This is a genomic window from Enterocloster sp. 210928-DFI.2.20, assembly GCF_020554465.1.
Lineage (GTDB): Bacteria > Bacillota > Clostridia > Lachnospirales > Lachnospiraceae > Enterocloster > Enterocloster bolteae.
In genome coordinates this window covers 57672-115342 of record NZ_JAJCHK010000016.1, presented here as the reverse complement: position 1 = coordinate 115342, position 57671 = coordinate 57672, and the positions used below count along the sequence as shown (strand labels likewise).

At 48.6% G+C, this 57671-nt stretch carries 51 protein-coding genes and 1 other RNA gene (1 of these 52 only partly in view); 12 read left to right on the top strand and 40 right to left on the bottom strand.

Annotated elements, in window-relative coordinates; translation table 11 throughout:
* From LI015_RS15805 to LI015_RS15750, 12 genes are all read right to left on the bottom strand, one after another.
* Positions 1-67, bottom strand: partial view of a YbaB/EbfC family nucleoid-associated protein gene (locus LI015_RS15805; RefSeq protein ID WP_002565850.1) — the 5' end (the start) only. Its footprint begins 290 nt before the window's first position; the window shows 67 of its 357 coding nt (coding positions 1-67); its start codon is at positions 65-67; the stop codon falls past the left edge of the window.
* Between the two features lie 42 nt (positions 68-109).
* Positions 110-1792 carry a DNA polymerase III subunit gamma/tau gene (gene dnaX, locus LI015_RS15800; protein ID WP_002565849.1) on the bottom strand — a complete coding sequence of 561 codons (1683 nt, stop codon included), beginning with the start codon at positions 1790-1792 and terminating at the stop codon, positions 110-112.
* A gap of 77 nt (positions 1793-1869) precedes the next feature.
* The gene (locus tag LI015_RS15795) at positions 1870-2949 is read right to left on the bottom strand and encodes a 6-phosphofructokinase (RefSeq protein ID WP_002565848.1); all 1080 of its coding nucleotides are present in this window, start codon (positions 2947-2949) and stop codon (positions 1870-1872) included.
* A gap of 270 nt (positions 2950-3219) precedes the next feature.
* An RNA gene (ffs, locus tag LI015_RS15790) (signal recognition particle sRNA large type) lies at positions 3220-3481 on the bottom strand.
* A 107-nt stretch (positions 3482-3588) separates the two neighbouring features.
* Positions 3589-5811 (bottom strand): alpha-galactosidase, encoded by a 2223-nt coding sequence (locus LI015_RS15785; protein ID WP_227125627.1) that lies wholly within the window; start codon positions 5809-5811, stop codon positions 3589-3591.
* A gap of 17 nt (positions 5812-5828) precedes the next feature.
* Positions 5829-7541: a glycoside hydrolase family 13 protein gene (locus tag LI015_RS15780; protein ID WP_227125618.1), complete on the bottom strand. Its 1713-nt coding sequence runs from the start codon at positions 7539-7541 to the stop codon at positions 5829-5831.
* A gap of 42 nt (positions 7542-7583) precedes the next feature.
* Positions 7584-10868, bottom strand: coding sequence for an alpha-mannosidase (locus LI015_RS15775; RefSeq protein WP_227125616.1), 3285 nt, complete (start codon positions 10866-10868; stop codon positions 7584-7586).
* Between the two features lie 126 nt (positions 10869-10994).
* On the bottom strand, positions 10995-11837 hold the full coding sequence (locus LI015_RS15770) for a carbohydrate ABC transporter permease (protein ID WP_002565844.1): 843 nt from the start codon (positions 11835-11837) through the stop codon (positions 10995-10997).
* 4 nt (positions 11838-11841) lie between these two features.
* On the bottom strand, positions 11842-12747 hold the full coding sequence (locus LI015_RS15765; RefSeq protein WP_002565843.1) for a carbohydrate ABC transporter permease: 906 nt from the start codon (positions 12745-12747) through the stop codon (positions 11842-11844).
* 151 nt (positions 12748-12898) lie between these two features.
* Positions 12899-14293: an ABC transporter substrate-binding protein gene (locus LI015_RS15760; RefSeq protein WP_195632460.1), complete on the bottom strand. Its 1395-nt coding sequence runs from the start codon at positions 14291-14293 to the stop codon at positions 12899-12901.
* Between the two features lie 61 nt (positions 14294-14354).
* Complete coding sequence (locus LI015_RS15755) at positions 14355-15539, bottom strand: trans-sulfuration enzyme family protein (protein WP_002565841.1); 1185 nt, start codon at positions 15537-15539, stop codon at positions 14355-14357.
* Positions 15540-15632: 93 nt separating this feature from the next.
* Entirely contained in the window at positions 15633-16316 is a 684-nt protein-coding gene (locus LI015_RS15750; RefSeq protein WP_227125614.1) for a FadR/GntR family transcriptional regulator, read from the bottom strand.
* A gap of 319 nt (positions 16317-16635) precedes the next feature.
* On the opposite strand from LI015_RS15750, the gene LI015_RS15745 reads away from it, so the two are divergent.
* From LI015_RS15745 to LI015_RS15725, 5 genes are all read left to right on the top strand, one after another.
* Complete coding sequence (locus LI015_RS15745; RefSeq protein ID WP_007036342.1) at positions 16636-17313, top strand: Crp/Fnr family transcriptional regulator; 678 nt, start codon at positions 16636-16638, stop codon at positions 17311-17313.
* Positions 17314-17588: 275 nt separating this feature from the next.
* On the top strand, positions 17589-18995 hold the full coding sequence (locus tag LI015_RS15740; RefSeq protein WP_227125612.1) for a YfcC family protein: 1407 nt from the start codon (positions 17589-17591) through the stop codon (positions 18993-18995).
* Between the two features lie 37 nt (positions 18996-19032).
* A complete protein-coding gene (locus LI015_RS15735; protein WP_227125610.1) occupies positions 19033-20223 on the top strand; it encodes a M20 metallopeptidase family protein in 1191 nt (396 codons plus the stop codon).
* 18 nt (positions 20224-20241) lie between these two features.
* Entirely contained in the window at positions 20242-21159 is a 918-nt protein-coding gene (locus LI015_RS15730) for a dihydrodipicolinate synthase family protein (RefSeq protein WP_002565836.1), read from the top strand.
* A gap of 16 nt (positions 21160-21175) precedes the next feature.
* Entirely contained in the window at positions 21176-22531 is a 1356-nt protein-coding gene (locus tag LI015_RS15725) for an FAD-dependent oxidoreductase (protein ID WP_227125607.1), read from the top strand.
* Between the two features lie 83 nt (positions 22532-22614).
* Here LI015_RS15725 and tadA read toward each other — a convergent pair whose 3' ends face one another.
* Positions 22615-23379 carry a tRNA adenosine(34) deaminase TadA gene (gene tadA / locus LI015_RS15720; protein ID WP_227125605.1) on the bottom strand — a complete coding sequence of 255 codons (765 nt, stop codon included), beginning with the start codon at positions 23377-23379 and terminating at the stop codon, positions 22615-22617.
* Positions 23380-23473: 94 nt separating this feature from the next.
* On the opposite strand from tadA, the gene LI015_RS15715 reads away from it, so the two are divergent.
* Positions 23474-24172: an anaerobic ribonucleoside-triphosphate reductase activating protein gene (locus LI015_RS15715; RefSeq protein WP_002570793.1), complete on the top strand. Its 699-nt coding sequence runs from the start codon at positions 23474-23476 to the stop codon at positions 24170-24172.
* 198 nt (positions 24173-24370) lie between these two features.
* On the opposite strand, the gene LI015_RS15710 is transcribed toward LI015_RS15715, so the two are convergent.
* On the bottom strand, positions 24371-26962 hold the full coding sequence (locus LI015_RS15710) for a DUF6128 domain-containing protein (RefSeq protein ID WP_227125597.1): 2592 nt from the start codon (positions 26960-26962) through the stop codon (positions 24371-24373).
* A gap of 209 nt (positions 26963-27171) precedes the next feature.
* Here LI015_RS15710 and nagB point away from each other — a divergent pair, with 209 nt between their 5' ends.
* Positions 27172-27897 carry a glucosamine-6-phosphate deaminase gene (gene nagB, locus LI015_RS15705; RefSeq protein ID WP_002565831.1) on the top strand — a complete coding sequence of 242 codons (726 nt, stop codon included), beginning with the start codon at positions 27172-27174 and terminating at the stop codon, positions 27895-27897.
* Between the two features lie 184 nt (positions 27898-28081).
* Here the strand turns inward: nagB and LI015_RS15700 are convergent, their stop codons facing one another.
* The 20 genes from LI015_RS15700 to LI015_RS15605 all read right to left on the bottom strand — a co-directional run bounded on the left by LI015_RS15700 (position 28082) and on the right by LI015_RS15605 (position 46535).
* Positions 28082-28654 carry a hypothetical protein gene (locus LI015_RS15700; RefSeq protein ID WP_002565830.1) on the bottom strand — a complete coding sequence of 191 codons (573 nt, stop codon included), beginning with the start codon at positions 28652-28654 and terminating at the stop codon, positions 28082-28084.
* 28 nt (positions 28655-28682) lie between these two features.
* Positions 28683-29132, bottom strand: coding sequence for a MarR family winged helix-turn-helix transcriptional regulator (locus LI015_RS15695; RefSeq protein WP_330666544.1), 450 nt, complete (start codon positions 29130-29132; stop codon positions 28683-28685).
* Between the two features lie 123 nt (positions 29133-29255).
* The gene (gene murD / locus LI015_RS15690; RefSeq protein ID WP_118019486.1) at positions 29256-30605 is read right to left on the bottom strand and encodes a UDP-N-acetylmuramoyl-L-alanine--D-glutamate ligase; all 1350 of its coding nucleotides are present in this window, start codon (positions 30603-30605) and stop codon (positions 29256-29258) included.
* Positions 30602-32056 carry a hypothetical protein gene (locus LI015_RS15685; RefSeq protein ID WP_227125595.1) on the bottom strand — a complete coding sequence of 485 codons (1455 nt, stop codon included), beginning with the start codon at positions 32054-32056 and terminating at the stop codon, positions 30602-30604. Before LI015_RS15685 ends, murD begins: the two co-directional genes overlap by 4 nt.
* Positions 32057-32283: 227 nt before the next feature.
* Positions 32284-32811, bottom strand: a complete 528-nt coding sequence (locus tag LI015_RS15680; RefSeq protein ID WP_002565826.1) for a spore maturation protein — start codon at positions 32809-32811, stop codon at positions 32284-32286.
* 179 nt (positions 32812-32990) lie between these two features.
* The gene (locus LI015_RS29035) at positions 32991-33164 is read right to left on the bottom strand and encodes a doubled motif LPXTG anchor domain-containing protein (RefSeq protein WP_007036349.1); all 174 of its coding nucleotides are present in this window, start codon (positions 33162-33164) and stop codon (positions 32991-32993) included.
* A gap of 80 nt (positions 33165-33244) precedes the next feature.
* Positions 33245-33751 carry a hypothetical protein gene (locus tag LI015_RS15670; protein ID WP_118019484.1) on the bottom strand — a complete coding sequence of 169 codons (507 nt, stop codon included), beginning with the start codon at positions 33749-33751 and terminating at the stop codon, positions 33245-33247.
* Positions 33752-34034: 283 nt separating this feature from the next.
* On the bottom strand, positions 34035-34907 hold the full coding sequence (locus tag LI015_RS15665) for a tyrosine-type recombinase/integrase (RefSeq protein ID WP_227125593.1): 873 nt from the start codon (positions 34905-34907) through the stop codon (positions 34035-34037).
* A gap of 197 nt (positions 34908-35104) precedes the next feature.
* Positions 35105-36196, bottom strand: coding sequence for an ornithine cyclodeaminase family domain (locus LI015_RS15660; protein WP_227125591.1), 1092 nt, complete (start codon positions 36194-36196; stop codon positions 35105-35107).
* A gap of 126 nt (positions 36197-36322) precedes the next feature.
* Positions 36323-37285, bottom strand: coding sequence for a D-2-hydroxyacid dehydrogenase (locus LI015_RS15655; protein ID WP_002577105.1), 963 nt, complete (start codon positions 37283-37285; stop codon positions 36323-36325).
* A 42-nt stretch (positions 37286-37327) separates the two neighbouring features.
* Positions 37328-38230 (bottom strand): sugar phosphate isomerase/epimerase family protein, encoded by a 903-nt coding sequence (locus tag LI015_RS15650; RefSeq protein ID WP_227125589.1) that lies wholly within the window; start codon positions 38228-38230, stop codon positions 37328-37330.
* Between the two features lie 37 nt (positions 38231-38267).
* Positions 38268-39215 (bottom strand): transketolase family protein, encoded by a 948-nt coding sequence (locus LI015_RS15645; protein WP_195638440.1) that lies wholly within the window; start codon positions 39213-39215, stop codon positions 38268-38270.
* The gene (locus tag LI015_RS15640; protein ID WP_119205305.1) at positions 39205-40041 is read right to left on the bottom strand and encodes a transketolase; all 837 of its coding nucleotides are present in this window, start codon (positions 40039-40041) and stop codon (positions 39205-39207) included. The genes LI015_RS15645 and LI015_RS15640 overlap by 11 nt, the downstream gene beginning before the upstream one ends.
* A gap of 38 nt (positions 40042-40079) precedes the next feature.
* A complete protein-coding gene (locus tag LI015_RS15635) occupies positions 40080-41087 on the bottom strand; it encodes a nucleoside hydrolase (RefSeq protein ID WP_227125587.1) in 1008 nt (335 codons plus the stop codon).
* 40 nt (positions 41088-41127) lie between these two features.
* Positions 41128-42402, bottom strand: coding sequence for a TRAP transporter large permease (locus tag LI015_RS15630; RefSeq protein WP_227125585.1), 1275 nt, complete (start codon positions 42400-42402; stop codon positions 41128-41130).
* Between the two features lie 3 nt (positions 42403-42405).
* Positions 42406-42921, bottom strand: a complete 516-nt coding sequence (locus LI015_RS15625) for a TRAP transporter small permease (protein WP_021893606.1) — start codon at positions 42919-42921, stop codon at positions 42406-42408.
* Between the two features lie 53 nt (positions 42922-42974).
* On the bottom strand, positions 42975-44054 hold the full coding sequence (locus LI015_RS15620; RefSeq protein ID WP_002577098.1) for a TRAP transporter substrate-binding protein: 1080 nt from the start codon (positions 44052-44054) through the stop codon (positions 42975-42977).
* 27 nt (positions 44055-44081) lie between these two features.
* The gene (locus LI015_RS15615) at positions 44082-44906 is read right to left on the bottom strand and encodes a sugar phosphate isomerase/epimerase family protein (protein WP_227125583.1); all 825 of its coding nucleotides are present in this window, start codon (positions 44904-44906) and stop codon (positions 44082-44084) included.
* Positions 44907-44920: 14 nt separating this feature from the next.
* Positions 44921-45424, bottom strand: coding sequence for a ribose 5-phosphate isomerase B (rpiB, locus tag LI015_RS15610; protein WP_002577096.1), 504 nt, complete (start codon positions 45422-45424; stop codon positions 44921-44923).
* Between the two features lie 103 nt (positions 45425-45527).
* Positions 45528-46535 (bottom strand): LacI family DNA-binding transcriptional regulator, encoded by a 1008-nt coding sequence (locus LI015_RS15605; RefSeq protein WP_227125581.1) that lies wholly within the window; start codon positions 46533-46535, stop codon positions 45528-45530.
* A 328-nt stretch (positions 46536-46863) separates the two neighbouring features.
* Between LI015_RS15605 and LI015_RS15600 the strand changes: the two genes are divergently transcribed.
* From LI015_RS15600 to LI015_RS28755, 3 genes are all read left to right on the top strand, one after another.
* Positions 46864-47547: a GntR family transcriptional regulator gene (locus LI015_RS15600; RefSeq protein WP_227125579.1), complete on the top strand. Its 684-nt coding sequence runs from the start codon at positions 46864-46866 to the stop codon at positions 47545-47547.
* A 116-nt stretch (positions 47548-47663) separates the two neighbouring features.
* Positions 47664-48470, top strand: a complete 807-nt coding sequence (locus LI015_RS15595) for a BtpA/SgcQ family protein (protein ID WP_119205301.1) — start codon at positions 47664-47666, stop codon at positions 48468-48470.
* Positions 48470-48916: a DUF1097 domain-containing protein gene (locus tag LI015_RS28755; protein ID WP_227125577.1), complete on the top strand. Its 447-nt coding sequence runs from the start codon at positions 48470-48472 to the stop codon at positions 48914-48916. Before LI015_RS15595 ends, LI015_RS28755 begins: the two co-directional genes overlap by 1 nt.
* Before the next feature lie 77 nt (positions 48917-48993).
* On the opposite strand, the gene LI015_RS15585 is transcribed toward LI015_RS28755, so the two are convergent.
* Positions 48994-50016 (bottom strand): LacI family DNA-binding transcriptional regulator, encoded by a 1023-nt coding sequence (locus LI015_RS15585; RefSeq protein ID WP_119205299.1) that lies wholly within the window; start codon positions 50014-50016, stop codon positions 48994-48996.
* Positions 50017-50175: 159 nt separating this feature from the next.
* Positions 50176-51108: a cysteine synthase A gene (gene cysK, locus LI015_RS15580; protein WP_117627201.1), complete on the bottom strand. Its 933-nt coding sequence runs from the start codon at positions 51106-51108 to the stop codon at positions 50176-50178.
* Positions 51109-51571: 463 nt separating this feature from the next.
* Between cysK and LI015_RS15575 the strand changes: the two genes are divergently transcribed.
* Entirely contained in the window at positions 51572-52489 is a 918-nt protein-coding gene (locus LI015_RS15575) for a hypothetical protein (protein WP_227125575.1), read from the top strand.
* Between the two features lie 82 nt (positions 52490-52571).
* On the opposite strand, the gene LI015_RS15570 is transcribed toward LI015_RS15575, so the two are convergent.
* From LI015_RS15570 to LI015_RS15555, 4 genes are all read right to left on the bottom strand, one after another.
* The gene (locus LI015_RS15570; protein WP_227125573.1) at positions 52572-53657 is read right to left on the bottom strand and encodes a glycoside hydrolase family 25 protein; all 1086 of its coding nucleotides are present in this window, start codon (positions 53655-53657) and stop codon (positions 52572-52574) included.
* 130 nt (positions 53658-53787) lie between these two features.
* Positions 53788-54264, bottom strand: coding sequence for an SAM-dependent methyltransferase (locus LI015_RS15565; RefSeq protein ID WP_227125571.1), 477 nt, complete (start codon positions 54262-54264; stop codon positions 53788-53790).
* Between the two features lie 43 nt (positions 54265-54307).
* The gene (locus tag LI015_RS15560) at positions 54308-55195 is read right to left on the bottom strand and encodes a MerR family transcriptional regulator (protein WP_227125569.1); all 888 of its coding nucleotides are present in this window, start codon (positions 55193-55195) and stop codon (positions 54308-54310) included.
* Positions 55196-55216: 21 nt separating this feature from the next.
* Entirely contained in the window at positions 55217-55813 is a 597-nt protein-coding gene (locus LI015_RS15555; RefSeq protein WP_002565809.1) for a hypothetical protein, read from the bottom strand.
* A gap of 356 nt (positions 55814-56169) precedes the next feature.
* Here LI015_RS15555 and LI015_RS15550 point away from each other — a divergent pair, with 356 nt between their 5' ends.
* Positions 56170-57594 carry a cell wall-binding protein gene (locus LI015_RS15550; protein WP_207660737.1) on the top strand — a complete coding sequence of 475 codons (1425 nt, stop codon included), beginning with the start codon at positions 56170-56172 and terminating at the stop codon, positions 57592-57594.
* Positions 57595-57671: the final 77 nt, after the last annotated feature.

Below are 57671 nucleotides of genomic sequence, written 5' to 3'. Positions count from 1 at the left end.
GCGCCTGCTTCATAAGATTATTCATGTTGCCAGGCATTCCGCCTGGAAATCCGCCACGTTTTGCCATGGTGTATTATCCTCCTATTATTTCCGCTTATTCATCTTTATATTATTCATCTTCATATGTAATATCCATATGAATCTTTTCTTCCAATTCTTCCTGGGTCACATAAATCGTATTAAGGCGCTCCCCACGGCCGGCCAACCTTGTCTTAAAGTAAATGGACCTGCCGAAATTAGCTTCCACATAGCGCTCCAGTTCCCCTATCACAGTGGGCCGCTTACCCATATCGTAGTTCATGGGATCCATAAACACGATGGTCAGGCAGCCTTCTCCCCCAGGCTCCACCACAGTGTCCCGCAGATACGACCTGGCGCCGCCTCCCATGCTGCGGACTATCTTGGCCCATTCGTTTCTCACCAGCTTCAGGTCTTCCAGCTGGGCCTGGGGAAGAGCCACCTTTTCGGGTGCAGCCCCGGGATCTGCCTGAAGTCCCGGAGCATACGGCGCAGCTGCCTGGGGTACTGTTCCCCCATCCGCCCCCGGTCCGGCTCCGGTCCGGGGCGCCTGTCCGGCAGGCGCGCTGCCTGCCTCCTGATAAACAGCTGCCATGGGGATGGCCATGCGCCCTGCCTCCAAATCCTCCATCTGGGCTTCCAGATCTCCCAACCGCTGCAGGATGGCATCCAGGTTTGGCTCCATGGAAGGACGCGTCAGCTTGATAAGCGCCACTTCCACCAGCACCCGCTTCTGGCTGGCATAGCGCAGCTGGTTGGACAATTCGGAAAAGATACGGATATACCGCATCAGCGTGGTTCCGTCTGTCTTGCCCGCATCGCTTCTCAGCTGCTTTAAATTCTCCTCCGACATATCCACCAGACCCTCTGCGTCGTCCGCGCTCTGGATTAAAAGAAGGTTTCTCATATACCATATAAAATCGGTGACAAACTGGCCCAGTTCACGGCCCTGAATCACAATCTCCTCCAGGCTGCATATGCAGTCTTTTGTCCTTCCCTCCACAATAGCGCCGAACATCTGGCTGAACACACCGGAATCCACTGCCCCCAACACCTCCAGGGCATTGTCATAGGTCAGCACCTTCCCGTAATGAAAAGCCACACACTGGTCCAAAAGGCTTAAGGCATCCCTGAGGGAACCGTCGGCCGCCTTTGCCACATAGAGAAGCGCCTTGTCCTCCACCTGTATCTGCTCTGCCTGAGTCAGCTCCCTCAGGCGGTTTGCTATGGTCTCTAAGGATATGCGTTTAAAATCATAGCGCTGGCAGCGGGACAGAATCGTAATGGGAATCTTATGCACTTCGGTGGTGGCCAGTATGAAAATCACATAGGAGGGAGGTTCCTCCAGTGTTTTTAACAGAGCGTTAAAGGCGCCTATGGAAAGCATATGGACCTCGTCAATAATATAGACCCTGTAGCGTCCCTCTGTGGGAGGATACTGCACCTGTTCCCTTATATCACGTATGTTCTCCACACCGTTGTTGGACGCGGCATCTATTTCCACCACGTTCATGGAGGAACCCGACTGAATGGACCTGCAGGTGGGACACTCATTGCAGGGACTCCCGTCCACCGGATGTTCGCAGTTCACTGCCCTGGCAAATATCTTGGCTATACTGGTCTTACCTGTTCCCCTGGTACCGCAGAACAGGTAAGCATGGCCGATTCGCTCCGACGTTATTTGGTTTTTCAGTGTCTGCACAATCGGGTCCTGGCCTTTTACATCCTCAAAGGAAACCGGACGCCATTTGCGGTATAACGCCGTATATGACATATTAGGCAACTCCTGTTATTCTATCTTGTTTATATAAATTTATTTCTAAAATAACCTTTATTTTGATTATCATGCTGTTATTCATCGCCAAAGCTGATGCCCACCATCTTGGCTTCCTTAATCATGGAACACTCCGGGTCCACCGTCTTAAGTCTTCCTGCAACCTCGGAGAGAGGCACCTGGGTGATGTCGTTGTTTTTCACCGCCACCATGTAGCCATACTGCTCCTGGGCAATCAGCCTGGCTGCCGCAGCGCCCAGCCTGGTGGCCAGCACGCGGTCATAGGAGCATGGCTCACCGCCTCGCTGCATATGGCCGGGAACCGTAACCCTAACCTCGCTGCCGATGACTTCCTGTATCTTGGCCCCGATTTCATAGGCCACAGACGGATATACCACTCCGCTTTTCTTCTTTTCCTTCAGTTCCTTCTTGCTCATCTTGGCATCTTCCCTGGAAATGGCGCCTTCGGCCACTGCCAGGATGGAGAAGCGCTTGCCTGCCTTGGACCGCTTGGTCAGGGCATCGCACACAATATTGATATCATATGGTATCTCTGGAAGAAGTATAATGTCCGCCCCGCCTGCAAGACCTGCATACAGGGTCAGCCAGCCCACCTTATGTCCCATGACCTCCACGATGAACACCCGCCCGTGGGACGCAGCCGTGGTATGGATACAGTCAATGGCATTGGTGGCAACATCCACCGCGCTCTGGAACCCAAATGTCATATCCGTTCCCCACAGGTCATTGTCAATGGTCTTGGGAAGGGATACCACGTTAAGTCCTTCTTCGCTTAGCATGTTGGCTGTTTTCTGGCTGCCGTTCCCGCCCAGCACGACAAGGCAGCTGAGCTTCAGCTTTTTGTAGGTGTGCTTCATGGCCTCCACCTTATCCAGTCCATTCTCATCAGGAGTGCGCATGAGCTTGAAAGGCTGGCGAGAAGTTCCGAGAATGGTACCGCCCTGGGTGAGAATCCCTGAGAAATCTGATGATTTCATGATCTGATAGTCTGCATACATAAGTCCTTTATATCCGTCTTCAAATCCAATTATTTCCACGTCATCAAACATGTTATATAAGGACTTTGCCACACCTCTCATAGTGGCATTCAGTGCCTGGCAGTCTCCGCCGCTGGTCAGCATCCCAATCCTTCTCATATTGCACTTCCTCCTTATAGAGTTTCTTCACTTTCTGTTATGTTTCCTGGGAATGGTTCTATTATACCCATTTTGTAATTATAACGCAAAGGTGTTATCGGGGCAAGTATAAATTCGGCCAACCGGGCAGCCTCATGCAGGCCAACCGGCCAGCCGCAGAATCCGGGCAGCTGGCCGGCTCCGGGGAAACGCGCCGTGCAGAAATACAAATGGGACATAAATCCGGTGATACAGTGACGTATCCTCAGATTTATATCCCATTTTTAAATTCCACGCACCTTGCTTTGTGCTGCTGCCACGAACGTTACTCATGCAGTTAACTCAATCCAGGCTGCCTCACGGCACACGGGAGATTCCGCTTAGTGCTGCTGCATTCCTGCCCTGACACGGTTCACGGATTCCCGTTGCGTAAGACCCAGACGTCAACGCCACTTACACAAGGCAGCTTCGCAGCAAACAGCCCGAGGCAAGGTATCACCCCTGCTGGAGCGGATTGCAGGTACAGGGCACCGCTATCTCCCCGGCTGCGTGGAAACTTTATGACATATTAGGCCGTACATACGCAGATGTATCAGCAAATGCCTGCATGGATATCTGCTGAAAACTGCCTGTTAAGTATAACCTGCCCGGAGGTTTTTGTCAAGGCTGTGCCTCCACCAAAAATAACCGGGACAGATAATCTCCCTGGGGCACCGGACTGGTCCGTACGCCGCTGGCCCCATCCGAAAGAATCAGCCCTGCACTCATTAGTTCATCCCCGTACGAGGTATAGTCCATTCCGCTGACCCGGTACATGGTACCCGGATTCAGTCCCTTTAGCACCAGCCGCTTAAAACCGGTATTCACAGGCTGCAGGAACCGGAAATAAGCTGCAATGGCCCTGTTTTCGTCTTCCGATACCACAATCCAGGCAGCCTCATTTCCCTCAAAGGGACTTATAAGCCGGTAGAACCTTCCCTGCTGAATCAGTTTCCTGTGTTCCTTCATGAACCGTATCTGTTCCTTTACCTGGTACTGCTCCTCCTCTGTAAGCAGGTTCAGATCCAGTTCATACCCAAAGGTACCAAAAAAGGCCGCCGCTGCCCTGGAAGCCAGGGGAACATTCCTCTGGGTCTGGTGGTTGGGTATGGCGGAAACATGGCTTCCCATGGAGCTGACCGGATATACCAGGCTGGTTCCGTACTGGATTTTCACGCGCTCCACCCCGTCTGTGTCATCGGAAACCCAGCCCTGGGGAGCGTAATACAGGATGCCCGGGTCAAACCTGGCGCCGCCGCTGGCGCAGGATTCAAACAGAACATGGGGGAAATCCCTGGTGAGCCGCTCATACAGTTTATAGACTCCCAGTATCTGCCTGTGGTACACGGTTCCCTGGTACCGCGCATCCCGGCCCGCTGAAAACAGGTCGGAAATACTACGGTTCATATCCCACTTCACATAAGACACACCGCCGTCCCCCAGTATCTCCTCCATTCTGTCCCCTATGTATTCCACCACCTGGTCCTTTGAAAAATCCAGCACATACTGGTGTCTCCCCGTACACACCGGCCGGTCCGTACTCCCTAACATCCAATCCGGGTGGGCGCGGTAAAGACAGCTGTCCCTGCTGACCATCTCAGGCTCGAACCACAGGCCGAATTTCATTCCCATGTCCCTGATTTTACCTGCCAGCCCTGTTATCCCATCGGGCAGCTTATGCAGGTTGGGATACCAGTCCCCCAGGGAAGTGGTGTCATCGTCCCGCTTTCCAAACCACCCGTCATCCAGCACGAACAGCTCTATGCCCAGCTCCCTTGCCTTGTCTGCAATGGAGAGAATCTTTTCCTCGTCAAAATCCATGTATGTGGCTTCCCAGTTATTAATCAGGATGGGCCTTTCCCTGTCCCTCCAATACCCCCTGGCAAGCCTGGTCCTGTAGAGCTGGTGGAACGCCTGACTCATGCCGTTTAAGCCGTCCCCTGAATATACCATCACTGCCTCGGGCGTCTGGAATTCCTCCCCCGGACAAAGGGGCCAGTCAAATCCCTCCGGATGGATTCCCATGGTCACCCGGACCGTATCCATGGTATCCACCTCTGCCTGGGCCAGGAAATTACCGCTGTATACAAGGCTGATGCCTATTACCTCACCGCTGTCCTCCCCGGCATCAGGCCGTTTCAGGCAGATGAACGGATTGAACTGGTGGCTGCTGTGTCCCCTCATGCTGTGTATGCTCTGAACTCCCCGGTGAAGTCCATGGCAGTCCACATAGCGTTCCCTGCACCAGGCCCCGGTCAAATCAACCATCTGGTAACGCGGATCCGGCAGGTCCAGACTCAGGCTCATGGCCCGCTCCAGGCAGACCGGCTCCGGACCGCGGCAGATAAACCGGGCGCTGCGGGTAAGCACAGGCATGTTTTCATAGATTGTATAGAGAAGCACCAGTTCCATACCTGCCACAGGATCCTCCAGATATAGCTCCAGTGTCTGTGCCTCCTCATCCTGCTCCACATAAACGGCAGGCAGGCCCGGCAATTCCGGTTTTCCCCCTTGGATGGTGTGGCTTTTGTATACAAAACAGCTGACCCTGCTTCCATTTTCCCTTCTGATTCCATAAGCCGGATACCGCATATCCCCGGTTCCAAAGGCCGGATATTCCTGTCTGATATGCTCCAGTGAAAATGTGGTGTCATCCTCATAGACACAGGGCGCCATATCCCTGTGCGCAAACTCCAGCAGATGGCCGAAGCTCTCCCTGTGCCGCAGCCGTTTCCCATAGTAGAGCTGCCCCATCTGACCGTTGGGAAGGCATGTCATGATATAACTGATTTTATCGTTGTACAGATGGAACTGCCTTGATTTTTCTTCGTATATAATGCCCATATAGAATCCTCCAGCAATTATTGCGTAAGCACAATGGCTTCATAGGGTCTGAGGCAGATATCCTCCTCTTCATGCAGGGCCGGGCCGTTTCCCCGGAACGTGCCGTTCTGGTCCGGGTAATTGCCGATAAGTACGTTATCTGTTCCCAGGTCCCGGCAGGAAAGACCGCAACTCTGTGTCTGGTCCGTAAAATTGCACAGTACCGTCAGGCGCTCATCCCCCAGTGTTCTTTCATATGCATAAACGGACCCGCTTTCCTCCAGCAGCAGCCGGTAAGTCCCATACACCAGGATGTCCATGGTATGCCTTAACTTTATCAGCTGCTTATAGAAGGACAGGACGGAATCACCGCGTCCGGCCTGCTCCCTTGCATTGAGCCAGGTATAATTGGGATTTACCCCAAGCCAGGGCGTCCCCTCTGTGAATCCTGCCTGGGCCGTATCATCCCACTGCATGGGCGTCCTTGCATTGTCCCGTCCCATATGGTTGATGTAGCGTATCATCTCCTCATGGGAAATGCGCCCGCTGCCCACCATTTCACGGTATACATTATGAATTTCTATATCCTGGAAGTCCTCTATGCTGCTGCCCTGAAAATTGGTCATTCCCAATTCCTGTCCCTGGTAAATATAGGGCGTCCCCTTCATCATATAGAGACAGACTGCCAGCATTTTGGCGGACAGTTCCCAGAACACGGGGCTGTCATTGCCAAAGCGGGACACCGCCCTGGGATAATCGTGATTCTCCCAAAACAGGCTGTTCCAGGCCTTTCCCTCCAGTTCTGTCTGCCACCTGTTCAGCACTTCCTTCAGCTCTCTCAGACAGACCGGGTTGTCATTCCATTTTCCAAATGGCCCGGGATTCAGTTCCACATGTTCAAAATGGAACATCATGTTCAGCTCATGGGACTCATATCCCGCATACTGCACTGCCTCCCTGGTTCCCACACCTACGCCCTCTCCCACGCTCATCCAGTCAAACCGGGACAGGACCTCCCGGTTCATCTCCTGTAAGAATTCATGTATTCTGGGGCCATTGGCATAATAGGGCAGACCGTCGCCATAGGGATTTCCCTCTTTCAACACCCCGTCTGGAAAGCGCTGGTCCTTGGACAGCATGGATATCACATCCATTCTGAAACCGTCAATCCCCTTGTCTCCCCACCAGGCCATCATATCATATATTTCCTGCCGTACCCGGGGATTTTCCCAGTTCAGGTCAGGCTGCTTCCTGGAATAAATATGAAGGTAATACATGCCGGTCCCTTCATCGTATTCCCAGGCCGGCCCGCGGAAGCGGGATGCCCAGTTATTGGGCGGGCCTCCGCTGACAGGAGCCTTCCATATATAGTAATCCCTGTAGGGATTATCAGGAGAACGGCGGCTCTTTACAAACCAGGCGTGTTCATCCGATGTATGGTTCACAACCAGGTCCATTACCAGCTTCATCCCTTTTTCATGTATCTCTGCCAGAAGCCTGTCGAAGTCCTCCATGGTGCCGAACACATCCATGACAGCCCTATAATCGCTGATATCATAACCATTGTCATCCCCCGGCGACTGATACACCGGGGAGAGCCATATTACATCAATTCCCAGCTCCTTAAGGTAATCCAGGCGGCTCCTGATACCGTTCAGGTCGCCGATGCCGTCACCGTTGCTGTCCTGGAAGCTTCTGGGGTAAATCTGATACACCACGCATTCTTTCCACCATGCCCTCTGTTCTTCCATGTGAATCCTCCCTTACATTCCGATTCCTGATTATCCGGGACCTTACGCACGGACGGGACAGATGCGGTATGTCTTAATCTCATAGGGTTTTATGAAATCCTTAAACCTGTATCCATCTGTCTCAATGGGCCTCAGTGGCCTTTCCAGCAAATCACATTCCTCCACCCGGGAAATTTCAAATCCAAGTTTTACCGTCATGGGCGTCCTTGTATTGCGGTTTTCATAGATACGCAGGATATATCCATTCCCATTCTCCGCCTTTTTCATCATTTCCACAAAACAGTCCGGCTGGTCCACGGACACCATGCTCCAGAACCCTCCTGCTCCTTTGGCGGGCACCAGGGCGGATACCAGGGGCGAATTCAGGTCATAGGCCATTTCCACGGTTCTGGCTTCCTGCCACCTTCCCTTGTGGGGATAAATGGAATAGGTAAATTCATGGATGCCTATATCCGCGTTCTCATTGGGATAGGTCCCTGATTTAATCAGGGTCAGCCCCATTTCCCCGTCCTTGATGCTGTGTCCGTATTTACAGTCGTTAAGCAGGCTGAGTCCCAGGCCGTTTTCCGACAGATCCGCCCATTTATGGGCACATACCTCAAATTTGGCCGTATCCCAGCTGTGGTTGCTGGTGGTCTCCCGCTCCACATTGCCGAACTGTATCTCATAGGCAGCCTTGGTGGCGTTAATCCGGGCCGGGAAATAAACCCTCAGCAGAACATGATGATCTCTCCAGTCTGCCCGGGTCACAAAGTCGATTCTGGGCAGATTGGGGTAGAACACGATATCCTGCTCCACAAGGGAGCCCGCAAACCGGTGAGAGATGGACACCACCGTCCGCACCGGCCCCCACTCCTTTAAAACCGGCGCTGTCACATGGTCTGCATTGTATGGCTTTCTCTGATAAAACATATCCACATCCCAATTGTCCCAGTTCATGGGGCGGTCCTCAAAGGTCAGGAGCTGGTTTCCCACACGCCCCTCTTTTAACAGCTGGCAGCCTGTCCCCTTTTCAACCAGGGAAACAAGCTCCATCTTATCATTAAACGCAGCCCTGTACCAGTCATTTTCAAAGAAGCCGGGCCATGGGCGCGGGCATTCTGCGTCAAATCCGGATGGTTCCGGGTCAGGCCCGGGGTGTTCTGCGGCGAGCACAGGATGTTCTTTGGCAGACCCGGACGTTCCCTGGTTCACACTATCCTCTGCCCCCACAAGGCTATACACAGCATAACCGCAGGAAGGAATCCCCTTTGCGTGGAATATAAGCGTATCCTCCCCCACATACTGGACCGGAGCCCTGTATCCCAGGCAGTCGCAGGCATATGCCGCCTCCCCCCGGGCCACACCAGACACTGTTACCGTGTCCTCCCGCTCATATCCCTGTGTATTGAAAACAATAATCTTATGTTCTTCCGGTTTTTGTTCTTCCGGCTCCTCCCGGCTGGTATCCTTATCCTGACCGCAGATCCTGCTTCCCATGCCTTCTGCCAGATGAAGGGCTGTCTCTGCGCCGGATTTAAGTATTTCCTCATATTCCCGGTCCGTCTGTTCATAGACAGGCCCGATGGCGCTTCCGGGAATAATGTCATGGAACTGGTTTAACAGGATGATATCCCACCCCCTTTTTATGACGCCGGCAGGATATTCCAAACCCTTAAGCTCCGCCATGACTCCCAGAGTCTCCAGCTGTTCGTACATCTGCTCGCTTTTCCGGTTATAGCGTTTGTTTTTTCCCATAGAGGTCAGCGTACCCCTGTGGTACTCAAAGTAAAGCTCCCCATCCCATACCGGCATGTCCGGTCTGGACCCAATGTCGTGATGAATCCGGTCAAAAAAGGTCCGTTCATTTTCCTGGACCAGTCTGGGAATGCCCGGAAGCCCGTACTGCAGACGCTTTGCCTCCTCTAACATTTCCTTTGTGGGTCCGCCTCCCCCATCGCCAAATCCAAAGAGCATTAACGTGTCCTCTGTCAGATCCCTGTTCTGGAACCGCTTGAAGGTTCCCAGCGTCATATTGGGATTGACAATGCCCGTGTATGTGGTGGTGTTCCTGGTGTCGGTAAATGACACATTTAACCCCAGAGTCTTATCAAAGTCGCAGGCAGTAGGCATGAATACAAACACCCTGCTGCCGTCGATTCCCTTCCACATGAAGGTATCGTTGGGCAGCTGGTTAAACTGGTTCCAGGCAATCTTAGTTGTCAGGAAATAGGGAATTCCGCACTTTTTCAGTATCTGCGGTATGGCGGCGGAATAGCCAAATACATCCGGCAGCCACAGACACCTGCTGGAAATGCCGAATTCCTCCTGGAAAAACTGCTCTCCCTTTATGATTTGACGCACCAGTGATTCCCCTGCGGGCAGGTTGCAGTCCGACTCCAGCCACATGGCGCCGTCTGTCTCCCATCGCCCTTCCCTGACCCGCTCCCGGATGCGCTCATAAAGTTCTGGTTCCTGTTCCTTTACAAACTGGTACAGAATGGGCTGGCTGGACATGAATTTGTAATCCGGGTACCGGTCCATCAGCTCCAGTACCGTGGAAAAGCTCCGCACAGCCTTCTCCCTGGTTTGTTCCACGGTCCACAGCCACGCAATGTCAATGTGGGTATGGCCGATTGCGCTTACCACAGGCGAGGCTGCATTCACCTTCTGGTAAAATTCCTTTTCCACGATTCTCTCCATCTCCTCTATGGATTGGTAGAACCGGGATGAATACGGCTCCCTCAAATCCAGGGCATCGGCAGCCGGCCCCAGCTTTACCAGAATCCGCCTGTAATTTTCCTCATCCGGTTTTTTAAGAAGCCTGGCTGCCTGTACCGGCACCAGAAAATCATAGTAAGCTTTTTCCACCGCGTCATCCACCCGGACCAGCTCCGTGCGGATTATCAGGTCTCCCGGCACGCTGCCGCTGTAGGCCAGAATGGCAATATCATACCGCTCTCCTGCTTTGGCCCCGGAACTTATTAAAATTTCCCTGTGGTTTACATCTACTCCCTGGACAATGTTTCCGTTCAGATAAAACAGCATCTGGGGATTGGTGGCATCCCACTGTCCTTCCCTTCCCGTGGTGATCAGGAATTCCACATGGGCCCCGTCCAGATGTGGCGGTATCTCAACCGTTGTCCTGTACCACCTGTGGCTGTCCAGACACGCCCATGGTTCTTCTATGAAACAGTCCTCCCAATCCAGGGTGCTGCACCAGGGACTGCCTTTTTCCTTTCCTTCCATCCGCTTATAACAGCTGACCGGAATCCTCACCGGCCTGCGAAGCCGGTCCAGATCCTCCGCCAGACGCTCCATCCGCTCCAGTTCAAATAATATGCTCATCTTCTTCCTCCTTATCCCGGACCAAATCATCTGTGTCCTTATGTTACCACGGAAAAAGCCGGGGCCGGCGGACAAATTTGATATCTGTCCGCCGGCCCCGGCCGGTTCCTATGCAGGACAGCACGCTTAACCTTTAACCGAACCCGCCGTAAGCCCTTCTATCATATATTTCTGGGCAAAGGCAAATAGACACATGGTAGGTACCAGGGACATGATGGTTCCTGCTGCCATCTCGCCCCATTTGATATCATATTTAAGAATCAGGCCGTTAAGTCCCACCGGTATGGTCTTGAACTTATCCACATCTATAAACATGACAGCCATAAAAAGTTCATTCCAAGAGTTGATAAACGCAAAAATAAATGTTGCCGCTATACCGGGCATAATAACCGGCACCACCACCTTAAACAATGCCTTAAAATAGCCGCATCCGTCTATCCAGGCAGCCTCCTCCAGGGATTTTGGCACGCTGTCAAAAAAGCCGCACAATGTCACCACGGAGAAGGGAATCATCATATTCGTGTAGAGCATGGCCAGGCTGCGCAGGTCGTTGAGCATCTTCGCCTTTGCCAGAAGCTGGTATAAGGGCGCCAGCATGATAAACATGGGAATCATCTGGGTGACCAGGAAAAACAGCAGAAGTACGTTCTTAAACCGGAAATGGAACCTGCTTATGACATAACTGGCCAGTATGGCAATAAACACCGCACAGGTGGCTGCCACTGCCGAGGAGAAAAAGGAGTTAAGCATATACCGGCCGAAATTCCCCTTCCACAGCATGGCCACATAGTTGACCGCGGACGCAGGATTGGGCAGATACCGTACCGGAAACGCATAGATTTCCCCCTGGGACCCTTTTAAGGATGTGAGAAGCATCCACACAAAGGGAAACATGGTCAGCACAAGGAAACATGCCAGTACCAAATATTTTAACAGGCTTTTAAGCCTTCTCTTAGTTTTCATTGTCATGATATCATGCCTCCTCGTCCGTATACTTGGTGGCAACCAGATAAATGGCTGCAAATACAATGAGGAACAGGATACACAGCACGCCCACCGCTGACGCCAGGCCGTAATCCAGACTCTGGACCAGCTGCATCATGTAGGACGTAATGATGTTGGAGGACCCCGCAGGCCCGCCCTGGGTCATGGAGTAAATCAAATCCGGGAAATTGAAGATCCAGATAACCCGCAGCAGAACCGTCAAAAGCAGCACGGAACGAATACAGGGCACCGTGATGTTGGTAAACTTCTGGTACGGGCTGGCGCCGTCCACATCCGCTGCTTCATACAGGTCTTCCGACACGCCTCTTAAGGCTGCCGTAATCATAATAGTAAAAAATGGAATTCCGTACCATATATTGGCTATGATACAGGAGTAAAGGGCCGTGTTCTTGCTGGCCAGCCATCCCACCGGCTGGCTGATTAAATGTATCCTCATGAGCAGGTCATTGATAACCCCTGAGGTTCCGTTGAACATCCAGCGCCACATGATGCCGATAATAAATCCCGAAACAGCCCATGGAAAGAAAATCAGCCCCTGATAAAGGCTGGAACCCTTAAATTTCTTCTTCAGAAGCAATGCCATGGCAAATCCCACCGTAAACTGGACAAACAGGGAGATTCCCACCCATTTAACCGTGTTGAGCATGGTGGAATAGAAGGTATTGCTGGTGTTGTGGGCAAACAGCTTACTGAAATTTTCCAGACCCACCCACTTGATATTCTTGACATTCATCAGATTGTAGCTCTGGAATGCCATCAGGGACCCCTTTATCATCGGATAGTAGGTAAATATCATGGGAAACAGTATGGCAGGAAGAACCATGATAAAGATAAACCGGGCTCTCCTCATTTTTAATTTCGACGTTTGTTTCATGCCATCCCCTCCTTGCCGGCTGCGTGTGCCGGCTTCCCCGGCACGGCGCGCACAGCTCTGTATCCGGAGGGTGCCGGGAGCAGGTCCCCCGCTCCCGGCACCCTCCGGTTCTTACTGCTTGTGTTTCATTCGTTCTCTGGTCAATCCGGCCTTACCACTTCTGGCCCTCATCCTTGTAAGCCTGGGTCCAGAACTCATCTAACCACTGCAACAGCTCATCATCCGTGATTTCATCCGTCAGGTATTTCTGGTACATGGTATCAACCTCTGTCTTGTAGGTTGCAAATGCCTCGTACATCTGCGGATATGCAGCATGACGGTATACATCCGGCTCCTTTGCCATATCCATATACATTGCAAAACGTCCCTCGGAGAAATAAGGATCCTTTTCAGCAGCGTTGTTGTGAATCGGGATTGTGGAGTAGTTCTTGGCAAAGTATGTGTTATTCTCGGAATTAGATAAGTACAGCAGGAAATCCGCGGTCTCATCCGGATGTTCTGTAAAGGATGTCATACCCCAGCCTGCGAAGCCGTTGGGGAATACTGCCTGGCCGGACGGTCCCTTGGGGAATGGAACCAGCGCCCACTGGTCATCCTGCATGTCTGCGGAACAGGTAGCGATTACTTCCGGATCCTGAATCAGCATGGCTGTGGTACCGCCCACAAAGCCCTGAACCATCTCTGAGAATCCCCACGCAATGGAGTCCGTGGGACAGGTGTTCTTAAACAGGTCTTTGTAGAAATGCAGCGCCTCCTTTACCTCGGGCAGTGTAAAGATAGTAGCTCCGTCCCCATCCTTTAAGAAGTAAGCCGCATTGGGATCTGCCACCTTATCCGTACCAATCCAGCTCCAGTAAATGGTATCCGCATACTGATAGCCGCTGGGGCCGCCGCGGAAGGAGTAGCCGAATCTGCTGTTAGCCGGGTCTGTGATGGCAAGGCCTGCATCATAGATGTCCTGCCATGTCTCCGGCTGGTCAAGCCCTTTCTCCTCAAACCAGTCTGCGCGGTAGAACAGTCCTCTCTGATAGAATCCGTAAGGAATCAGGTAAGCGCCTCCCTTGAGATAATGAATTACCTCGTCAGCCGATTCAGTCAGGGTGCCCTTCTCATCCCACGCGTCAATGTACTTCTGAAGATCGGCAATCCATTCATTGGTGGCATACTGGGTCACAGTGGAATCACGCACCTCCACGATGTCTGCGCCGCTGCCGTTCATAAGCATCTGGGTAATCTTGGCATCTGCATTCTCCAGCGGCGGGGAAATAATGTCAATGGTAATATTTGAGTGCTCAGCCTGATACTTGTCCGCAATCTCCCTCAGAACAGCTGTCCTCTCAGGGCTGGTAAGGGACTCCACCAGGGTGATGGTGACGGCTTCACCGGATTCTGCCTTCTGGCTGTCCGCCTCTTTTTTGCCTGTGTCTGCCGCCGTGGCCGCCCCGCTGTCTGCTGCTTTTGTGGCATCTGGAGCAGCACTGCCGCCTCCGCATCCTGTCAGCATCACTGCCGCCAATGCCATTGCTGCTAATTGTTTCTTCTTCATCTGTTCTCCTCCTTTTTACTGCTTGATTTTCACTGCTTCTTGTTGCTGTTCCTCTATGCTTCTATATCTTAGCAAGAGCTGATTCCAAATCTGAAATCAAGGCCTCTGTACCTTCCAGTCCGCAATGGATGCGGATAACATTCTGACCTGCCCCCAGTACCCGGCATGTCTCCTCATCCAGTCTGGCGTGAGGCAGGAACACAAGGCTCTCAAACCCGCCCCATGATACGCCTATCTTAAATATCTTAAGGCTCTCTGCCACCTTGATTGCATCCTCTGTGGTTCCGTGAATCTCAAAGCTCATAAGCCCGGTGTTGCCAGTCTGCTGCTGCTTCATCAGATCATACTGGGGATGAGAGGGGAGTCCGGGGTAATTCACCCTTTGTACCTTTGGATGGGCCTCCAGGAATTTTGCCACCTCCATGGCTGCGGCCTGGTGCGCCGCCAGCCTGACCTCCATGGTCCGCAGGCCCCTTATCATGAGCCATGCCTCCATAGGGCCCACGATTCCGCCCAAAAGTTCCCTGTTGGCCGTCAGCTTCTTCATGAGCTCCTGGTCCTTTACCGCCAGCATACCTCCGATGATATCGCTGTGTCCGCCAATGTACTTGGATGTGGTGTGCATCACGATATCCGCCCCCATATCCAGGGGCTGCTGGTAGATCGGGGTACAGAACGTATTGTCTATGTATACCAGCGCCTGGTGTTTCCTGGCAATGCGGGACACGGCCCGTATGTCCTGAAGGGAAAACAGCACAGAGGACGGGCTCTCCAACACAATCAGGTCCGTGGCATCTGTCACAGCCTCCTCAAATTCCTCCACCCTGTCACCGGTCACATACGTAAGGGTAATGTCCAAGTGCTCCGTACAGTATTTGCTGAGGAAATCCTTTAAAGGCCCGTATGCATTGTGAAGGCATACCACATGGCTGCCTGCCTTGCAGGCTGTAAGGACTGCCGTGGTGGCAGCCGCCATACCGGACGCAAAAGCCAGGGCTCCCACGCCGTGCTCCAGAGCCGCTATCTTGTCCTCCAGTATGCGCACCGTAGGATTCTGCACCCTCCCATAGCAATATTTGTGCTTGTCTGTCCGGTCAAAGTCATAATAATCCTCAAGCGTCTCAAATACATTGAGGGAATTCATGAATACCGGGGGAACGATAGCATTGTAATAATGCTCGTACTCTTCTCCATAATGGGCCGTGATTAGCTTTGTACTTTTTAGGTACTCATTCTGATTTGTCATATTGTTACCTCTCTCCTCCCTGGCTATTTGTAAAAAATATACAATCCTATATGCTATATGCTATAATATAGGTTGGGATATACTTATAAAGTATCAGCGTTGATTCCGAATATCTCTGTACACAGCATCCAAAAGTTTTTCATTGATCGCCTGTGCTTTTTTGACATTCTTTTCGCACATTGCATTATAAAGCTCCTCATGAAGAGGAAGGCTTTCTAAAAACGGGTCCTCCATGTTCAAAGGAAATTCCCAGAACTTATCCATGACACCGCTGATGGACAGAATCAGCTGATACATAACCTGGTTATGGGACAAACGGTAAATGGTATAGTGGAACTTCTTATCCTCTGCTGTCTGCTGCTCTCCCCGGCGGAACTTTGCCATCAGCACCCTTGTTATGGCTCCCAGTTCTTCTAACTCCTCCCGGGTTGCGGAATGGATCACCATGCGCAGTATCTCCCGCTCTAATATCTTGCGTACCTCCAGGGTGTCCAGGAGAAGCTCCTTCTCCTTGGCAAAATCAATCAGTCTCAAAAGGTCATTGACCTCCTGGCTTCCCACATAGATACCCTTTCCGTTCTTAGCTTCCAGCACATTCCTGGCTTCCAGCGTCTTCATGGCTTCCCTGAGGGACGTCCTGCTGACCCCCATCATCTCTATCAGTTTTTCCTGTGAGGGAAGGCGGTCGCCGGGTTTTAAACCATTTTCCTGGATGTAATTCTGTATATATCGGATTATCTCTGACTGAAGAGATGTACGCTGTATTTTACTGTTCATTCTGCTCACTCTCATGATGTTTTTTGTTCAAGTTTATAATATTAACCTTACCACGTATGGCATGTATTGTCAATAATGGATTATATCTTCGTGTTGTTTCCTAATTATATATGCATATTATACAACTCCATTTTCCTGTCCGTTTTAAAACACTGTCAGAATTTTGCATGATGGGCCGGCGGCCCGTGATGAGCCGGCCCAAAAAGAACCCCCTTTACAGGTGAACAGTGCTTGTGCTATAATTTACAGCAATTAGTTCTTTTATAAACTCACGAATCGCAGCTTCTATAGGGATATGCCATTATTATACTTGGAGTGAATGGAGATGCAGTTGGATAATTCTAGTTTTACTCTGCCAAATAAAAGAAACGCGGTATTAGAACGGCTCATTGAATGTCATGGAGAAACATGTGTATATCCTGCAAGAAAGATATTTCTGACACCAGGCCAAACACTTCAAGGGGTATATTATATCATCACAGGCAGAACACGCCATTACATGATTGGAACAGACGGAACCGAGAAGATACTGTATACGCTTTCTGACGGGTGGTTTTACGGCGAAACACCGCTGTCGCTTCGGGAGTCAACCGGATTATTTTCTCAGGCAGAAGTGGAAACCCGTGTCCGTATTATTCCCTATCAGGATTATGAGATACTGCTTGATACTAATAAGGTTTTCCGTGAAGCCATTCTTGAGAGTTATTCAAAAAAAATGTTAATTATGCGCCATGAAATTGAGAGCCTGGCTTTTAATTCCTGTAAAGATCGCTTAAAACGCTTATTCTGTTCCACAGCTGATACGTCCTGTCTGTTAGAAAACAAGTGGTATAATCTGAAGGTACATTACACACAGCAGGAGTTGAGCGCAATTATCGGCAGCTCCAGAATCACAATCAGCAAAACCATAAAGGAATTATGCAACGAGGATTTTATTCGTATTTTGAACCGGAATACACAGATTAATGCTGCTGCATATAATAAGGTGATGCAGTAGTAAATCTGTCGAACTTTTATAAATATTTTGTATAGTAAATGTAAAAATATATCAAATTATACATCAAAAGACTCATGTACTTTTTCATGAGTCTTTTTTGTGTGAACTGTTTTTAAATCAATGTACAAAAAGATGCATTTTATATGTTTTTTCATTGTAACTTAGGAAGCAGTAACATTACTAAATGTATGCTAGAATTATTTCCATAATTATTTGACAGAAAGGTGGGTAGAATTAATAATTTCAAAAATCAGTTGACAATAGGAGGAAATGGTATGAAAGAAGGCAATAAAAGATCATGGTTCCCGAACGTATATACAATCTTGTTTTTGTTAGCAATTGTATCGGCCATTTTAACATGGATTGTCCCCGCGGGAAGCTATGAGCGTGTGACAGAAGAAAATGTAACAAAGGTTGTAGCCGGCACTTATCATGTGATTGGTCAGAATCCTCAGGGGCCATGGGAAATCTTTCAGGCCCTGGTAACAGGTTTTAAAAATCAGTCCAGCCTTATTTATATGATTTTGTTTGTAGGCGCAGCTGTTTACATGATTACAGAAACAAAAGCAATTGACACAATTTTTATGAAACTGGCAAAGGCCGTAAAGGGCAGAGAAGAAATAGCTATTTTCTGTGTTATGTTTTTCATGTCCATGGGCGGTGCCACAGGTGTGTTCGGAAACGCAACCCTTGTTTTGATTCCCATTGGAATTTTCCTGTCACAGGCCATGGGATTTGATAAGACCCTGGGATTTTTCATGATTTTCTTCGGACAGTTCGCTGGTTTCAATGTGGGCTGGGCAAATGCGGGCGTATTGGGCGTGGCGCAGGCAATCGCAGAGGTACCGCTGTTTTCCGGTTTTAGCGCCAGGGTAATTTTCCATATCGTAAACTTTACATTGAGTTATGCGTTCGTTATCTTCTATCTTCACCAGATCAAAAAAGACCCCTGCAAAAGCCTGAACTATGAGCAGGGCCTGAAAGCAAATGATATCATGGGCTATCAGGACGGCGAGTTAGGCGATGCCCCTGTAACAAAGGTTCAGGTGCTGTCTATGCTGTGTATGGTGGCAGGTCTGGCTGCGGTTGTAATCGGCGCATTGAAGTTTAAATGGGGCGCGGACAAAATTTCTGCAACATTTCTGGTGGTTTGCCTCCTGATCGGATGTGTAAGCTGTAAGGATATAAACGTGGGTTTCAACCGTTTCATTAAAGGCTGCGCAAGTACGGTAGGCGCTGCTTTCATCGTAGGCTTTGCAAATTGCCTGACTGTCCTCATGAGCAACGGCATGATTCTGGATACAATCGTATATTGGCTGGCAAAGCCAATCAGCCACATGGGTGCTGTCTTAGGCGCCGGCTTCATGTTCCTTGCCAATGCTCTTATTAACTTTTTCATTTCTTCTGGTTCCGGCCAGGCTGCAGCTGTTATGCCAATCATGGTTCCAATCGCAGATTTAACGGGTATTACAAGACAGGTTGCTGTACAGGCCTTCCAGTTTGGAGACGGATTTACAAACTGTGTCATTCCTACCATCGGTACCTTGATGGGAGGTCTTGGTTTTGCAGGTATTTCTTATGGAAAATACTTAAAGAAGGCAATGCCTCTTATTCTTGTTCAGATTACGCTGGCGTTCTTTACACTCATGTTTTTACAGAGCATAGGCTGGACCGGACTTTAAGTATTGAAGATACGAAGGCAGCAAGAAGGAGAATCACATGACAATACATGAATTAGTAGCTTCACTAGAACCTGAAATTAATGCAGTCCGCCAGCAAATCCACGAAAATCCCGAGCTGGGCCTTAAAGAATATAATACAAGCGCTCTCATAGAAAAAGAACTGCGTGAAAAAACTCATGTTGACAGAATCGAGCACATCGGTGAAACCGGACTTCTGGTGGAAATAAAGGGAACGAAACCGGGCACCGCCCACTGCATCGCACTTCGCGGAGACATGGACGCCCTCCCCATAAAAGAAGACGAGAGCCACGAACTGCGGAGCAAGACAGACGGCATAATGCATGCCTGCGGACATGATGTACACACATCCATCCTGTTGGGAGCAGTGAGAGTTCTGGAGCATTACAGGAATCAGATTGCCGGATCCATTCTGTTCTTTTTTCAGCCGTCAGAGGAAACGCTGCAAGGCGGAAAACTGTTTGCTGAAAGCCCCAAAATAGACTTCCATACCATTGACGGTGTGGCTGCCCTGCATGTAACACCTGACTTATGTGCCGGAAAAATCGGGGTACGCTATGGCGCAATTCTTGGAAGTTCAGACGAACTCACCATTACCGTAAAAGGAAAGGGCGGTCATGGGGCCCATCCTGACACAGTTATCGACCCCATCCTGTTAGCTGCCCAGATCGTACAGGCACTGCAGATGCTGGTTTCCCGTGAACTTGCGGCAGACGAATCCGGTGTTGTCTCCCTCTGCTCCATCCAGGGCGGAAATGCATTTAACATCATACCTGATTCCGTTGTATTAAAGGGTACCATCCGTGCCCTGGACCCAAAAGTCCGGGAGCATATACTAAAAAGAATCCCGGAAATATGCAAGGGTATAGCCGCTGCCGGACGCGGTGATGCAGAGGTGAACATCAAACTGGGGCCTCCTCCACTGGTCAGCGACAGCCAATGGGTCGATCGGGTAAAACGCTGCGGCAGCAAACTTCTAGGTCATGAGAATGTAATCGAACTGGCTCATCCAAGTATGGGCGCCGAGGATTTTGCATTTGTAATGGAGAAGGCACCTGGGGTTTTCGTTAGGTTTGGTTCGCGAAGCGAAGGCGGTCCTTATGGCGGGCTCCACAGCCCCCACTTTTACTGTGACCGGAAAGCTCTCACCACAGGTATCCTGACACTTGCTGGTATTGCTTTGGATTTCTTTGATGTGGATTTTGAATAATAAAAAAGGAGATAAGCAATGGTCCAATTACACGGCTCATGGGTAGCAATGCCTACCCCATTTACAGAGGATGACAGAATTGATTTTAAGGGCTTTGAAACCCTGATTGACCGTCAAATAAAGTATGGAACTTCACAAATTTTTATTCTTGGTTCAGCAGGAGAGGTAACCCTGCTTACATTGGAAGAGAAAAAAGCCATTGTACATGAAGTGATTAAGATTGTAAACGGAAGAATTCCTGTATTTTTCAGCGCAGCGTCCATGACCACGCAGGCAAGCGTAGATTTTGCCAGGTATTGTGAACAGGAGGGGGCTGACGGGGTCATTTTTACGGTTCCGCCCTATGTTTTAATTAACCAGACAGCCGCTTTTATTCATATGGATACCTGTATGAGCTCGGTAAGCATACCCTGCGGTATCTATAACAATCCTTCCAGACTCGGCGTTCAGATTATGCCGGAAACAATTAAAAAGCTGTCCGACGCACATCCGAATTTTGTAGTGGATAAGGAAGCCCTTCCAAATGTGGAGCAGCTGGTTCAGGTACAGCGCCTCTGCCAGGGCAAAGTTAAGATTATGTGCTGCGATTTCCCGAAATATTCGATTGTACTTCCAACCCTGGCTGTAGGCGGAACCGGAACAGCCAATATCGGCGGTAACATTATTCCGGAGGAAGCGGCATTGTATTCCCGCCCCTGGACGGATATGAACATCATTGAGGAATGCAGAGAGAATTATTTTAAATGGTTTCCTCTTCTTCAGGCGCTGTACACGTTCTCTAATCCGGTTGTGATTAAAGCGGCTTTAAATATTCTCGGCCTTCCGGGAGGACATCTGAGAAAACCTTACCAGGATTATGCCGGAACCAAATTAAAGGATCTTGAAAATTTGATGGGTGAAATGGGTGTCATTGACAAATATGGAGTAAAGAATTAAAAACCGGAGGTTCAACATGGCAGAGAAACTGATTGTTATAGGAGGGACCGCTGCCGGCCTGAGCGCGGCATCCAGAGCCCGCAAAGAAAAACCTGACATGGAGATTCAAGTCTTTGAAAAATCCGGATTTGTCAGCTATGGAGCCTGCGGTCTTCCCTATTTTGTAGGAGGACTCATTCATGATATCAATGACTTGGTGGCAATCAATGCGGAATCATTAAAAAACAGGCGGAATATATCCGCCTGGATACACCATGAGGTGCTTCTCATTGACCCGGAAAAAAAGGAGGTCTCTGTAAAAAATCTGGATACAGACCAGGTCAGCATACATTCTTATGATAAACTGGTGATTGCCACAGGCGCAGTACCAGTGGTGCCTCCTATTCCCGGAATTCACTCGGATGGGGTATATTATCTGAGGAACATGGAAGACGGCATCCGCCTGAAAGCTGCCGCAAGAGAACATGGGCGGGTCTGCATCATCGGCGGCGGAGCTATCGGACTTGAGGCCGCCGAGGAGCTAAGAAACGCCGGGCTTTCAGTATCCGTTTATGAGCAGTTTCCAAGGCTCCTTCCATTTTTAGACAACGCCTTTTCCCAGGCCCTGGAGGATACGCTTATAAAGCACGGCATAAACGTACGCACAGGCACACAGATAGCCGAAATCCTTTCTGAAAACGGAAAAGCCAGCGGAATCCGAACCGCTTTTGGAGAGATCGAACCATCCGATATAATCCTTGTATCAGCTGGTGTAAAACCGGTCGGCGCACTGGCAGAGCAAGCCGGACTTGCGCTGGGGCTAAAGGGCGGAATTATCGTAGATGACGAGATGCGTACAAGTCACAAGGATATCTGGGCCTGCGGAGACTGCGTGCAGATGAAGAACAGGATTACAGGAAAACCAGCTTACGTCCCCCTGGGCACAACCGCCAACAAGCAGGGGCGCATTGCAGGCGGTAACGTGGCAGGCAGACATGATACATTTAAGGGAATATTGGGTTCCATGGTCACAAAAGTGTTTGAGCTCTTTATCGCCGCAACCGGCCTGTCTAAGGAGCAGGCAGCCGGAGAGGGCTATGACGCCATATCGGTCAGCATTACGAAGGCAGACCGCGCTTCCTACTATCCTGGGGGCCGCGATAATCACATCTGCCTGATCGTTGATAAAAAAACAGGCCGCCTTCTGGGCGCCCAGGGCATCGGAAGCGAAAGTATCGCCGGAAGAATTAATGTGTTGGCAACTGCAATTACTTGCGGTATGACAGTGGAAGAGATAAATGAGTTAGACTTGGTTTACGCTCCTCCTGCAGCCCCTGTTTATGATCCCATCCTCATCGCAGCAAACCAGGCAATGAAAAAAATCACAGAATAAATAGTAATGGTTCAGGACGGCACTCCTTATCCGGTTTTTTGGTTCAGGGAGATATGCCGTCCTGCACGCTTATAATAAGAAAATTATTTTTTGCGTTCACGCAGGCTCTGGAAGAAGTCCGACATCAGCTTGGAACACTCCTGCTCAAGCACCCCCTCGGTCACCTCCGCCTGATGATTAAAGCCCGGCACATGGAGCATGTCCAGCACAGACCCAGCACAGCCGGCCTTGGGGTTCATGCAGCCCACTGCAATCCGGGGTATGCGCGCCTGCACAATCGCCCCTGCGCACATGGGGCATGGCTCCAGCGTTACATACATGGTGCAGTCCTCCAAACGCCAGTCTCCTATTTTTTTGCATGCCTTTTTAATGGAAATAATTTCGGCATGGGACAGCACACTTTTATCCGCATTACGCCGGTTATATCCCCTGGCAATAATCTTATCCCCGCAAACAATCACGCAACCAATGGGCACGTCTCCGATGGCGGCCGCCTTTTGGGCCTGTCGAAGCGCCTCCCTCATAAATCCCTCATCCTTCTGCCTCTGCCTCAATCGCTGCTCCTCTGCCGCAAGAGCTACAAGGCGCTGCTTCTCCATTCTCTTTTCATAATTTCTGCGCCGTGTTTCCTGCCCCTTTAAACGGGCTGCTTCTGTTTCCTGTTCCTTTAAACGGGCTGCTTCCATTTCTGCTGCTTCTCTGTTGCGGTTTTCCCGGTTTGGCATTAGGGGTTCCTGGCTTGTTTCTACGGTTTTCTGATTTAATTCTATTCTTTTCTGATTTGACGCCATATTTTCCTGTTTTAATGCCATATTTTCCTCTCCTATATCAGATGGCCCTTTTGCCATGAATTGATTCCTCTTTTTTTAAAGCTTTATGTATGTTATACTTTTTTATTATATAGAATAAACCAAAATTTGAAAAGGGACAGGTTAAAAGGCCATGAAAATATGCGGACTGCAAAAGACTACGCTGCTGGACTTTCCGGGCAGAGTGGCCGCAACTATATTTACAGGAGGATGTAATTTCCGGTGTCCATTCTGCCATAACAGCGGGCTTCTGGGTTCAGACGCAGAAGAATATGAATGCCAGGAGGATATTCTGGCATTCCTGGAAAAACGCAAACGGGTACTGGAAGGTGTTTGTATCACCGGAGGAGAGCCCACCCTGCAGCCGGACCTGGAGGAGTTCATACGGAAGGTGCGGAGCCTGGGACTGGCAGTGAAGCTGGATACCAATGGTTACATGCCTGGAATATTAAAAGATTTGTGCACCAAAGGGCTTTTGGATTGTGTGGCAATGGACATTAAAGCCGGGCGGAATCACTATGAAGAAGCAGCCGGAGTTTCCGGCCTTTCCATGGAACGGATAGATGAGAGCATCGAATTTCTGCTGTCAGGCAGCATCCCCTATGAATTCCGGACAACCGTTGTCCGCGGTATTCACACCTCTGATGATTTCAGACAGATTGGACCGTGGATTAAGGGGTGTCCGGATTACTACCTGCAGTGCTTCACGGAGTCCGGGGAAGTACTTGTTCCCGGACTCTATTCAGACTTTTCAAAAGATGAAATGATGGCATTCGCTGATTTGGTGCGCCCCTATGTGGGGCAGGTTTCCCTGAGGGGAATTGATTACTAGAGCGTGCTTTGTCCTGAGGATGCAGGGAGGGTCATACCTCCGGCGGATTCCTTATGGCAGACAGCTGGAATGAATTTTCAAACGCGTCCTAAGCAAATTAACGGATTCCCGCAAAGTTTAGTACAGTGTTAAATCTAATGTATCCTTGATTTTCACCCCTTCCGGCGCGGTCTGACTGCACCGGTAGGGGTGACTTTTTTAATCCTGGTTTTCCAGCCGCACATCTGTATACCAATATCCAAAGCGGCCGTCCTGTGACGGCTGTTTTCTTGCCAGCACGAAATGCGGGAAGCCGAACATGGATGCCATGTATTTTTCATTGCTGTAATAATTGCCGGGAACCCCAAGTATGTACCGGGTGCGTCCCTTTGTTTCATCGCCGATGCGGGCTAATATCAGATAACGGTAATTGTAGTATCCGTGCAGCAGAAAGCTGTTATTGCCATAATTCCAGTTCTCCCTTGGAAGCAGTCCGATATCCTGGGGTTTAATTGTCAGAATCTCACACCCATTTGCACTGTCAAAGGCCTGTATCTTGGGATACCGCTTACGGAAGCCCTCCCACAGCCTGCCCGGGAAGTCAGATTGCTGTTCTTCCTGCTCCAGCCGTTCTAAATCCTGAGGATTTCCCAGTATCAGAGTTTCTTCGCCTGCATCAACCACAGGCACTCTTTCCTCCGCCTGCCCAGCTGCTTCGCTGTTATCACCTGCCTCAGGTCCGGCCGGCCGCATCTGTCTGCCCTGGTTTTGTATCTGGCTTCCGGGACGCTGGTTGGGTAACGGCTGCTGGTTTGACATCGGCTGCTGGTTTGGCATCGGCTGCTGGTTTGGCATCGGCTGCTGGTTTGACATTGGCCGCTGGTTTGGCATTGGCCGATGGTTTGGCATTGGCTGCTGGTTTGGCATTGGCTGCTGGTTTGATGTCGGCCGCTGGTTTGACATCGGCTGCTGACCCGGCATTGGCCGATGGTTTGGCATTGGCTGCTGACCCGGCATTGGCCGCTGGTTTGACATCGGCTGCTGGTTTGATGTCGGCCGCTGACCCGGCATCGGCTGCTGGTTTGGCATCGGCTGCTGGTTTGATATCGGCTGCTGGTTTGGCATTGGCTGTTGGTTTGATATCGGCTGCTGGTTTTGTATCGCCTGCTGACCCGGCACTGGCTGCCGATTTGTAACTGGATGTTGGCCCAGCGAACTCTGCCCCGGCGTTTGTTGACGTGACGGCATAGTCTGGTTGCTTGGCATCAGCTGGCGGAGCATCCTTGACTGTTGATTCGACATTGGCTGCTGACACGGTACTTGCTGCTGTCCTGGCATTGGCTGCTGATTCAACGGACACTGGTCCATCATCTGTTCCTGGTCCGATTGACCCCCGGAAGAACCCGTACGCACTGTCCCTGCAGGCATATGCCTGCGGGGCATTCCAGGCCTGGTCATAATGTTTGGTCTGGGAACCGTCCTGTTTTCCGGCATATTATCTGGCTGCAGGGGAATACGGGTATCAGGAACCATACCTTCCTGTCTGGGAAGTCCCATGTTCAACGGATCATGAGCGGTTTGAAGCTCACGGGGCACGCTTTCATTTTCCTCATAAAGCTGTTTTCTGATAGATGTAACATTCTTTTCATCCCAGCCGTGCTTAGAATTCGGCTGTTCACCAAAATCCCCTTTGCCGCTCCAGGCTCTATGGTCTGTTTCCTGCTCTCTGCCCATGTTTGGCGTAATCATACCATCCATCTGTTCCATATCTCTTTTTGGTGTGATTCCTGCCAGGCCGCTATTTTGAAAACCTGCCTTATGTTCTTCAGCCGCTTTTCCCAATTCTGCCGTTATCTCTGACTCTGCCGTATTCTCTGACTGGCTCTCTAATTGGGAATCCGGGATACCTCCTGATTCCTGCGCTTCCTCTATTTCATTTGACATTTCATCCGGCATCCCATCTGTCAGGGATTCCGGCTCCAACTCCATACTGTCTTTATCATCCGGCAACAGCTCTGGTTCCAGCGCCAAATCGTCCCTGTCATCCTGATTCTCCTGCTTTTGGGACATTTCGACCGTATCTGCCTCTATTGACTCCGGTAAAATCTCTTCCGCTCCGACTACTTTTTCCGCAGCCTGATCCAATGCCTCTGTCATCTGATTGGCCTCATTCTCCGTCTGATATACTTCTTCTGACGTTTGGGCCAATACCTCTGTCTCCTGCACAGCCTCCGCACCCTCCGGTGTCTCCGCGTTCTCCATAGCCCCACGACCAGCACTCATCTGACGCGCCTCTGCCGGAGAACTGCTGAGCACAGGGCCGTCTCCGCCTTCTGCTGCCTTTTCACCGGACCGCAGCTCCTGATTCAGTTCTTCCACTTTTCTATGTATCTGCGCTTCTGCATCTCCTACTTTACTGGAGGTCACATCCGCCAGCTCCACTTCCGCTGCATGGGCCACCGCATCCTCCCAGATGGTCGTATATGCCCGCCATGTATCCCCCTGTTCATGAATCGTCAGGCCATAGCATTGGTCCATGCTGCAGCCCGAATCAGCGGCATTTTCCACATTTACCACGGCGCGGAACTCACCGCCTCCGCTGCGGATAAATATACTGCCCAGAAAAATTTCTTTTCCCGGGGCCAGCAGATAAACCCCCAGGTCGCTGCTTCCAACGTAAACCTTCTTTACATTTACGCTGAGCTTGCATTGCCCATTCCGGGATTCCAGCTTGGCAAACCCAATATTCTTTCCTTTTACCTCGCCTTCATAGGCGTAGATATAAGATATCAATCTCCGATAATTGGTCATACTTTCACTCCTCGCACCCATAATCTGCAGCTGCCCTGAACACGGCCTATCTGCTTTTATAAATATTTTATGCATTTACCCCTTGAAAGTATGTTAGGAAAATGTTATCCTATATTTAAAGATTTATAAAAATTTTTTCCAAATCAGTGACCCAATGGAAATCCGGGGCACCGCAACTACTAATAATGTATGGAAAGGTGGCAATTATTATGAAAATCTACAAAGCAAAAGATTACGATGAATTAAGCCGCAAGGCAGCCAGCATCATCGCCTCCCAGGTCCTGATGAAACCTGAATGTGTCCTTGGCCTGGCAACCGGCTCCACCCCAATCGGCACTTACAAACAGCTGATCGAATGGTACAACAAAGGTGATTTGGATTTCTCCGGTGTAAAGAGCGTGAACCTGGATGAGTACAGAGGACTTACCAGGGATAATGACCAGAGCTACTACTACTTCATGTATAACAATCTCTTTAAGCACATTAACATCAATATGGACTGCACCAATGTACCCGACGGCACCCAGCCTGACAGCGATAAGGAGTGCTCCCGCTATGAGGACGTGATTAAGAGCCTGGGCGGCATTGACCTGCAGCTTCTGGGCCTGGGGCATAACGGCCATATCGGCTTTAATGAGCCGGACGAAGAATTTGCCAAGACCACTCACTGTGTGGACCTGACCCAGAGCACCATCGAGGCCAATAAGCGTTTCTTTGCTTCCATTGATGATGTTCCGAAACAGGCTTATACCATGGGTATCGGAACCATTATGAAGGCTAAAAAAATCCTTCTGGTTGTCAGCGGTTCTGACAAGGCTCAGATTCTCCATGATGTGCTCTGCGGCCCTGTAACTCCTCATGTTCCCGCATCCGTACTTCAGCTGCATAACGATGTAATAGTTGTTGCAGACGAAGCCGCCATGGCTAAATTATAAAATCAGGCCTGCTTATCACCTTCATACTTAATAATGATAATTTATCATTGGAAATCTTATATTATAAAAACCATGCCTCCTTCCAGACAAAGAAAGGGGCATGTTTTTTTAACCTGTGGCAAAACAGAGGCGGCTGCCCTTAAGTGGAGTTTCCACTTACAGGACAGCCGCCTCTTTCACTTCTTTATTCAACAGACTCATAGTCCGCGTTATAGGTAAGATAATCGCTATCTCCCTGCTTAATGTCATCGCCTTCATAATTACCGCCGTTCACCTTAAGCTTAAGCTTGGACAGCTCAAAGTTTTCAGTGAATGTATTGCCAATCTCAGTGAGGAACATCTTGTCGGAACAGCCCTCTGCGCTCTCAGCCTGACTTAAGTCCAGGGTTCCAACCGCGTTCTCATCTTTTCCCTCAATATCAAAGCTGAGGACCTCTGTGCCGTCAGTCAGCACACCATATTCAATCAGCTTGTCCACCAGAAGCTGTGCGTCCAGGCCTTCCGTGTCCAGGGAATCCATATCCTGCACCAGGCTTCCGCCGCCTCCGTGATATATGGAAATCACAGCTACCGGCATAACGTTGGGATCCGGGACTTTATCGCTGGCCCCACCTGTGCTTGGGGGAACCATATCCTCCTGGGATTTAGCTGCTGCCGCAGCAGTGGTTTCTTTTTTCTGTTTTTCAGTGGTAGGTGTACAGGCTGCCAGGGATACTGCCATCAGGACGGTCATAACACCAATCAACCATTTTTTCATAATTGTAAAGCCTCCTTAAATAATCCTCTTAAAAACTTCTGAACCAGGTGTTGAGCTTTGTCAGCGCCTTTACCAGGGCCTCCAGCTCTTCCTCTGTCAATTCTTTCACTACGCTGTCTATCATCTGTTCATGGAACTTCTTATGATGATAATAAGCCTTAACTCCTTTTTCTGAAAGGGATATGAATACGACCCTGCGGTCCTCACTGCTGCGGTTACGGACTACATAGCCCTTTTTTACCAGGCTGTTCACGGATATAGTTAATGTTCCCACCGTGACCGACAGTTCCCGGGCAATGGATGACATGTTCTTTGGCCTGTCTATGCCGATGGCGTCTATGACATGCATATCGTTATTGGTAATATCACTAAACTCCGAGGTGATAATTGCCTTCTGCTCTATATCATTGACATCGCGGAACAGGCTAACCAAAACTTCATTCAGCGTCTCGTAAGCTCCCACGTTTCTCCCTTTCACTTTCTGCTTCAAAAGCTTCTTACTGATTGTACAGTATTTTAAGTGTTCGCACAACCCCCTAAATCCTTATAAAATTCTTAAAAGGTTGTGATTTTTTTGTTTCATTTACATTTTTATCCAGATTTACTTATTAAATACAAGACGCGAAAATGTTTCTCCCCGTTCCTCAAAATTCCTGAAGATGCCATAGCTGGCAGCGGCCGGCGACAGCACGCAGCTTGTGCCGGGTCTCGTTATCTGACGCGCCCGCTTGACACCGTCTTCCAGATGCTCCGCCAGTATAAGCCTGGCCCTGTTCTTAAATTCAGGATAATACTTATGTATCTCCTGGTATATCCTTTTGCCCGTGGCCTCCATCAGGATAATATGGGGTACCGGGCAATCCGACAGATATTCAATCAGTTCCCTGTAGTCGATTCCCCGGTCCATGCCGCCTATGAGAACTGTATCCGTATCCTTCAGCGTCTTAAGGGCCTGAATGGTGGTATCGCAAATGGTGGAGATGGAGTCGTCATAATATTTCACGCCCTCCCGCTCCCCAATATACTGAAGCCGGTGGGGAAGGGGTTCGTATGTCTTAAGCCCCCGGGCAAAAACCTGGTCATCCATTCCCAGTATGCTGCACACTCCATACGCCACGCCGATATCAAAATAATTATGCTGTCCCAGAAGCTTGATTTCATCCGTAGGGATACAAAAAGACTTTCCCCGGAAGTGAACCCAGGTTCCGTCCTGCTCCTGAACCACGTCCAGCTCTTTGCCGCTGCCGTCCATACCTGCCCTTATCAATCCGGACGGACAGGTTCCCTCCTCCGGCAGGCACTGTACGTTGCAGATCAGAATGTCATCCGGCCTCTGGTTTTTAAAGATATGATGCTTGGCCTCCACATACTTTTCCATGGTACCGTAATGGTCCAGATGCTCCTCATGGATGTTCACCAGAATTCCTATATGGGGTGAAACCGTCATATATTCCAGCTGATGGCAGGAAAGCTCAAACACAATCCTGGTGTCCGGCTTCACTTCCTCCATGTGGTCCAGGGCCGGTATACCTATATTGCCCACCAGAAGGGCATCCATGCCCGCCTGCTTAAGCAGATGATACAGAAGGGTCGTGACCGTACTCTTGCCCTTGGTTCCTGTGATTCCGATAATCTGATCCCGGAAACACTGGAAAAACACCTCTGTCTGCGACAATATACTGCACCTGTATTCATTTTCAGGCCGCTCCAGGACAATGCCCGGGCTTTTAAATACAACATCGTAATCATCCATACATTTCTGGTAATCCGGGCCGGTATGCCACACCGTACCGTCTTCAGGCACGGCAGCCGGAGCCTTCAAATCCGCTATGTCCAGGGCTTCATATGTTCCCAGCCGCCTGAGGACATTCCAGGTGGACTGTCCTTCTCTGCCATAACCCAGAAGCAGTATGCGTTTCCCCTTAATCCAGGGCTCTATCTTCTCTATCACGTCTGTTCTCCTTGCAAGCCGTCTGTACAGCATTTCCTCACCAGCCCCGCTAATTCATCCGGGACCAGGTTATTCCCGTCATAATAGGATGAGTACTGGTCTCCCCTGGTTCTGTAGGTCTGATACAGGTCTGTGGTTTTATAATAGGATAGAAGACAGGGCAGCGCCTCACCTGCATCCTCCAGCCCTTTGATCGTAAGTACGATGGCTGTATTGATTTCATCACGGCTGCCCACACACTCAAAGGGTTTCTCTTCCTCTATCCCAATCAGCTGGTCCAGGGTTTCCTTCATATCCCAATCGTCCAGCATGTTCCGGCCAAAGATATCCCTGACTTCCTGAGGCTTAAGAAAGGGCGACAGAATCAGGTACACAAACAGGCACTTGGGGCAGTGTCCGCACCAGGAATCAGTCTTGCTCCCGGCATTACAGCTTCGGAATATGCCGTGGTACTGCTTCTGCCCCGCAAAAAACCTGGCAATCTGGAATTCACTCAAAGGGCGCAGCATACTGAAGTAGTATGCGCTCCCCTTCAGGTATGTGGTCTGATAATAATGGAAATCCTCCTCAAACTTAAAGCTTTTGGAATACTGGTGGTTGACCGTGCTTCCCTGGACCGTGCTCTCGTTGGCACTGGATTCGTTGGACAGGGCCACCATGGTCAGGCCATGCATCCTGGCCGCTATGATACCGGAAAATGCCACCAGTGCGGAAAAGGGCGTATGCCCATTCAGATATCCCTGGCGGTTGAGCTCCAGCATATTGGAGTCCAGGGTGCGCTTTGCGCTTATGACATGGGCCGCGTCCAGGCCCGCCACCTCGGTGGTGTGTATGGTGGCCCCTCTGGGATTGATAATATAGGCGCAGACGGACCTTCCCGCCAGACGCAGAAGCTCCAGCGTCACCGCGGAATCCTTTCCTCCGCCTATGGGGACCAGGACGCCGTTACCCTTCCCATCTGTTTCCACACCACATTCCTCATGCCGCTCTTTATATTGGTCTGTGCAGGGATCTTTAAGCTGGCCCACGCACTGAGTCTCATGCTGGCCAACGCACCGGATATCCATAAAATGATTGGGATCCGCTTCCTTTATACCGTTCACATAGAAAAATTCACCCAATCCGTTAAAATACAGATCCTTCCACCAGTCAATCTGGTCCTGGTTCAGCCATCCGGCTTCCACTGTCACTATAGGCGGGCAGGCTATTTTCCAGTAGCTTACCAGCTCCACCATTCCCAGGGAAAATATCATGTCCTGCATAAGCCTGTCTTCTGACCATCTGCGGCAGTCCCCCTCTGCCTTGGGAAACACCCATACCGGCGCAAACTCAGACAGTCCCAGGGTCTCAAATCGGTATGTGATCTTCAGGCAGCTGTCATTTTCCTCTAACTCATATCCTCTGTAAGCAAACCGGGGATACTGTTCCCGCAGGCTCAGATACTGTTTCATTCCTCATTCCTCTTCTCTTCACAGCATAAACCCGCTGTATGCCAGTGTATGGCCGTAGCGTCCAGCCGTAATGCTCATTCCGGCTGGACGCAGGCATACCCTAAGGCCCTGATGTAATCCTATACAGGGCGCACATACAACGGATTCCCTTTTACTATGGCTATTATAGTCAATAACCCTTGATATTGCAATGTTTTTTTACACGCCGGCAAGCGCCGGACACAGCTTTATCTGACCGCACCCGCCAGCACCACGCTGGCCGCCACTCCCGCCGCCGTGGCAATAAGCCCCCCTGCCAATGTATACCTGGTCCTGGTAATGCCTACGCTGCCAAAATATACGCTCAGGCAGTACAGCACTGTCTCCGTACTGCTCATGAGTACAGACGCAATAAGTCCAAGCGAGGAGTCTGTGCCGTACTCCTTAAATATATCCAGCACCAGCCCTGTGGCGGCTGAGTTGGATACCAGACGCACCAGGACCACAGGTACGATTTGGGGCGGTATGTGCAGAAGAGCCGCGGGCATCTGCAGCAGCTCTCCCAGAAAATCCAGAAACCCGGATGCCCTGAGGACTCCCACCGACACCAGAAGTCCCACCAGGGTCGGCAGGATACCTGCCACTGTCTTCATGCCGTCCTTTGCCCCGTCTATGAAGTCGTCCAGCACCGGACGGCCCGATAAAAGGCCGAATCCCACAATATAAAAAATCATCAGAGGGACCATTGCCTCTGACAGGAAAATCAGGAATTTCATATATCAGTTCCAGGTCCGTTTGTTTATTACATCTTATTCCCCTGATCTTTGTTTCATGACGGGAAATGCCCCTGCGCCTTTTCTCCCCTGTTATCATAAAAACTGCCGTCCAAAGAGCGGAACGGCAGTTCTGATTTTACGGTAGTTCTGATTTTACGGTATATCCATTCTGCAATCCGTCATGAGTCCCTCTTTCTTCCATGAAGGGCAATATACAATCCGGATAACAAAGAGGAAATCACGGCTGCAAGATAATAACTGCGGGGCCCTTCCCCTGTCTTTGGCAGAGGCGCAAGAGGCACATCCTCATCCAAAATCGTTATTTGGGCCGGTTCCTCCGGCCATTGTGCCATGGGTACCTGCAAAGTATATACTATGGCGGTTACATCCAGATCACATTTTACACATTTGCTAAATTTTTACTAAAAGCCCTCTACACCTGTATCATCCTCACCATCCGCATCAGTTCCAGAGCGCTCCTGAAGCTGACAACCTCTCCCTTTGTGATTCTCCCGCGCACACTTCCCTGCAGACTGGAATTCTGTCTGTATTTTATATAGACCACCAGCACTTCCCTGGCCTTTAAGGCATGCTGGAAAGGAATACAGTCTATGCTGTACACCAGATTATCCCTGCTGACCTGGGGATGACGGGCACTGTCCTCCCGGTACTGCCTTTCCATCTCTCTGTTCAGGAACCTGTAATCTGTAGTGGACTGAGGAGCCCCCACCCAGTTGCACATCTCATCCAGCTTCAATACCATGTCTCCGGCCCCGTTAAACAATACCGGCTCCCTCAGATAACAGTTGTAGATTTCCCCGCAAGGCTCCCCTTCCCTTGTGCCCTGGATACATACCAACATTGTACTTGCCCTGTCGGATACGATTAGTTCCTCAATTCGTTTTATGGCCTCTTCATCCTGTACTAATGTGCCGCCCATATTCTCAGCTCCTCTTCCCTCTTATGCTCTTTGATTTCCGGATTACAACAGAATCCCCCTTTTGTTGTAAATTTCCGCGCCATCTGTCTCCCCCCGCCCATCCGGGCATAATTTTGCGGTTTATCCACACTCAATTGCACACACAAAAACCAGGCCGGTTAGACATGGCTTTAACCAGCCTGGTTTTTGTGGGATAACAGCCGTAAAACTCAGCAGCTTTTCACATTCATATGGCATACGTTCCAAATATGTAGTATAATAATTCTTAACAGAACTCCGGCGTTTACAACAAAAGGGGGATTCTGTTGTATCTGTCTATCAGCAGATTCATTTTCTCCAGTTGTCTCAGGTGATTCTCCCCGCTTTCCATTGTATAAATTCTGGTTGTGTTGACACTGCTGTGTCCAAGTATGTCTGCCAGCCTTACCAAATCCTTTTCCTGGCTGTAATACACCCTTGCAAACAAGTGCCTGAGATTATGAGGGAATACCTTGTCCGGATTAACCCCTGCCTTGCGGCTGATTTGTTTCATCTCCCGCCATATGTTACTCCGGTCCATGGGCTTTCCGCTGCGCGTGACGAATATCATACCGGATATAATGTTTCTCTTCCTTGCATATGCCTTAAGAAGCCTGCACAATCCGTTGGTCAGGAATACGGTTCTTACCTTTCCCTTGCAGTCCACCTCCGCAACCTGCTTATCCACCGCATTCACCGTAATGAAGCTCAGCTCTGATATACGGATTCCGATGGAGCATACGGTCTGCAGCAGCAGGCTAAGTCTCTCATTCCCCTCACCGCGGGCAACGTTCACAAGCCGTATATATTCCTCCCGTGAAAGCTCCCTCTGCCCGGAACAGAACATCCTATGCTTTACTTTTATGAGCCGTACCGTGCAGTCCTCCCAGCCAAACCACTTAAAGAAGCCGTTCAGTGCCGCAAGGGCGCTGTTGGCTGTAACCGGTGAAAACTGTTCCCTTAACGTATCTTTCCACACAATCACCAATTCCTTACTCACCGGCTTTCCATCGGCATATTTCCTGAACAGGTTCAAATAATAAAAATATTTCTTAATGGTGCCGCTGCTCATTTCATTCTGATGCATCTCCCCGCAATAGTCCTTTATCATATTGTCTGTGATTATTCTCTTAGCCATGTCCGTTCCTCCTTGGGTTGTCCCGGGTCTGTCCCTTATGGGGTAGGCTTCCCATTCATTGGCGGATTATTCTGCTGTAATGCTTCGGTATAACAGGTAACGCCAAAAAGGCACCCGAAACCAAAACAGTTCCGGATGCCCCTTCATAACCATATCATTCTCATAATTACGCCCTGAAAAGCTGCGTATTCCAGCTTCTACAGGCCAAGGCCCTTGCTCACATTTACTACAAAGTCCTGCACATTGGTCACAATGCTCTTGGCAGACAGGCTTCCCCTGTCACCCAGTTTATTCACGGCGAATTCAGACACATCTACACTGTAAAAATACACCTGGCGTATGGTCCCGTCCGGCATAACACGGAAGGAAGGAGTCATATTGCCCGTTGCAATGGAGTGAAGGGTGGTGGCCATACAGATGACCGTGGTAGCTTTCCTCACACAGTCTCTCATGGCATCCTGGCCCTCATATACATTGGCGTACACCTCCGGCAGCGGGCCGTCGTCACGGATGGACCCCACCAGCACAAAGGGTACATCCTTCTTCACACAGCTGTATATGATGCCGTTATCAATCCCCTCCTTCTCAACAAAGGCCGGAATGGAGCCGTGGAATTTTACCCGGTTGATGGTGTCGATGTGGTTGTAATGACCGTTTGGCTGGCTGTACTGGGTATAGATGTTCTGACCCAAAGCAGTGTTTAAGTAAGCCCCCTCCAGGTCATGGGTGGCCAGCGCATTGCCTGCTAAAAGGGCATCCACATACCCGTTCATCACCAGTTTTGAAAAGGCTTCCCTGGAATCGGAATCAAAAGCACAGGCAGGTCCCATGACCCAAACCACATATCCGTGTTCCCTCTCATGGCAAAGCAGCTCATAAATGTTATCATAATCCTTGGAAAAGGCCGTCTCCCTGGAGCGTCTCTGGCGGAAGGCAAATGCTTCGTCATGGCCTCCTTCTCCCTCGTCAAAGCCGTGGGGATATACAAAAATACCGTCCTCACAGTTCTCGGTCCTCCCCGTAAAGACCAGGTCCCCCTGTTTTAAGTTCCTAAACTCCCTGACATAAATCTTCCCATTCTCGTACACTGCCACGCAGTCCATACGGCTCTCTTCTGCCAGCAGCCACTGGCCCTTAACCTTAAAATACTCCGGAAAAATGGTGGTTGCATGGTAATGCTCCGGCGCCACCTTATCCTTGGGCGCCGGGGCCGTCACAGCGTCCGGTGCATCCGTAAATTGGCTTTGGCTGAAATCCGGCTCCTTATATTTTACCAGTTTAAAAGACATTGCGTTATCCCCCTATACGGTTTGTTTATGGATTTAAGCATATCACGATTACCGCCGCCGCGCAATGACGCCAGACCATGTTTTCCACAGCCTGGCGTTATAATATTGTATATGGTTGTATGTTGCCTAAGGATTCACCACATTCTGCGCAGCTCCGTTGAGAAATGCTTCCAGGTTCTTTACCGCTATTTCCATTAGTCTCTGCCTGGATTCCTTAGGAGCCCATGCTATATGCGGGGTAATAATACAGTTGTCTGCATCCAGAAGAGGATTATCCATGGAAATTGGTTCGGTGGACACTACATCCACTGCTGCCCCTGCCACCTTTTTGCTGTTCAGAGCATCTCTTAAATCCGCTTCCACTATAAGGGGCCCTCTGGAATTATTAATAATCATCACCCCATCCTTCATCCTGCTGATGGTATCCTTATTGATGATACCTTCTGTTTCCGGAAACAGAGGACAATGAAGGGTAATCACATCAGATGAGGCAAACACCTGATCCAAAGAGGCATATGTACAAGTATCACTGACCAGCTCCGGATTATGGTATGTATCATACGCCAATACCTTCATCCCCATAGCCTGGGCTATGCGGGCCGTCCCCTGCCCGATGCGTCCGAATCCGATAATACCCATGGTCTTGCCGGCCAGTTCTATTAATGGATGGTTCCAAAAACACCAATCTTTGTTTTTTGTCCAATCTCCCCTCTTTACACAATCCGAATGCTCACCTATGTGATGACACAGCTCAAGAAGCAGCGCTATGGCATATTGGGAAACAGCATCCGTTCCGTAGGTGGGAATATTGGTCACAGTGATTCCTGCTTCCTTTGCAGCCTTGACATCCACCACATTATACCCAGTAGCCAAAAGGCCAATGTATTTGAGTTTCGGGCAGGCCCCCATGATCTCCCTGGAAACAGGTGTCTTATTAGTCAGTATGATTTCAGCATCCCCAATGCGGACAGCAATCTGACTGTGGTCTGTGGTCCGGTCGTACACAGTCAAATCCCCCAGTGCCTCAAACCCCTCCCAACTTAAATCCCCTGGATTTTCTGTATATCCGTCTAATATTACAATCTTCATATATGATTCATCCTTTCTGTTTGCCCAGCGTACCATACAACACTAATCCTCAACTAATGCCCATGCCCGGTTAATCACACGCTTTGTGTTCGCCAGAATGATATCCCCGTTTTCATCGTCCCATGGTTTTACTTCCAGAGACAGGACATAGGGCGTTCTGGGTTTAAAGTAACCTTCTTCCTTTAATACAGTAAAAAAATCTGTCAGTTGTTCCACATCATTAGCACTGTTGGGAAATCCGAATCTAGGATGCTGGTCGCCATAGGCCTCACATCCTTCCTTAACCACCGCGTTTCCAATATGGAAATGAGTGATATAGGGACGCAGGGTCTGTACCACAAACCTGGATGTCTCATAAGTGGTTGGAAAATGGGATAAATCCACCAAAAGTCCAAAGTTATTGTGGGTGGTTCTCATGTCTGCCGCAAACCTGGCTGCATAGGGCGCCGGCCCTATCAGAGCTGCTTTATCCATATCAAAATCAAATACCTCTAGTTCCACCATCATACCTTTTTGTGCCGCATGGGTGCAGACCGACCGGGTGGTTTTTAAGAGCTGTTCGTAGGCTAGATCTTTGGTGTCCTGTTCCCATTTACCTGCCAGAAACGCAATCCCACCTGCCCCCAGATATTCGGCCTCATCCACAGCCTTGATAAGGACCTCCTCAGCCTGTTTTCTTCTGTCCTCATCTACGTCATTTGGGTTAAGTCCTGGCCCTAAGAGGCTGGGCTGCGCCCCAAAGCATACCTTGAGATGGGATTGTTCCAACAGATGCTTTACCTTTTTCCTGGTTTCTTCATCCATGATACTGGTCACCTCAACCGCTGAGAAATATTCATCTGAAGCAATGGACTTTATGGAGTCTAACAAGTCATATGATATCGGCGGATGACTCATCCACTGGATGGTTCCTACCTGGAAATATTTTTGAATTGAATCTTTCATGAGTTTCTCCTTCTGCATATATGATATAATATCCGCCCTATTTAGTCATTTGCCTTTGGAACATTACCTCCCTGGCTCTTGCAGCTATATTCCGGGCACTATACCCATACTTTTCCATGAGCTGGTCAAGGTCACCGGACTCTGCAAATGTCTCGGCTCCTAAGATGGACACGGGCACAGGACAGGCGGCAGCGGCAGCCTCTGCCACCGCGCTTCCCAGACCTCCCCGGACTGAGTGTTCCTCCACAGTGAGTATGGCCCCCGTCCTTCTGGCGCATTTCTCTATAAGCTCTGTATCAATGGGTTCAATGGTATGCATATCCACCACGGTGGCATAGATGCCCTGTTCTTCCAACAGGTCGGCAGCCTCCAGCACGCGGTGAAGTATGGTTCCCGTGGAAATAATGGTAATGTCGCTTCCATCCCTGTGAATGATTCCCTTTCCAATCTCAAATTTCATATCATCCCCATATATTACCGGATGTGGAGCCCTGGATAAACGCAGATATGCAGGCCCCTTGTAATCTGACAGTGCCATGACCGCTTTCTTTGTCTCCATTGCATCTGATACGGATATGACTGTCATACCAGGTATGGACCGCATGGCGGCCACATCTGTGATGGCCTGGTGACTTGCCCCGTCATAGGAATCCGACAATCCGCAGTATGTGCCGCACAGACGCACATTCAGGCTGTCATAGGCAATCAGAGACTGGATGGGATCCAGCGCCCTGGATGTCATGAATACAGCAAATGTATTTACATAGGGAATGAACCCCTCCAACGCCAGCCCGGCTGCCATATTGACCATGTTGAGCTCACTGATTCCCACGTTGAAATAACGGTCCGGATACTCCTTTCCAAAGAGGATTGACTTAGTGGAACCGCCCACGTCCGCTTCCAGCGCAACCACCTTCCGGTTCCGTCCGCCCAGTGCTTTTAATGCCTGTCCATAGGCATCCCGGATAGCTATTTTATCGCTCATGTGCCCTGCCTCCTAACTCCAGCTTTGCCTGCCTGTACTCCTCATCATTGATGGGCTTTCCATGCCATATATTCTTTCCTTCCATAAAGGAAACCGCCTTTCCTTTTACGGTCTGACAGATAATGATTGAGGGCCTTTCCTTCACTGACTTTGCCTCGGATACTGCATCTGTTATGGCAGACACATCGTGACCGTTGCATCTGATTACATTCCATCCAAACGCATTCCATTTGGCGGCAATATCTCCCATGGGCATAATTTCCTCCAAGGTACCGTCCAGCTGTACACCATTATTATCCAATATAGCAATACAGTTTGCTGTCTTGAATTTTGAGCCTGCCATGGCCGCTTCCCATACAGTCCCCTCCTGAATCTCGCCATCGCCCATAACCACATATATATATGCGCTGCTCTCTTTTAACCGCTCCCCCAGTGCCATGCCGATACCGGCTCCCAGCCCCAGTCCCAGGGGACCAGTGGAGAGTTCAATCCCCGGAGTTTTATGTACGCACGGGTGTCCCTGCAGGTGGGAATCCAACTGGCGCAGCCTCCTTAAGTCCTCCTTTGGAAAATACCCCTTATCCGCCAGAATCAGATATAACATGGGCGCTGCATGCCCTTTACTTAGTATAAGTCTGTCCCTTCCCTCCGTATTCGGGTTCTCGGGATCCATGTTCATGATTTCATAGTACAGGGCGGCCAGAATCTCTGTACAAGACAGAGAACCGCCAGGATGACCTGTCTGGATACTGTGCAGCAGGTCAATGAGGTCGCTACGCAGTTGAAGACAATTATTATCTAATTCTAACTTTCTCTCTTCCGTCATATGCTGTCTCCTTTTAAAAATAAACTTTGGCCTCAAAATTAGTCCCTAAAAGCAGCAGTCATATCTTTCACCCACTGTTTTACAAGAGCCTCCCCATCTGCTTCATATGCAAAATAATTGTTTGGTTCCCGTCCCCATAATCCCATATAGTCAATGACTGTCTCTCCGTCGCAAAGTCCCTGGGTCTCAACATCAATTGTAGTATGCAATGTACGGAACCAATGGGGATTAATTAAATATCCTGTGGTGGTTAAATCATTCAGGCCAATCTCACCCTTTTTTCTGTTTGCCTGATTTTCTGCCTTTATCTCGCCTACTTTATTTCCATGCTTATCATATATGGGCTTTGCAGCCTTATTGATACGAAAACTCAACAGTCTGGTCAGAAAATCCGTTACCCTGGTACCCGCCTCGGCAATTGTCTCCAAATCCTCAACTCTCTGTGTAACCATATCACATACATCCAGACCTAGCTGTACCACAGGTATTTTAGAGTTATACACCACCTTAGCTGCTTCCGGGTCTACCATAACATTATAACTGGCCCTGGGCGCCTGATTTCCAGATACTTTAAAGGTTCCCCCCATAAAAATCACTTCTTTCACATGATTTTCAAAATCAGAATCCAATAAAACAGCCATTGCGATATTGGTCATAGGGCCTAAGACAAGAATGGTAATGGGCTCAGGAGCTTCCCTGGCAATGCGTACCAATTCAACCGGAGCATATCCGCTCCTCACCTTTGTACAGGGCATGGGGAACCCCAAATCACCGAACCCGTCTTTACCGTGCATCCAGGATGCTTCAATCGACGGGCGGACCAGGGGGCGGTATGCCCCTTTATACACAGGAATATCCTGGCAGCCGCATACCTCAAGAGTACGCAGCGCATTAACGGCGCACCAGTCTACTCCAACATTGCCGTTGGTAACTGTAATTGCCTTCACGTCAAACTTTCCGCTTGCAAGGACCCATAAAATAGAAGCTGCGTCATCATCACCTGGGTCTGTATCAATAATAACTGGTACTTTAACTGTATTTTCCATACGTTTCTCCTTTTTTATTCGTTATGTAAATAGGTAGTTGTTAACTTCCCAACATCAATTCCGGTAAAAATGTTACGATTGCGGGACAATAAGTTATAAGGAACAGCGTTAACACCAGGAGTATAAACATGGGCATGGCTTTCCTGGCAATCTGCATAACAGGAATCTTGGTTACTGTGTTTGCCATGAATAATGATAAGCCTAAAGGCGGAGTCAACAGTCCTAATGTGGTGTTAAGCGCCATAATAACACCCAGATGAACCGGATCCACTCCCACTGCTGTAAGTGTTGGAAGTATCATTGGTGCGGTAATTAAAATAGACGAGATACCTTCCATAAAACATCCGATTATCAGCAGTGCAATATTAACCAATAACAAAAGCAGATATTTATTGTCTGTAAGTCCAATTAATAACTCAGAAATCATTCTGGGTACATTTTCAAAGGTAATCATGTAAGAAAAACAGGATGCCATCGCAAAAATGGCAGAGCAGCTTCCCAGTGTCTTTCCTGTATTTACAAGAATCCCGGGCATATCCTTCCATTTCAGCTCTTTGTAGACAAACATTCCCAGCAGGAATGAAACCACACAGGCTACGCCTGCTGCTTCCGTAGGTGTAAAAAATCCGGTATAAATCCCACCTAATACTACGATGGGGATGGAAAGAGCTCCGATTCCTTCCGGAAGGGCCTTTATGATTTCTTTAACGGAATAAGCTTCACTGGTTGGAAAATCATACTTTTTGGCATACCAGCATACCTGCAGCATTAGTACAATTCCCATGAGGATACCCGGAACCAATCCCGCCATAAGCAATGCGCCTACGCTTGTCCCAGACACCACCCCGTACATAATCAGAGGCAAGCTTGGTGGAATGATGGGTCCTATGGAAGCAGACGCGCAGGTCAGGGCAGTAGCATACTCCTTGTCATATCCCTGTTCCGTCATCATCTCTATTTCCATTGGCCCTAACGCAGCCACATCTGCGACAGCAGAGCCAGTAACTCCGGCAAACAGCATGGAAGCTACAATATTGATATGCGCCATACCTCCCTTGAATCTCCCCACACACACCTTTGCAAAGTGGATGATTCTTCCCAGACTTCCCCCTTTATCCATAATGTTTCCTGCCAGTATGAACAGCGGAATTGCTACCTGTACGAACGTATTCATCCCCGAAAATTGACGCTGTAAAATGGTCCAGGCAGGAAGATCATGTGTGACAAAATAAAACAGACAGGTTCCTCCCAACACATAGTAAATGGGAATTCCCACTATCAATAAAACTGCGAATATTATAAATACGATTCCCATATGCTATTTCCTTTCTGCTGTCTTTAATTCGCCAATCTTATTTACAATATTGACAATACCAAAATAAATTGCGAATAAATATCCTATCATAGGTCCCAAATAAACATAAAACAGAGGGATACGCAGCTGCGCAGATAAAGTGCCCGCGTTATACGCATAGGCGATGTAGTCTTTTCCTGACCACAATACAATACCCATAAAAAAGCAGCCAAATATAATCCAGAAAATACTCATATAAGCTTTAGCCCTTTCAGAAAAGCCATGGATAAATGCATCCACATTGGACAGCATCCCATGTCTGCTGGCTACGGCAAACCCAAAAAATGTAGCCCAGATGCAGCAATAGGTACTGACCTCGTCCAGCCATACCACCGGTATATTAATATTACGGCCCAATACTCCTATAAAAACAGACAGTCCCAATACTCCCACAAATATCCCTATAAATATGTTCAGGATTTTTTCAAACACAGCCGCTATTTGGTTTAACTCTTTTACAATGCTGTTCTGTTCCTTCATATGTTCCTCCTATCCGCCGGCCTGATGCAGTGCATCCGGCTTTTGCCCAGGTGTTACTTTAATTCCATTATTTTTTTTGCAATGTCCTGCACCCATGGTTCCATCTGTTTTAAATACTTCTCGCGCACAGGGGCAATGGTTTCATGAATGGCATCTACATCAATATCAATCATTTCTACTCCCTGTGTTTTTAGATATTTAATATCATCTTCATTAATCTGGTTTGCCACTGTATTTAACTCGGTCAGACAGTCCGCCATGCATTCATCCAAAACAGACTTATACGCATCCGGCAATTTCTCATACAAAGGTTTGGAGATTACTAAATACATAGGAGAGGCAAAGATCTTAGGTTCCGCCATATATTTCACATGGTCATAAAAATTCATGGTACGCACACTTGTAGGAACATGGTCCAATCCATCCACCACTCCTAACTGCAGGCCGCTGTAAAGCTCAGACCAGGCGGTTGTAGTGGAGTTGCATCCCAAAGCCTGGAAGGTATCAACTAATACCGGTGATCCCATGACGCGGATCTTCTGTCCCTGAAAATCTGATACGGTCCGTATTGGCTCTTTTGTGAACAGCATACGGAAATAATCCTGGTAATAACCAACTGCTATAATATTATTATCTAAAGCCTGCTTCTTAAGTGGCTCCATGATTTCATCACTGTTCATCGCTTCCTTCAGAGCTGATTCACTGGAAAACACTCCCGGCAGATTTATTACATCAAAAGACGGCACAAAGTTAGCCAGAAGGGTGACACTGGCAAGGTTTCCGGCAATTGTCCCCATTTGCATTCCTTCAATAACTTCTTGTTCAGAGCCAAGAGTACCTGAATGATAAATTTCAATTTTAAACTTTCCGTCTGTCTTCTCAGCCACCGCCTTTGCCATATTTTCAGCGGCAATATTCATAAAATTATCCGGCGACTGAGTATGGGATATTTTCCATGTGATTTCAGGCAGGTCCTCCGATGCCTGATTTCCTGTCGCTGTCTGCTGCTCCTGGTTAGTGCTTTGCTCTTTTGCGGCAGACGCGCTATTAGAACTTCCCCCACATCCGGTCAATAATGATGAACCCAATGCCACTGACATAATGATACCGACTGCTTTTTTCATCCTTTTCATTTTTCCTTCTCCTTTTATCGTTCGCTTTTAACTTTTATTGTACTGTTGGATTAGCGGTTTCAGGTATTGTATGGATGTCTTAGCCATCTTATCAGGATCTTCCCCCGGAAGTATCTCTACCGATACCCAGCCATCATAGTCTGCCATTCTCAATGCGTCAAAAACACCCTGAAAATCTATGTGCCCCATTCCCGGCGCATATCGGTTGGAATCCGCAAGGTGAACATAACGTATCCATTTTTTGTTTCTCATAAGGCTTTTTCCAATATCATCATCCTCTATGTTCATATGAAAAACGTCTGGCTGTAATCCGCAATTCGTCCTGCCCACCTGTTCCAGAATAGCAGCGCCTTCATCAACACTGTTAATAAAATTTATCTCATACCTGTTAACCGGCTCCAATATCATTTCCACATTATACTGCCCTGCGATATCACATATTTCCCTCATTGTCTCTATAAACCGTTTTTCTGTCATCTGCCGTGAGGACCCTTCTGGTATGAATCCTCTGGCCCGTCCTATATTTACCTTTCCTCCAAATACGGAAGCCAGCTTAATTAGACCGGCAAATACTCCTACTGTCTCTCTGTGTATCACGGGGTCCTGATGAGTGAAGTACATTCCTCTGTCTGCAAATACCTGTCCCGTGGAAATGCAGCTTACCTCCATTCCATATAGTTCCAACCATTGCTTTAACCTGCCTTCATCAATCTCAGACGCATCCTTAAGAGCCAGCTCCACCCCATCATAACCACATTCAGAAGCCTTTATTATAGATTCCTTAAATCCTCTCCATACGACAAACGCGCTTTCCTTTGCCTCACTTCCTGCTACGGTAACCGCTATCTTCATGTCAATCTCCATTCTTATCTGTTAAAATCATGAAATAATTCCTCCTGCTGCGGAGTGATTGGCTGGCTTAGATGTTCCTCAGCCTCTCCAATCAGTTCCAGGGAAATGGAATGCCGTCCCGCTTCATACTCAGTATCCAGCCATGCATCCAGAATATCCAGTGCCTCCAGTTCACCTATCACTTTCCCTCCCAGACACAACACATTGGAATCATTATGGGCTCTTGTCATCTTTGCCATATATGTATCGGTACATAATGACGCCCTGACCCCCTTAAACCGGTTGGCTAATATACTCATACCGATTCCGGTTGAACATATAAGTATTCCTCTGTCTGCCTCACCCCTTGACACTGCTCCGGCAATCTTTGCTGCATAATAAGGATATCTTACAATTTCCCTGGTGCTGCTTCCTGTATCTATATAAGCAATCCCCCTTTTTTTTAGATGTTCCATAATTGATTGTTTCAACTCATATCCACCATGGTCATTTCCAATATAAATCGGTTTCTGTAACATGATTTATTCCGCCTCTCAACTCCTAAATTTCTCATCCTCTTCCCATGCCAAACCTTCTACGCCGGGAGGGGGTGAATCGTTTCATTTTACTTTCAAAATATAATCATCTTACCATTCCGACACTTTCTCTGATAATAAGATGATTTTCCAATGTGATTCTCTTTGTTGTATCCATGCTTTCCTTTCCATTTATGCAAGCATGTAACATTTTCAGACACTCTGTCCCCATATTATACTTCGGTTGATGGACCGTGGTTAATGCCGGATTTGACAGGTTGCTCATTTCGATATCATCGTATCCAATAATTGAAATATCCTGAGGTATACGGTACCCCATGGTCTGTACGCCCTTCATGGCGCCAATTGCCATCATATCGTTGGCTGCAAAAATTGCGGTGGGAGGGTCAGGCAGACTCATTAATTGTTTCGCCAACCGGCATCCGCTCTTCCAACTGTAATTGCCGCTGACAACATATTCCGGCCTGTAGCAAAGCTTTCGAGATTCCAGATAACGTTTGTATGCATCCAGCCTGCATTGACTGGAATAAGACTCCATCATGCCTGTAATCATGGCAATCTGACTGTGTCCGTTCTGTCCCAGAAAATTCATTGCACATATAACGCCTTGAACATCATCTGCATTAACAACATGAAACTCATTCCTGATGTCAATGCTTGCATCGCCTAATACCAGCGATGTTCTCTCTTTAACCTCCAGCAATTCACTGTGCTCCAGACGCGGCTTTAACAGAATAATCCCGTCAACGCCTTTGGAAAGTAATGCTTTTATATATGCCCTTTCCTTTTCCGTATCCCTATCATCATTACATAAAAATACGGTCAGTCCTTCCCGTCTTGCCGCGTCCTCAACGCCTCTTGCCAATTCCGGATAATATGGGTTGGTTATGCTGGGAATAATCAAGCCAATATTTTTAGTCGTTTTTGTCCTGAGGGCACTGGCTGTCATATTGTAATGAAAACCCACTTCCTTCATTGCATTATAAACCTTACGTTTGTTACCCGGCCTCACACTATTTTTACCGTTTAAAACATTGGATACGGTTCCCAGGGAGACTCCTGCAACCCTCGCAACATCTTTTATCGTTGCCATCTTCCTTTACCCCCGCATACTATAATTTAAGCTTCCCTAAAATAAAACGTTTCATTTTATGGTCAAATTATATCAGTATGTACAATATATGTCAATAATATTTGTGCAATATGTCGTTATGCATAGGTTTTAATCATTTTTTTATACTAATTTGCACAATAATTTCAATCTTTTTAAACGCAAAAATGAAACGGTTCATTTTTTAGGCCGGTCCATGCCATTATACACTTTCACCATTTACTTTTTAATACATGCTCTGGTATTAAATGCCTTTATATGTTAGAATGACGAAAGAATACACTTTATACGGAAAGGAATAACCGCTGTTATGTCAGAAATCAAAGAGCAAATCATTGAGTCAAAACCGCTGCGGGAACAGGTTGCAGATATTGTGAGGGGCATGATTTTAAGGGGTGAGATCAAAGCCGGGGAGCAAATCAGTGAACGTACCATTGGACAAATGCTTCATGTGAGTACTACCCCTGTAAAAGAAGCATTTCGCTCACTGCAGGCCGAGGGTCTTATCTATACCCGGCCGCGACGCGGCTCATTCGTATCCGAGATATCAATTGATAATATGCTGGAAATTGCTTTCATGAGAAGTGCATTGGAAGGGGTGGCCGCATATTATGCTGCTAAAAATGCCACTGACAGTCAATTAGTTGAAATGAGCAGGATACTGGATGTAGTGTATCCATTGCTTTCCCGTAAAGATGAGAAGTCACTGGAGGAAATCCAACAGTTCAATGTTTCTTTTCACTCAATTATCCGCCAGACATGTAACAATAACTATCTTGTGCATCAGATAGAAACCCTGCGCACCATTGATCATAGTTTCCGCAAAGCAGCACGTATGAAATATATTGAGGAACCCATTCCTGCCCATCAGGAACATAAAGAGATACTTGCCGCGATATCTTCTCATAATTCCTCATTAAGCGAGAAGCTTATGGTTTCGCATATCCGACGGGTAGCTCTTTTTGTTGCTGACTGTGCGAAAAAAATCCAATAAAATTAAAATATAATAAAACCTATTGACATTTCCATTTCACTGTGCTAGTTTAATATTACACCATCTGATATACCAGATATCAGATATCAAAAACTATATAAATTGGAGGTACACACATGAAACGCAGCGAATTGGTAAATGTATTTGGTACAGAGCATCCGGTATTAGGCATGATCCATCTCCCACCGCTCCCTGGCTCTCCTTGCTATGGAGGTAGTATGGATGATGTGATTACCCATGCCCTTCGGGATGCGGAAACCCTGTCCGGCAATGGGGTCTCATCCATGATTATTGAGAATCTGGGAGACTATCCCTATTATCCTGAAACAACAGAACCGGAAACCGTTGCGGCAATGACCAGGGTTGCACTGGAAATCCGCAAACGTTATGATATGCCATTAGGTATCAATATCCTGAGAAACTCATGGAAAGCAGCCATGGCTGTTGCCGCGGCTGCAGACTGCCAGTATATTCGCTTAAATGTCCTTACAGACGCTACTGTAACAGATCAGGGACCCATCGTAGGCAAGGCACATCTTCTGGCAAGATACCGTAAAAGTATTGATGCTGAAAATGTTATGATTTTTGCTGATATTTATTGTAAACATGGGTCACCCATGACCCCAAGAAGTTTGGATACGGTAGCAAAGGAGATGATTGGGCGCGGCATGGCGGACGCTCTGATTGTAGATGGAGCCGATTCTTCCCAGCCTGCGCCAATGGAAAAGATTCAAGCGGTACGAAACGCAGTTCCTGATACCCCTATTTTCCTGGGCAGCGGAATGACAGTCAATACTACTGATTATCTGAAAACAGCGGACGGGTGTGTATTCGGATACGGAACAAAACCCAGCGGGGATATGAACGATCCGGTTGACGGACCAACCGTAAGACAATTCATGAAACAGGTAAAACAGCTGTAATGACTTTGGTCCGGCGTTCATTCATACTCTCCCTGCTATTCGGAATATGGGCCTGGTTTGCTGAAATTACGGGACTTATCACTTGGGCAGGAGCCGCCGGCTGCACTACATATTTTGCCTGCTGCGGCTGTGGGCAGGATGCTGGCAAGGGTATCTGGTCTAATTTAAGCGGCATTTTTTGGGCTGCATTATCTCTATGGTTAACGGACCGGAATATTAATCCGTACCTGCTCATGGCTATCTCCACCTTTATCATGTGCCTCCAGAGCCTGCATCCCTGGTTGTCCTTTACTTCCGGAACCTTTGTCGGATGCTTCTGTACATTTGCCGCTGATGGTCCTTCTATTACATTAACACTTTCTCTTATTATGGGAAATGGTATAGGATTGGCCAGCAGCTATTTGTCTGATATGCATTTTACACACAGGTACCGCCTGAACAATTAACAAATTAATAGAGGGTATCCCAGATCCTGACTGCCAGGTTCTAAAGATACCCTCTCATTATTTCTAAGCACCCCATATTATATTAATCTGCTCTCATCTGCATATGCCACACTTTCCCGCTCCATAATACGTGTCTCTAACATAATGTGGCGTTTATCTTCCGGAATAGCCTCCCCGGCCAGAATACGCCCAAGAAGCCTGAAGGCGGCTACCCCTACTTCATATTTAGGCTGAAGCACCGTGGTTAGGGAAGGAGTACATAATTTGCCCATCTCAATACCATCAATCCCCATAACAGATATATCTGCAGGTACTCTGTATCCCATGGATTGAACAGCCTTCATCGCTCCCATGGCCATCATATCATTAGCAGCCAATATAGCGGTGGGTGCCGTTTCCAGTTTGACAAACTCTTTTGCAACAGCATACCCGCTCTTCCAGCTGTAATCCCCATAAGCTACATACTCAGAGCGATACGATATGTTTCGCGATTCCAGGCTTTTTTCATAGGCTCTCATCTTGCCAAATCCGGAAGGCGATTCCATAAGTCCGCTAATAAATGCAATCTTCCTATGTTTATATTGAAAAAGCAAGTTCATTGCCTGAATCACCGCCATATATCCATCCGAGCTGACTGTCATCAATTCCTGGTCACTGCGATAATCCCAATCTTCTACAACAAGGGCAATCTGACTGTTCAGTCTGCGCAGTTCCTCCTGGCCGGATTTAGGTTTCAAAAGTATGATTCCGTCTACGCCTTTACTTAAAAGGGCACCTATATAGTTCCTTTCCTTTTCCTCCTCACGGTCACTGTTACAAAGAAATACGGTAAATCCTGCTTTTCTAGCCTCGTCTTCCACGCCTCTTGCCAGTTCAGGGTAAAATGGATTGACAATTGTGGGGATAATCAACCCTATATTTTTCGTTGTCTTAGTCCTGAGGGCACTGGCTGTCATATTGTACTGAAACCCTAACTGGTCAACCGCCTTATAAACCTTCTCGCGATTCTGCAGACGAACACTTTCCTTTCCATTAAGCACATTAGAAACCGTTCCAATGGAGACTCCGGCTACTCGTGCCACATCCTTGATTGTTACCATTTAGTTCCTCCCTACAGTGAATGTAACGATTCATAATATTCCATTTCATGGTAACATCCTTTTCAGATCTCGTCAACTTAGTTTTATGCCAGCTGCTATATGGACCAGTCCTCTCTTATAAATACCTCCCCGGTTTAAGACCTCCCCAGTTCTGCTCCCCTACTCCACAAACAAAGCCGTGGAATAATACCGGTCCCCGCTGTCAGGCAGCAGTGCGACAATGGTCTTTCCCTCATTCTCAGGCCGCCTGGCAACCTCAATCGCAGCATACAGTGCAGCCCCCGATGAAATACCGGTAAGAAGTCCCTCTGTCCTGGCCAGCATCTTTGCTGTTGCAAAGGGCGCTTCATTATCCACTGTTATGATTTCATCGTATACGCGGGTATCCAGAACCTTGGGTATGAATCCGGCTCCAATTCCCTGAATCTTATGAGGGCCGGCATTTCCTCCGGAAAGAACCGCTGATGTGGACGGCTCCACAGCTATTACCTTGATGCGGGGATTCTTTTCCTTCAAGTATGTTCCGGTCCCTGTAAGGGTGCCTCCTGTTCCCACGGAAGCCACAAATATATCTACCTGTCCGTCCGTGTCCTGCCAAATTTCCGGACCCGTACTCTCCATATGAGCCCTGGGATTCACCGGATTATCAAACTGACCCGGTATGAAACTGTCCGGAATCTCTTTTGCCAGCTCCTCCGCTTTCTCAATGGCACCGCTCATCCCCTTCTCACCAGGTGTGAGCACAATCTCAGCCCCATATGCCTTCAGTATATTGCGGCGCTCCACGCTCATGGTATCCGGCATGGTCAGTATCATCCTGTAACCTTTGACTGCCGAGACAGCGGCCAGACCAATGCCGGTGTTGCCTGAGGTAGGCTCAATGATAACGGAACCCGGTTTCAGCCGGCCGGTACGTTCCGCGTCCTCAATCATGGCCTTCCCAACTCTGTCCTTTACACTCCCAGCCGGATTAAAGTACTCCAGCTTCACAAGAAGACGCGCTTTCAGCTGTTCCTTCTTCTCGATGTTGGTCACCTCTACCAACGGGGTGTTGCCTACCAGCTCAATGGCTCCCTTATAAATCTTAGACATAACTTCCACCGTTCCCTCACAGGCGTGCAGGGCCTTTCTTATTTATTCATAGTTTGTCACTAGGTTTTCTAGGATTATATGTCCGGGGAGGCAATTTGTCAAGTATTAATTCATGCAAAGATGCAGTGATTCGTAATGGATTCATAATTCTGCAGATTTATAAATTAACCCTTGATGCTTGCTTTTGTGTGCATATAATGTTATATTGTAACAACCAGACGATAGAGGAATATAAGTATCTGTCGCTCATTATCCTATATTTTATAATATCTATATGTATCTGGGTCTTAATGATCCATCTTAGTATTCTGCCCCGTATGTGTCGGGCAATGATTTCCATTCTATCATAAACTACACAATGAATCTGCTAATATATAAAAGGCAAAGGTGCTATTGTCTGGCTTAAGAGAAAACGTTATAATGGGGATAGGTTCTTATATGGCTTGCCGGAACAGGAGGCTGTATGGGTGAAAGAAACCTGCGTGAGCAGGGAGAAACAAATGGATTCGGTCAGTTGGAGGACAAGGTAATGAAAACAGCAGCTCAGTTTTTCGGGGAGGATCTGCTTCCCTATATAGGCGTAAAGGGAAAAATCCTTACAGTTGCGCCTACGGAGCATGTTCATCTGGAGATGCGCAGGCTGGAAGAGGATTTTAATTTCATCATGGAAAAGGGAGCAATACGGCATCTGGAGTTTGAGAGCGACAACATCACGGAACAGGATTTAAGACGCTTCCGGGAATATGAAGCATACATAGGAATGATATACAGTGCTCCTGTAATGACAACCGTGATCTGTACTTCCAATACAAAGATCCAGAAAAAGGAACTGATTAATGGGGACAGTGTCTACAGGATAGAGGTGGTACGGCTAAGGGACAGGAATGCCGATAAGGTCTTTAAAAAACTGAGACAGAAAATCCATAAAGGTAAGAGACTGCGCCGCCGTGACATTTTTCCCCTGCTCCTGACGCCATTGATGTCAGGGGATATGGAAATGAGTGAGCGTATTTATCAGGGCATGGAGTTTCTCCAGTGTGAAGAACTGCAAGTAAGCGCTGATGAGAGAAAAAGGATGCAGTCCGTACTGTATGCACTGGCTGTAAAGTTTTTGAGCAGAAATGAATTAGAGCGAATAAAGGAGAGGATTGGAATGACTGTATTAGGAAAGATGCTTTTGGAGGAAGGGATAGAAAAAGGAATTGAAAAAGGAATTGAGAAGGGTATAGAACAAGGAATGGAGCAAGGTGTAAAACAGGGGCAGGGGCGTGTCAATGCTCTTATTGTAAAGCTGGCAGAAGCCGGAAGGATGGAGGACATCGTACGGGCTGCATCGGACCGTGAGTACCAGGATCGTCTGTTTAGTGAATTCGGATTATAACCTAGAAATACCGGCATATCAGAGAAGGGTGAAACTCTCTGGTATGCCGGTATTTTATGAAACCTTCCTAAATCATATTTTTTTATCTTGTCAGTTCCGCCATAACTCCATTTGAGTCAAAGGTATAGGACACACCATCAATATCCATGGTAGTATCATGAATCATGACGCCATTGGTGTCCAGATAATACCAGGCACCATCCACCTCAACCCATCCTGTCTGCTTCACATACCCCTTCATGTAGTACCATCTGCCGTCCACATGCTTCCATCCGTCAGCAGGAATCACGGCACTGTAATCCGTAAATGCCAGCTCGATGGTCACATTGCCGTTAATGCCATCCACTGAACCGGTATCAGTGCACTGCCAGATAGTGCGGTTTGGATAACTGTTCACAGTCCCGTATCTGGCATACCATATATCATAGGGAATCTGGCCGGTGTCCATATTTCTGGTCAGCCATTCATTGTTCCCATATACCACCGGATGATACCCGGCATCAGAAATGGTCTTACAGAATGCGTTTACATTGTCTGTTATCTGCTGCCTGGTCAGTCCGTTGTCCAGAAGATGCTGGGATTCCACATCATAGGCAATGGGATAGGATATGGGGAAATCCTTAATTACCTTCAGCACGAAATTGGCCTCGTCAATGGCGGTCTGTACGTCCAGAGCCTGGGTATAGAAAAACACCCCGGTGTGAATGCCGTTTGCAAATGCCTCTGTGACATTCCTGTCAAAATAAGGGTCTTTATCCTTATAATAGCCCACCCGTATCATGGCAAATGACACGCCGTCCGATGCCACCCTGGACCAGTCTATACCGTTTTCATTGGCCCGGTTCTGGTACTTGGTCACGGTGATGCCCTTTTCCAGCGCCCCTGCTATGGGCGCTCCTGACGCATCCACATACTGCCCGTTCTCCAGTGACCAGGGCTGGGCCCCGTAAGCTGCTGCCGGCGCAAACAGCGACATGGCGCCTATAATGGCCGCCGCCGCGCATGCTGCCGCCCTCTTTCCCTTCGTTACCGACTTTGCAGACTTTCCCGACGCTCCGGTCCTTCCCGGCCCTCCCGTCTTTCCCGGTCCTTCTGTCTTTCCCAGCCCTCCCGTCTTTCCCGACTCTCCAATCTCTCCCATCTTTCCAGCCTTCCCCAATATCCTCATATCATCCACCTCATACTCTCAAATTCCATATTAATCCATATGTTTTTTATTTTAGCACAAAGGCCTCTCCATCGTGTTGAGGTTTTCTTAATGTTTCCTTTCAACTTAAGAGTATATGATGGCCTCCGGCCTAGAAGTTAAATTCATTTTCCCAGTCAAAGTCCCCGGATTCCTCCAGGCTCCGGGGCCAATGGCCGCACCAGTCCGGCACTTGGGGATGCTCTACCCGATCCAGACTGGGGGTATACGGCTTTAGATCCAGCACAGGACTTCCCTGCCTGGCATCTGCATAAGCAATGTAGATAACACCGGCCTCATGGTCTATATAGAGAATCTGCACCACGCTAAGGGCAATGGGATTAGGCCTCTGGGGGGACCGGGTTGCAAATATGCCCATTGTATCCGGCCCCTGCTTATAGGGGCTTTCCGCCTCAAGTACGCTCCTGTTTTCCTCATCGTCGCAGCCGTCAAACCACCAGAGTATGTCTGCATGTCCAAAGCCCTCCAGGGACTTAAGGGCCGGGATGTATTCCGGCAGGAGCTTTACGTACATACCATCCTTGCCCATTTCCATTGTGCCAATCTGTTTTACTGTAAATTGTTTCATACTGAAACCTCCTTCACTTGATATAGGCTGAGTTTAAACCCTCTCACGGTGTCAGAGTCAATATGCGCCGGACCGGTGTTTGTACTTCTGTAAGGAATTTCTGGGAATCAGATTCATCCCAGGAGCCTATATGGCAAATCTGCCGGCTTGGCCCGGCTATTTCATACTGGCGGTGTTCTTCCATCCAGCAGGCAAAGGCATGATAGGATAATCCGATATTTTCATATGGACCATAGACCATAATACAAGCCATATCCTCCACAGGCTCTGTCTCCCTGTAGCAGAAACCGCCCTTGTCCGCTCCTTCTCTTTCCACCATAACCCCCACCTCTATATCTACTCCGTCCTCCGTGGTCCCCCCATTGTGATAAATGGCAAGATTGTTAGTGCCTGGGCTCAGTTTTATCTGTTCTTCCCTCACAAAGGCATAGAGCTGTTCCCACAGCCTCCCTTCACAATAATAATCTGCCACAGTTTTCCTCAGGGACAAAATCTTACAGCCGGGAACAGACTTTATGGTCACGTTATAATGGGTTTCAATGGTGCTTTCTTTAAAATCTCTCATGGCAATTTCTATCTTCCGTATGCGCTGCTGTTCCAGCCGGATTGAATCTAAAAGCTGTCTTTTCTTGTCCTCCAGATATTCTGTCACACCGCTGCTCTCCCAGCATTCCATTACAGCACCGATCTCCGTCACATTAAAGCCCATATCCCTGAGCAGGCATATTTTCTGCAGGACAGGTATCTGGTCTGTGGTATACATCCGGTACCCGGTAAATTTGTCAATAACAGCAGGCGTTAAAAGCCCTGCATTATCATAGTAGCGAAGCATCCTTACCGATACCCTGGTTAGCTTTGAAAATGCTCCGATGCGGAACATAAAGCCACCTCCCTTCATCTGTTGTATCCAGTATACCGTCTCTTTCGGCATACTACAATGCACCGCCTGAACCTACCGGTCCATAATCCTGCAGAATATCACCGCAACCACTGTGCTGATAAAGGTAGCCGCCAGGGCAGGCCCTACAATGGCTGTGGGATTTACGCTTCCATACTGGCTCCTGTATGCAATCATATTCATGGGTATAAGCTGTAAGGAGGATATGTTGATAATGAGAAATGTACACATCTCATTGCTGGCAGTCCCCTCCTGCCTGGCCGCACCGCCCATCCCGCGCTCCTCCTCCACCTTTTTCAGCTCTTCCATGGCTTTTAAGCCGGCCGGCGTTGCGGCCCATCCCAGGCCCAGTATGTTGGCAATCATATTGACGCTTATCTGTTTCCTTGCCTCCCCATCCGGGTCCAGCCTTGGAAAAAGGAAGGTGAGTACCGGTCCCATTCTTCTTGCCAGCTGGTCCACCAGTCCGGAGCGGTGCCCGATCTCCAGCACCCCTGTCCACAGGGTCATGACACCCAGCATGGTGATGCACAGCGTCACAGCCTCCTTCGATGCCTGGATTGCCCCATCGGTCACCGCCGTCATCTGACCGTGAAGCGCCCCCCAGAGTATTCCTGTCAGTGTCATTCCTGCCCATAAATAATTCAGCATGTTTCTCCGCCTGTTTCATGGCATTCTTATTCCATTCTATTCCCGGTCCCGCTATATATTCCCATATCGGCACCCCATATGAACTATTTCACCCAATCATTCCCAAATATTCATAATTGCGCTTTCTCCGTAAGAATTATTACATGGGCTTGCGTAAAATTTACAGTTCATTACGTTTACATAACTTCTATTGACCCTGGAGCGGCTCCATAGTATATTCTCACCATGTCAGTGATGACAACGTGCGGCGCCGGCCAGAACACCGGCGAAACGGCAGCCGCATCCCCCTAAAAGACAATTAAGGTGATAATCCTGAAATCAATGGACTGAATGACAGACTGAAAGGAGACATGATTATGAAAAGACAGGCAAAATGGTTTCTGATTCCATGTGCAGCCATGGCCCTGACCCTGGGAAGCGCACTGGTATCATTTGCAGCCACCGGATGGGCTGAGGAAAACGGCGAATGGGTCTATTATAACAACGATGGCAGCAAAGCCACCGATGTATTCAAGAAATCCGGCAACAACTGGTTCTATCTGGATTCCGACGGAAACATGGCTAAAAACCAGCTGATTGAGGACGATGACAATTATTTCTATGTCAACTCAGCAGGGGCAATGGTCACTAACCAGTGGCGCTCTATTGAAAATGAAGACGCAGGCTCAGACGAACCGGATGAGTGGTGGTACTATTTCCAGTCCAACGGCAAGGCTGTAAAGAAATCCGGAAGCAGTGACAATGTGAAGTTCGTTACCCTTCCCACCTCCACCGGACAGGCAAAGTTTACCTTTGACGACGAAGGACGCATGCTCTACGGATGGATTGACGAGAGCGGCGAAATGCTGACGGATGACGATGCCTGGAAGAGCGGCATGTATTATTGCAGCGATAACGGCGACGGCCGCATGGCCACGGGATGGAAATATATCACAGCTGTAAATGACGAGGACGACGACAGGGAAGGGGATGGATACTGGTTTTATTTTTCCACCAACGGCAAAAAGACCGCGGACAACGACTCCAAGAAAATCAACGGCCGGAAATACCGATTTGATGAAAACGGCGCAGCCCACTTTGAATGGTATAACAATCCCGGCACCGCCTCCTCCTCTACCGTAAACAAATACTATAACACAGAGGAAGAATGCTGGATGTCCACCGGCTGGTTTAAGACCGTTCCCAGCGAGGATGTGGATCCGGAGGCCCACGACGATGATGAGGCCCACTGGTTCTACGCAGAGTCAAACGGCAGCCTGGTAACGGCCCAGATTAAAAAAATAAACGGACAGTACTACGGATTTGATGTAAACGGAAAAATGCTTCAGGGTCTCTACCGCATTGAATTTGAGGAGAATGGAAAGACCATCCGATCTGCTGAGGAGATTGAGGACGTGGACGAACTCCCGGATGAGGACGAGGACGGCGTATTCGTATACTATTTCGGTGATTCTCCTAAGGAAGGCGCCATGAAAACAGGCACCATGACCATGGAAATCGACGGCGACAAGTACTACTACAGCTTTGAGAAATCCGGCAGCAAAAGAGGGGCCGGAACAGACGGCATTGACGGTGATTCCATCTACGTGAAGGGAAGAAGGCTGGAAGCCGAGGAGGGCACCAAGTATCAGCCGGTTACCTATAAGGATGAAACCTATCTCATCAGTACTTCCGGTAAGCTGGTAAAGAACAAGAAGAATGTAAAGGATTCCGACGATGTATACTACAAGACAGACAGCAAGGGCAGAATCCTGGATTCAGGCACGGAAAAACTGGACTAACGGGAGAGTCAAGCCAGAACCGCGCAGGTAAGTCACCTGCAGAATTACCGGATGAATTATCAGGTGGGATTACATGA

What these genes read in the sequence shown, in the direction of transcription:
- dnaX (WP_002565849.1), bottom strand. Translation starts at nt 1,792, where the DNA reads ATGTCATATACGGCGTTATACCGCAAATGGCGTCCGGTTTCCTTTGAG.
- LI015_RS15795 (WP_002565848.1), bottom strand. Translation starts at nt 2,949, where the DNA reads ATGAGAAGGATTGGGATGCTGACCAGCGGCGGAGACTGCCAGGCACTG.
- LI015_RS15785 (WP_227125627.1), bottom strand. Translation starts at nt 5,811, where the DNA reads ATGGGCATTATATACGAAGAAAAATCAAGGCAGTTCCATCTGTACAAC.
- LI015_RS15780 (WP_227125618.1), bottom strand. Translation starts at nt 7,541, where the DNA reads ATGGAAGAACAGAGGGCATGGTGGAAAGAATGCGTGGTGTATCAGATT.
- LI015_RS15775 (WP_227125616.1), bottom strand. Translation starts at nt 10,868, where the DNA reads ATGAGCATATTATTTGAACTGGAGCGGATGGAGCGTCTGGCGGAGGAT.
- LI015_RS15770 (WP_002565844.1), bottom strand. Translation starts at nt 11,837, where the DNA reads ATGACAATGAAAACTAAGAGAAGGCTTAAAAGCCTGTTAAAATATTTG.
- LI015_RS15765 (WP_002565843.1), bottom strand. Translation starts at nt 12,747, where the DNA reads ATGAAACAAACGTCGAAATTAAAAATGAGGAGAGCCCGGTTTATCTTT.
- LI015_RS15760 (WP_195632460.1), bottom strand. Translation starts at nt 14,293, where the DNA reads ATGAAGAAGAAACAATTAGCAGCAATGGCATTGGCGGCAGTGATGCTG.
- LI015_RS15755 (WP_002565841.1), bottom strand. Translation starts at nt 15,539, where the DNA reads ATGACAAATCAGAATGAGTACCTAAAAAGTACAAAGCTAATCACGGCC.
- LI015_RS15750 (WP_227125614.1), bottom strand. Translation starts at nt 16,316, where the DNA reads ATGAACAGTAAAATACAGCGTACATCTCTTCAGTCAGAGATAATCCGA.
- LI015_RS15745 (WP_007036342.1), top strand. Translation starts at nt 16,636, where the DNA reads ATGGAGATGCAGTTGGATAATTCTAGTTTTACTCTGCCAAATAAAAGA.
- LI015_RS15740 (WP_227125612.1), top strand. Translation starts at nt 17,589, where the DNA reads ATGAAAGAAGGCAATAAAAGATCATGGTTCCCGAACGTATATACAATC.
- LI015_RS15735 (WP_227125610.1), top strand. Translation starts at nt 19,033, where the DNA reads ATGACAATACATGAATTAGTAGCTTCACTAGAACCTGAAATTAATGCA.
- LI015_RS15730 (WP_002565836.1), top strand. Translation starts at nt 20,242, where the DNA reads ATGGTCCAATTACACGGCTCATGGGTAGCAATGCCTACCCCATTTACA.
- LI015_RS15725 (WP_227125607.1), top strand. Translation starts at nt 21,176, where the DNA reads ATGGCAGAGAAACTGATTGTTATAGGAGGGACCGCTGCCGGCCTGAGC.
- tadA (WP_227125605.1), bottom strand. Translation starts at nt 23,379, where the DNA reads ATGGCAAAAGGGCCATCTGATATAGGAGAGGAAAATATGGCATTAAAA.
- LI015_RS15715 (WP_002570793.1), top strand. Translation starts at nt 23,474, where the DNA reads ATGAAAATATGCGGACTGCAAAAGACTACGCTGCTGGACTTTCCGGGC.
- LI015_RS15710 (WP_227125597.1), bottom strand. Translation starts at nt 26,962, where the DNA reads ATGACCAATTATCGGAGATTGATATCTTATATCTACGCCTATGAAGGC.
- nagB (WP_002565831.1), top strand. Translation starts at nt 27,172, where the DNA reads ATGAAAATCTACAAAGCAAAAGATTACGATGAATTAAGCCGCAAGGCA.
- LI015_RS15700 (WP_002565830.1), bottom strand. Translation starts at nt 28,654, where the DNA reads ATGAAAAAATGGTTGATTGGTGTTATGACCGTCCTGATGGCAGTATCC.
- LI015_RS15685 (WP_227125595.1), bottom strand. Translation starts at nt 32,056, where the DNA reads ATGAAACAGTATCTGAGCCTGCGGGAACAGTATCCCCGGTTTGCTTAC.
- LI015_RS15680 (WP_002565826.1), bottom strand. Translation starts at nt 32,811, where the DNA reads ATGAAATTCCTGATTTTCCTGTCAGAGGCAATGGTCCCTCTGATGATT.
- LI015_RS29035 (WP_007036349.1), bottom strand. Translation starts at nt 33,164, where the DNA reads ATGGCACAATGGCCGGAGGAACCGGCCCAAATAACGATTTTGGATGAG.
- LI015_RS15670 (WP_118019484.1), bottom strand. Translation starts at nt 33,751, where the DNA reads ATGGGCGGCACATTAGTACAGGATGAAGAGGCCATAAAACGAATTGAG.
- LI015_RS15665 (WP_227125593.1), bottom strand. Translation starts at nt 34,907, where the DNA reads ATGGCTAAGAGAATAATCACAGACAATATGATAAAGGACTATTGCGGG.
- LI015_RS15660 (WP_227125591.1), bottom strand. Translation starts at nt 36,196, where the DNA reads ATGTCTTTTAAACTGGTAAAATATAAGGAGCCGGATTTCAGCCAAAGC.
- LI015_RS15655 (WP_002577105.1), bottom strand. Translation starts at nt 37,285, where the DNA reads ATGAAGATTGTAATATTAGACGGATATACAGAAAATCCAGGGGATTTA.
- LI015_RS15650 (WP_227125589.1), bottom strand. Translation starts at nt 38,230, where the DNA reads ATGAAAGATTCAATTCAAAAATATTTCCAGGTAGGAACCATCCAGTGG.
- LI015_RS15645 (WP_195638440.1), bottom strand. Translation starts at nt 39,215, where the DNA reads ATGAGCGATAAAATAGCTATCCGGGATGCCTATGGACAGGCATTAAAA.
- LI015_RS15640 (WP_119205305.1), bottom strand. Translation starts at nt 40,041, where the DNA reads ATGACGGAAGAGAGAAAGTTAGAATTAGATAATAATTGTCTTCAACTG.
- LI015_RS15635 (WP_227125587.1), bottom strand. Translation starts at nt 41,087, where the DNA reads ATGGAAAATACAGTTAAAGTACCAGTTATTATTGATACAGACCCAGGT.
- LI015_RS15630 (WP_227125585.1), bottom strand. Translation starts at nt 42,402, where the DNA reads ATGGGAATCGTATTTATAATATTCGCAGTTTTATTGATAGTGGGAATT.
- LI015_RS15625 (WP_021893606.1), bottom strand. Translation starts at nt 42,921, where the DNA reads ATGAAGGAACAGAACAGCATTGTAAAAGAGTTAAACCAAATAGCGGCT.
- LI015_RS15620 (WP_002577098.1), bottom strand. Translation starts at nt 44,054, where the DNA reads ATGAAAAGGATGAAAAAAGCAGTCGGTATCATTATGTCAGTGGCATTG.
- LI015_RS15615 (WP_227125583.1), bottom strand. Translation starts at nt 44,906, where the DNA reads ATGAAGATAGCGGTTACCGTAGCAGGAAGTGAGGCAAAGGAAAGCGCG.
- rpiB (WP_002577096.1), bottom strand. Translation starts at nt 45,424, where the DNA reads ATGTTACAGAAACCGATTTATATTGGAAATGACCATGGTGGATATGAG.
- LI015_RS15605 (WP_227125581.1), bottom strand. Translation starts at nt 46,535, where the DNA reads ATGGCAACGATAAAAGATGTTGCGAGGGTTGCAGGAGTCTCCCTGGGA.
- LI015_RS15600 (WP_227125579.1), top strand. Translation starts at nt 46,864, where the DNA reads ATGTCAGAAATCAAAGAGCAAATCATTGAGTCAAAACCGCTGCGGGAA.
- LI015_RS15595 (WP_119205301.1), top strand. Translation starts at nt 47,664, where the DNA reads ATGAAACGCAGCGAATTGGTAAATGTATTTGGTACAGAGCATCCGGTA.
- LI015_RS28755 (WP_227125577.1), top strand. Translation starts at nt 48,470, where the DNA reads ATGACTTTGGTCCGGCGTTCATTCATACTCTCCCTGCTATTCGGAATA.
- LI015_RS15585 (WP_119205299.1), bottom strand. Translation starts at nt 50,016, where the DNA reads ATGGTAACAATCAAGGATGTGGCACGAGTAGCCGGAGTCTCCATTGGA.
- cysK (WP_117627201.1), bottom strand. Translation starts at nt 51,108, where the DNA reads ATGTCTAAGATTTATAAGGGAGCCATTGAGCTGGTAGGCAACACCCCG.
- LI015_RS15575 (WP_227125575.1), top strand. Translation starts at nt 51,572, where the DNA reads ATGGGTGAAAGAAACCTGCGTGAGCAGGGAGAAACAAATGGATTCGGT.
- LI015_RS15570 (WP_227125573.1), bottom strand. Translation starts at nt 53,657, where the DNA reads ATGAGGATATTGGGGAAGGCTGGAAAGATGGGAGAGATTGGAGAGTCG.
- LI015_RS15565 (WP_227125571.1), bottom strand. Translation starts at nt 54,264, where the DNA reads ATGAAACAATTTACAGTAAAACAGATTGGCACAATGGAAATGGGCAAG.
- LI015_RS15560 (WP_227125569.1), bottom strand. Translation starts at nt 55,195, where the DNA reads ATGCCGAAAGAGACGGTATACTGGATACAACAGATGAAGGGAGGTGGC.
- LI015_RS15555 (WP_002565809.1), bottom strand. Translation starts at nt 55,813, where the DNA reads ATGCTGAATTATTTATGGGCAGGAATGACACTGACAGGAATACTCTGG.
- LI015_RS15550 (WP_207660737.1), top strand. Translation starts at nt 56,170, where the DNA reads ATGAAAAGACAGGCAAAATGGTTTCTGATTCCATGTGCAGCCATGGCC.